This window comes from Arthrobacter sp. LAPM80, assembly GCF_046736435.1.
Taxonomy (GTDB): Bacteria; Actinomycetota; Actinomycetes; order Actinomycetales; family Micrococcaceae; genus Specibacter.
In genome coordinates, this window is sequence record NZ_JBCHVD010000002.1 from 171,701 (window position 1) to 228,424 (window position 56,724).

The following is a 56,724-nucleotide window of genomic DNA, read 5'->3' on the forward strand; positions in this document are numbered from 1 at the left end:
TGCTGCTCAGCCACTACGCTGATCCGCGTGCTGAGAGGGTGTCATTGCCGGGATTCGAGCATTTCACTCGCCAGGAAGCGGCGGTGAATGCTCCGGAGGCCGCAACGGGCAGGGCTTCGCACAGCCTTGTGCTTGAGAACGTCTCAAAGACCTATCCGCCGCCCCGGCGAGGGGAAACACCTGTCCGCGCGGTGCGAAACGTCTCGTTTACCTTGGAACCGGGCCAGGCACTCGCGCTCGTCGGCCAATCCGGTTCGGGCAAATCGACCATCGCCAAGCTCATCACGGGTGTGGAGAAGCCGTCGGAAGGCAGAATCGCCTTCGGTGACCTTGACGTTGCTGGGTTGCCGCAACGACGGCTGCGCAGGCTGCACGAGGACGTGCAGATGATCTTTCAGGATCCGTACTCAGCGCAGAACCCGGTGCTCACGGTGGAATACCAGCTTTCCCGTCCGATCCGGAATTTCACCGCGCTGCGAGGCCAGGACGTACGCAACGAGGTGCGGCACCTTCTGGAGACTGTAGGGCTTACCCCTGCAGAGAACTTCTTGGCGAAACTGCCGCATCAACTCTCTGGTGGCCAACGCCAGCGTGTGGTCGTCGCCCGGGCACTGGCCTGCAATCCGCAGGTCATCATCGCCGACGAGCCGGTGTCGATGCTTGATGTGTCGCTGCGAGCTGGGGTGCTGAAGCTTATCGAGGATCTCCGCCGGGAGCGGGGCGTGTCCCTGCTCTACATCACCCACGACCTGCTGAGTGCGCGGCTGGTCACCGACGACATCCTGGTGCTGCACGAGGGTGAGGTCGTTGAGCGCGGTGTCACGACGGATGTCATGCTGGATCCACAGGACGAGTACACGCGGGCGCTGCTTCAAGCAATTCCGAATCCCGCACGGGCTCACGAAGAACGGGCGCGTCGGCACAACCGGGCGGAGCGGCCATGATAGCCAGGAAATTTCCCAACGGCTTTCTGTGGGGTGCTGCAACGGCAGCCCACCAAATAGAGGGCAACAATGTCAACAGCAATTGGTGGGCCATGGAGCATGCCCCGGACAGCAAGGTGGTTGAACCCAGCGGCGACGCGGCGGACTCCTACCACCGCTTTGGCGAGGACATCAGGCTGCTGGCGGATCTAGGGCTGAACGCTTATCGGTTTTCGATCGAGTGGGCCCGCATTGAACCGGAACGCGGTTTCGTCTCGCGGGCGGAAATTGACCACTACCGGCGCATGGTGGATGCCTGCCTTGACAAAGACGTGGAGCCCATCGTGACATTGATGCATTTTACGGTGCCGAGGTGGTTCCAACGTGACGGTTTTTGGCGCGCAGACGACGCCCCTGAGCTGTTTGAACGCTACGTTGAGGCCGCCCTGCCAGTAGTTTCAAGCGGTGTGAGGTACGTGTGCACCATCAACGAACCCAACATCGCAGCGATGCTGGCCGGCGGCGAAGACGTGGCGAACCTCGTGGCGAACGCAATGCCGAATCCTGATCTGCTGGTCGCTGATCGGCTCTACGAATCCCACGTTCGCGCCCGCAGGGTTCTCTCCGGTGCGGGACTGCGCTCGGGCTGGACGGTGGCGACGCAGGCGTTTGCGCCTACCGGGGAGCCCGGAAGCGAGGAGGAGGTCCAGCGCTACGGCCATCCGAGGGAAGGCTGGTACCTCGAGCGGGCAGCGGGAGATGATTTCGTGGGCGTTCAGGCCTACACCCGCACCTGGGTGGGGCCGGGCGGACCGTTGCCGGTGGCCGACAACGTGGAAACGACGCTGACCGGTTGGGAGTTCTACCCACCGGCTGCCGCGGAGGGCATTCGCGCCGCCTGGGAGGCCACCGGGCACACACCTGTCATGGTGACCGAGAACGGAATTGCCACCGGCGACGACGAGCGTCGGATCGCCTACACACGCGGTGCCCTGGACGGGGTATTGGCGACTATCACGGAAGGGATCGACGTCTTCGGATACTTGCATTGGAGCCTGTTGGACAATTTCGAGTGGGCCAGCGGCTTCCGGCCGACTTTCGGCCTTATTTCCTGGGATCCGCACACTTTCCAGCGCACCCCCAAGCCGAGCGCTCGCTGGTATGGTGGCATTGCCCGCGCGAATGCCCTGCCGGATCACTGAGTGGTGATTAAGCCGCCGGCCCCGGCACAAAGAACGTGGTCGAAGGCAGCCTCCGTGCGTCCATGAGCACTACCTATTCGTAGGCGGAGCCGGCGGGCAGCGGCAACCCGGCGGGGAAGTTCATGACTACGCTGGAGCTGCCAGGGAACCCCATCGGAGGCTTCTCGATGGCGGGGTCGGTCACGTGAGCAAAGTCGATCTGCTGGCTCAATCGCAGCGCGTTCGGCCCCTCCGCGCGGGCGCCGGGTCGAAGCCCAGAAACTGCACACCGTCACCGATGACGTTGACCTTCCCTGCGGCGTCAATGTTGGCGATAAGCGGCGCTCAGGATCTTGCCGCCGGCAATTAAAAGGTCACTCACGTAAGGAATCTGTGTTGGCCGGCGCTTGGCTCAATCGTCGCGGCGGGAAAGTTGCCCGCCATGGATTAGCCATAGGTGCATCCGCCTCGACTGTTCCTGCATGAAGGAGTACGACGCCGGGGGTGCCCTGGTGGTGTGCCTGCCGCGGTCGGGACGCGCGTCAGCCGCCCAGTAGCTGTATGAATTCATAGGTTTGGGCGAGGTTGCGAACCATATTCTCGCGCTGGTCCATGGCCCTGTTGCGGGAGGAAGCCAAGCGGTCCGCCACCCCGGTGCCGGAGCCGGCCGCGCCGTCTTCGCCAGTGGGCAGCAGTGAGAGGATCTCAGCCATTTCCTCCCGACAGAAACCCAGCGGTTTCATGGCCTTCATCACCATGAGGCGCTCGCAGTCCGCCTCCGTGTAGAGGCGGAATCCTCTGTCACAGCACCCACCCCGGAGCAACGCCAATCAGCGTTCGGGACTTTGAAGTCTTCGCGCCGGCTCAAGACCGAGGTCTTGAGCGGAGTTTTCCAGTGGTGATGGGCCTGTCCGGGGTTGGCGAAACTGATGCTCTTCATTTCACGCTCTGTCATGGTGGGCTTCGTCAACGCCTGGGCCATCCTGGTCTTCATGGCGCAGCTTCCGGAGTTGATCGGGGTGCCCTAGCTGGGATCGGGCAGACTATGATCAACTTGAAGGCGTCCGGCGCCCGCACCCTCGTCTCTATGTTCTTCGTCGGCGTCTTCCTGTTGCTCTTGGTGGTGGTGTTGGGTGATGTTTGCCCGGCGCGTGGCGCATTTTGTCACGGTCGAGCGGATTCTGGCCGAGGGGGAGCAGAGGTTCACGTAATATTCGGGCCAGGTATGAAGTGCGTTGCCGATACTTTGTGGCCCCTGCAACCGATTCAAGTCAGCAGGCCTGACAACACGTCGTTGACGTCGAAGTATGCGCGCTTGATGGTTTCGCGTTACGCACCGACTTCTTGCGTGGAGGCGCCGTCGGGCTTGGATCACCCCTCACGCTTAGGGCCCTATATTCTCGATTTGGCAACGTCGTTGTGGTCATGGGAATTTGGTGACCGATAAACCGCGCCTTCGTGTGGGCTGGATATGTGCGACGCTATGGATCCCAGATTGAGCAAGACTTCTAACGAGTAGTCTCGGCACCACTTTTAGTCTTTGTCGCACCCACCACATAGCCTGGCCTGGTGAACATATTTGATGGGGGAGAATCGGCGGAACTGCTGGTCGCGGGACTCTATGAGCTGCTGCATACCGACGACCTTGATACACGGCTTCGGGCTGTCCCCGACCTTCAGCCCGGGATCGTCAATCTGGACAGTGAAGTGTCCCCGGACATCCTTGCCCGTCATGTTGCCGAAGCCGTCCGCACTATTCTCACCGCCACAAAAGCTGAGGACCGTGTTGCCAAGACTAACCAGATTCTGAGTAGCATCGGCCCCGGCAATCACGTTACCGAAGGCCCAAAGCAGCTCCAGTCCCTTCATAAGCCGGATGCACTTAAGCGCCGACAGCTGCGCCGGCCAACAACACTTCTCAGCGACAGTGCACTTCTCACCAATGGCAAGGACGATCCCAATCTTGCGGCCGAAATCAGGACGGAGATTGAATCGGCGGATTCCGTTGATCTGCTCTGTGCCTTCATCCGCTGGACAGGCATCCGTCTCCTGGACTCCGCCTTGCTTGGTTTGAAGGAACGCGGCGGCAAACTGCGGGTCATCACCACCACTTACATGGGCGCAACCGAGCGCCGGGCTGTCGACCAGCTCGTCAATGAATACGGCGCAGAGGTTAAGATCAGCTATGAAACCCAATCGACCAGGCTTCATGCAAAAGCGTGGCTGTTCCGCCGCAACACCGGCTTCGACACCGCCTATGTTGGCAGCTCGAACCTGAGCCAAGCCGCCATGCTGGACGGATTGGAATGGAATGTCAGGCTTTCCAATGTTGGCACTCCGTCCCTGCTCCAAAAGTTTGGCATCACCTTTGACAGTTACTGGGAGCAGCGGGCGTTCCTGAGCTACGATCCAGAGCTGGATTCTGACAAACTTGATGCTGCCCTGTCCCGCAACGGCGGCAAGTTCACCTCTGCACCGGATTCCCTGACCGGTTTGGAAATCCTGCCCTTCCTCCACCAGGAAGAGATGCTGGAGGACCTGGAGGCCGAGCGGGCCAAGGGTTTCCACCGGAACCTGCTCGTCGCCGCCACAGGCACGGGCAAAACTGTGATTGCTGCGCTTGACTACAAGCGATTGTGCGAAGCTGCCGGGCGTGAGCTTTCGCTGCTTTTCATTGCCCACCGCAAGGAAATTCTGCAACAGTCCATGACGACGTACCGCAACGTCATGCAGGACGGCACATTCGGCGAACTGTACGTAGGTGAGCACAAGCCCGCGCTATGGAAACACGTCTTCGCCAGTGTCCAGTCCCTCTCGGCCCAGGGCATTGATGAGTTGCCCGCTGACCGGTTCGACGTCGTCGTCATCGACGAGTTCCACCATTCGGCAGCGCCCACTTACCGTAAACTCATCGACCACCTCACCCCGGCGGAACTGTTGGGGCTCACAGCAACGCCCGAGCGCGGCGATGGAATTCACGTTGCCGACGAATTCTTCGAAGGGCGCACGGCCAGCGAACTGCGACTGTGGGATGCACTCGATGCGGATCTGCTGGTTCCGTTCCACTATTTCGGCGTCTCGGACGACGTCGACCTGCGCCATCTTCAGTGGAAACGCGGCTCCTACGACTTGGCGCAGCTAAGCCAGCTCTATACCGGCAATGATGCGCGCGCTGCAAAGGTCATTCGAGAACTGCGGGACAAGGTCACCAGCACGGCGGACATGCGCGCCATCGGATTCTGCGTCTCCGTCCAGCACGCCGTTTTCATGGCTGACGTGTTCAACCGGGCAGGGATCGCCTCGGTCGCCGTTTCAGGCCAGACGGACTGCGGCGAACGGACCCTCGCGCTTCGACGCCTGCGTGACCGGGAGATCAACTGCATCTTCGCCGTTGATCTGTTCAACGAGGGTTTGGACCTGCCCCAGATGGATACGATCCTGCTGCTTCGACCGACACAGAGTTCCACGATCTTCATCCAGCAACTCGGACGCGGGCTGCGCCGGGCCCCGGGCAAGTCCGTCCTGACTGTTCTGGATTTTATCGGTCAGCAACACCGCGAGTTCCGGTTCGATGTCCGCTACCGTGCACTGACCGGATATGGCCGGAAACAGCTCACGAAGGCTGTTGATGATGATTTCCCGTTCCTGCCATCTGGATCGCAGATCATCCTTGACCGGGTTGCCAAGGGCGTTGTGCTGACCAGTTTGAAGGCACAACTGAAATTGAACCGCCCCAGCCTGGTCAAGGACATCAAGTCATACGCCGAGGTGCTGCTTGGGGAATACCTGGCGATGTCCGGAAACGACATCAAGACCATCTACCGGTCGACGAAGGACTCCTGGACTGGATACCTGCGGCAGGCGAACCTGATCCAGGGGCTCTCGGCCTCCGAAGTGCTGATTAAGGACAAGCTTGATGAGTTGTCGCTTAGCGCCGAGACCAAACTGCTGTCACGCATGGCAGCGTTGATCCATGTTGATGACAAGGAGCGCGCAGATGCGTATTCCATGCTGGTATCCGACGACGCTCCGGCGTATTCAGAGTTGACCTCGCGGGAGCAGGTCTTTGCTCGAATGCTTTTCTACACACTGTGGGCCGACGCCGGAGGGTTTACTTCTTACGATGCGGGCTTCGAGTACCTGAGGCGGTATCCGTACGTGTGCCATGAGATTCAGCAGATCGTTGCCATGGGAGCCGCGGCCTCCAAACGCGCGGGGAAGAGCCTGGGCATGGAGTTGGCCGGAATTCCGTTGCTCTCACACTCCAGCTATCGACGCGAAGAGATACTGGCGGCGTTGGAGTACGGGTCTCTGGAACTCGGCAAGAATGTTAGCCATCGCGAAGGCGTTGCATGGTGCCCGGCCACGCGCACGGATGCCTTCTTCGTGACCCTTAATAAGGACGAAGCCAACCACTCGGCGACCACCATGTACAAGGACTACGCCATCAGCCCCGAGCTGTTCCATTGGGAGTCGCAGAATGCCACATCGCCAAGTAGCCCGACCGGTCAGCGCTATCTGAACCGAAGGTCTCACGGCTCCCGAGTTGTCTTGTTCACCCGGGAAGTGGCGGAGGATGAGACCGGGCTGACCATGCCCTATACGTGTCTCGGGCAGGTTGACTATGTCCAGCACAAGGGCGAGAAGCCGATTGCCATCACCTGGAAGCTGCAGCGCCCCATGCCTGCTGATGTGTTTGCGGATGCGGCAGCAGTGGCCCAATAGTAGCTTGAACCCGTCTTCAAGGCGGTGGTCGCAGTAATTGCGTCACGTACTGCGCAGTAGCCGTTCTACGTGCCACAGTGGAACGGTAACCGTTCCTACAGGAGGATCACTGTGTCCGTTCGAGATAACACCAACCGCCGGCTCAAGGAAGTTCTGGACATCATGGCAGCCGGATCGTGGCTGGATGAGAAGCCCAATGGGGGAGAGGTCTTGGCCGAAGCCACTGCCCGGATTCCTTTCACCAAGGAAGAGTCAGAGCTTCTCAGCGGCGGCATTCCCCGCGGGCATAAGAACCTGACCAAGGCCACAGCCGACCTCGTCAAGGCAGGCTGGATGAGCAAGGGTCGCAGCGGCTGGGCCATCACCGACAACGGGCTGCGCGCCACGGTCGCTTTTGACACGGTGGAAAAACTGGCCGACGCACTCAGTAACGGCACCTTGATTCCTGAAGGGACCCCGCTGCCGCAAAAGCCGGCTGACGCACCGGCAGCGGCCGCAGCCAAGAAAGCTCCGGCCAAAAAAGCTCCCGCCAAGAAGCTTTCTGCGACGCAGAAGCCCGCCGAAGCTGCTGCTGAACAGCAGCAGGCAGCGTCCGGCGTCACACCTGAAAACCAGCCGGCCTCCGTGGCCCTGGTGGGTGATTTCGGCACCAAGCTGGGGGCCTCCGGAAACTGGGACCCCAGCCATTCCGCCGTGCAGATGGACCTGGACAGCATCGGCGGGCTCTGGCAGCTGACCGCCGATCTTCCCCGGGGCCACTACAGCTACAAGGCCGTTGTCAACGGCAGCTGGGATGAAAACTACGGCGCTTTCGGCGTGCTCGACGGCGCCAATCACGAGTTCTCCCACGCCGGTGGAACCGTCACGTTCCACTACAACCACGCCACCAAGGATGTCCTGCGCGGCTAAAAGCCGACCACGTCTGACCAGCCCCGGGTGTTGCCACGGAAACGGTCAACGCCTGGGGTAGGCGCCGCTCAGCCCCAGCCGGCGCCGCTCAGCCCCAGTTAACGCCTCGCCAACGCCGCAGCCAGGTAGGGTGCGGTCCGGCTGCCCTTGGCTGAGGCCACATCCTCGGGTGACCCTGTTGCCATGATACGGCCGCCGTCTGCCCCGCCCGACGGCCCCAGGTCGATGACCCAATCGGCGGCGGCAACCACCTCCATGTCGTGCTCCACCACCACCACAGTATTGTCGGCCTCCACCAGCCGGTTGAGCTGATGCATCAGCAGCTGCACATCGGCTGGGTGCAGCCCTGTGGTGGGTTCATCCAAAAGATACAGCGTGTGGCCGCGCTTGGGACGCTGCAGCTCGGTGGCCAGCTTGATCCTCTGCGCCTCGCCGCCGGAGAGCTCCGTGGCAGGTTGGCCCAGACGGAGATACCCCAGCCCCACTTCGCGCAAGGTGGCCAGGCTCCGTGCCGCGGCGGGGATTCCCGCAAGCACCTGCGCAGCCGCATCCACCGTCAACCCCAGAATCTCGGCAATGGTGTGTCCCATGAATTCCACGGACAGGGTCTCGTCGTTGAAACGGGAGCCGTGGCAGACCGGGCATGGCCCGTAGCTGCCCGGAAGGAACAGCAGCTCCACGGCAACCGCCCCTTCGCCCAGGCACGTTTCGCAGCGCCCACCGGCAACATTGAAGGAGAACCGCGCCGCGGTGAAACCCTTGGCGCGTGCTTGGGCCGTGGCAGCAAACTCGCGCCGTACGGCGTCGAACATTCCCGTGTAGGTGGCGAGGTTGGAGCGCGGAGTCCGGCCAATGGGGCGCTGGTCCACCTGCACCACGCGATCCACACCGTCGAACCCCGAATCCGTGGCCGACGCGCCCAAACCGTCCTCGCCGTCCTCGTCATGACCGCCGGCGGTGCCGTTCAACACCTGCAGCAGCGTGGACTTGCCCGAGCCCGAAACGCCGGTAATGGCTGTCAGAACGTTCCTCGGCACCCGTGCGTCAACGTCCCGGAGGTTGTGGACGGTGATTCCCGCCATCTCCATCCAGCCTTGCGGGACACGCCGCGCATCGGTGCCAAGCTCGACGGCGTCGGCGTCTGGAGACAGAGGGGTGGCAGGTGACGCCCCCTCCAAGAGGAACGGGCGCGTGAGGGACTCCTTGACACCGGCAATCCCCTTGACCGGGCCGCTATAGACAATCCGGCCGCCGTGTTCCCCGGCCTGGGGGCCCACATCAACCAGCCAGTCCGCGCGCCGGACCATGTCCATGTTGTGCTCGACGATGAAGACGGTATTTCCGGAACTCTTGAGCTTTTCCAGCACTTCCAAGAGCGGCTCGGCATCGGCAGGATGCAGCCCGGCGGAGGGTTCATCCAGGACGTAAATGACCCCGAACAGACCCGAACGGAGCTGGGTGGCAATGCGCAGCCGCTGCATTTCACCGGGGGAGAGGGTTGGTGTGCTGCGGCCCAGGCTCAGATACCCCAGACCCAGATCCAGCAGCACCGTGATGCGTTGGCGCAGGTCCGCAGCGATCGCCGCCGCGACTGCCGTGCGGCTGCCGTCATCTCCGGCCGGGACAGCGGTGAGCCTCTGCAGGGAGGCGGCGAGTTCCGTCAGGGGCAGGGCATTCATGGCGGAAATGTTCATGCCCTCAACTGTCACCGCCATGGCCTGTGTTTTCAGCCCGCTTCCGGCGCATTCGGGGCACGGTCCTGAATGCATGAACGTCAGCGCGTTTTCTCGCATGGGAACACTCTTGGTGTTCGCCAATGTGTGCAGCACATGGCTGCGGGCACTCCAGAACCTTCCCTTGTAGGGCTTGGCCACCCGGTCCCGTTGCGGGGTCACCTCCACAACAGGCTGCTCCTCGGTATAAAGGATCCAGTCGCGCTCCTTTTTGGGCAGCTTCTTCCAGGGAACGTCGACGTCGTAGCCCAAGTGGGTGAGGATGTCACGCAGGTTTTTCCCCTGCCAGGCACTGGGCCAGGCTGCGACGGCACCTTCCCGGATTGTGAGGTTCGGGTCCGGAACCAGCAGTTCCTCGGTGACGGTGTGGGCCGTTCCCAAGCCATGGCAGACCGGGCACGCCCCGGCCACGGTGTTGGGTGAGAACGAATCGGAGTACAAGATCTCCGCACCCGCAGGGTAGTCACCCGCGCGGGAAAATAGCATCCTCAGCGAATTTGAGAGCGTTGTCACCGTCCCCACGGAGGAACGGGTGCTGGGGGTCCCGCGCCGCTGCTGCATGGCCACCGCGGGAGGCAGGCCCGCAATGGATTCGACCCGGGGCGTGTTGCCTTGCTGGATGAGGCGGCGCGCATACGGGGCTACCGATTCAAAGTATCTGCGTTGGGCCTCAGCAAAAATTGTGCCGAAGGCCAGCGATGATTTGCCGCTTCCGGAAATGCCGGTGAAGGCGACAATTGCATCGCGGGGGACGTCCACGTCCACGTTTTTCAGATTGTTCTCACGGGCGCCGCGGACTTGGACGAATCCGCCGCTTTCATTGCCGGTGGTTGTGGTGTCCTGAGCTGAACCATTGTGGAATGCCATTTATCGACACTAGCGCGAATTTTCCGTGCCCGCTTAGTGCAGGCTGCAGCCCGCCTGACAAACCCGCCGGATCCGTCCGGCACAAGATGCCCCGGTTTCGGCACTGCAGGCCGCCCCGCTAGCCTTGAGGCATGACATCGGACGCAAGTGAAGCACCCCAAGGCCCGGCCTCGGCAACCTCCTGGCAGGCAACAGGGAACAACTTGGTGGTCGAAGGTGACAACCTCGGCTTCCTGGGGACCCTGCCGGACGCGAGTTTCCGGCTCATCTACATTGACCCGCCGTTCAACACAGGCAAGGTCCAGGCCCGCAACAACATGACCAACGTGCGCAGCGAAAGCGGCTCGCGCGTGGGTTTTCAGGGCCGCAGCTACGACACCATCAAGGGCCTGACGCTCAGCTACAACGATTCCTTCGGCGACTACTGGGAATTCCTGGAGCCCCGGCTCGAGGAGGCCTGGCGCCTGCTGGCCGATGACGGCACCCTGTACCTGCACCTTGACTACCGCGAAGTCCACTACGCGAAAGTCCTCCTTGACGCGCTCTTTGGCCGCGAATGCTTCCTCAACGAGATCATCTGGGCCTACGATTACGGCGCCCGCACCAAAAAGAAGTGGCCCGCCAAGCACGACAACATCCTCGTCTATGTCAAAAACCCCAAAACGTACTACTTCAACAGCGCCGAGGTTGACCGCGAGCCCTACATGGCGCCCGGCCTCGTCACGCCCGAAAAAGTGGCCCTGGGCAAGCTCCCCACCGATACCTGGTGGCACACCATCGTCTCGCCGATGGGCAAGGAAAAGACGGGCTACCCCACCCAAAAACCGCTTGGGATCCTGCGCCGCATCATCGCGGCCAGCACCGAGCGCGGCGACTGGGTTCTGGATTTCTTCGGCGGCAGCGGGACCACTGGGGCCGCTGCCCTGCAGCTTGAGCGCAAGTTCGTGCTCGTGGACCAGAACCCCGAGGCCATCGCCGTCATGCGCACCCGACTGGCCGCCGAGGACCCCACGCTGGATAGGCCCGAGCCTGCTGCCGTGGAGTTTATTAGGCACGACGGCGCCCAGTAGTTTCGCTGCCACCTTGGCTTGCGCCGTGCTCGAGCAGGCGGCACGGCCTGGATCAGCCCAGCGGGATCAGCCAGTCCACCGTGAGGTAAATGCACGCGGCAATACTCACAGCGCAGGTGAGAAGCGCCAAGATCCAGAGGGACCGGCGTCGTAGTCTCACGGCGAATCCCAGCAGCGGGGGAAATGCCGCCATGCACAGTGTGGCAAGCAGGCCAAGGATGCCGAGGGTCACGCCCGACGCGGTGACCGAGGAATCAAGGGAACCCGTCATGACCACCAGTGAAATCGCCGCCAGCAGCACCACGGGGTAGAGCAGAATTATCCAGCCGACGAGCGTTATTCCGATGGTCCACCAGATGGCGCGCAGCGGCTTTCCGGGTGCAACAGACTGCGACCGGCCAACGGCCAATCGTTGGGACGGGATCTCGCTGTGGGGGCGGGGCATGGAATTATTCTGGCAGGCCCGGCTGGGCCGCCGCTGTGGATTCGGGGGGATGGTGGCTGCTTGCTCAGGATGGAATCAGTCATGGCGGACTACCGTGGCTGAGGATTCGGCGTTTCTCGCAGGTGCCAAGCGGGATGTGACGGCAATGAACACGAGGAGGGCTGCGGTGACACCGGCGACTTCCCAGCCGGTCAAGGCACGTGAGCAGCGGCACTCTGTGGGATGAATTGCGAGGGCCTCGGCCGCTGGCCTCTGAGCCACAGATACCTGGCGGGTAGCGACCGCCAACTTTCGCCTTCTCCAATATTCAGGGACACCATAAATAATCACGGCCCAAACGAGCATGAAACCGACAACACTCGCTGCGCCGGTCACAGCCATCCCTGTGTAGTCGCGACCCAACTGCCAAATACCGTAGATCGTGAGTGCCAGGCCTGCGAATTCACATAGCTTGGCAATGATCTTCATCGGCTTGCGAACTTTGGCCGTTCCCGTCAATTTGTGGGCGATGCCAGGACCGGCGTAGCCAAAGATGACGGCAGAGAACGCAGCGAAGGCGCCCAAAACAGTCAACTTGATCGTTTCAGCGGAATCGGCATTGATGTAGAGGCATACGCCTACACCGATGTCCCTCGCTGTACCCCACAGGAGGTACTGAGAAGTTTCGCTGGCGATTGTCGCCATGACATTAACGCAATGGTTGGGATCAAACACTGCCGCTCCCCGGAGAGTGGAAACTTGGCGTTCTGAGGCGGCTCATCGGCGGTCGGTGGCTCATCCCAGGTTGCCGAGCCAGCGGAAGATGAAATACAAGATGACGGCGACTGTCGGTATGCCGGTGATGATTGCCCCACGCCACAAGGCACGTTCGCGGTGAATGACGGCCTGGCCCAGCAGGTGCGGTGCGGCGATCATGCAAAACAGCAGGACGGCGCCCAGGAGGATCAGTGCCAGCTTGCCCGGGGTTGCCAGGCTGGCCGAGGGCTCAATGACAGTCGCGAGAATCAGTATCGCCATCAAAATGATGGGCAGGATCACCACGGCCCAGCCGATGAGAGAGACCACGGTTCCTGTCAGTTGTGAACGCTGCGGCCGCAGCTGTTCGCCATGGACGGGTGGGAGGCCGGGAGTCTCAGTCATGCTCTATTTCTATCAGTATTGGCCCGGTAACTTCAGTTCGTTGCACCGGTTGCCGCCGTGCGCATGGCCTGCCGTGCGAGAAGGTGCACTTCGCGCCGCAAGCCCGGTGCCGGCGTCGTACTTAATCTTGAAGACAGTCATGGACGGGAAATCCGGCTGGGTGTATGCTGCATCACCGTCTATAGTGGTTTGGATGACATTGCCGGATGATACCGGAAAATTTTGAAAGAGGACCACTGTGCACGATCGTATCCGCCACGCTGGAATGTTGGAGAAGCGCATGTCGCCCGAGGCGGCAGCAGCGCTGATTAAGCCCGGAATGACGGTCGCCATGAGCGGCTTCACGGGTGCCGGCTACCCTAAGGCCGTCCCGCAGGCGCTGGCGGCGCAGATGGAAATCGCGCACGCGGCCGGCGCGGATTTCAAGATCAAGGTCCTCACGGGCGCCTCCACGGCCCCCGAGCTCGACGGCGTCCTCGCCAAGGTGGGCGGCATTGAGCTGCGCCTGCCGTACATGTCGGATCCCGCGCTGCGCAAGCGGATCAACGACGGCGAACTCGACTACATGGACATTCACTTGAGCCACGTTGCACAGCACACCTGGTTCGGCTTCTACGGCGGCATCAACATCGCCATCATCGAAGTTGTCGGGATTCGTGAAGACGGCAAGCTGATCCCGTCGTCGTCGGTGGGCAACAACAAGACCTGGCTGGACATGGCAGACGCCGTGATCATCGAGGTCAACGCGCAGCAGTCCGCCTCCATGGAAGGCATGCACGACATCTACTACGGCACCGCGCTGCCCCCGTACCGCAAGCCCATCATGCTGACAGAGCCGGAAGACCGCATCGGCGTCCCGTACCTGCACGTCGACGCCGAGAAGGTCATCGCCGTCGTGGAGACGAACGCACCGGACCGCCTCTCCGCCTTCGCCGCACCCGACGAGGCCTCAAACCAGATCGCCAACCACCTGCTGGACTTCCTCGACGTCGAAATCAAGGCCGGCCGCCTGACCGATAAGCTGCTGCCGCTGCAGTCGGGCGTGGGCAATATTGCCAATGCCGTGCTGGCAGGACTGTCCCGCGGTGGATACCGCGGCCTGAAGGCGTACACCGAGGTCATCCAGGACGGCATGCTGGAGCTCCTCAAGGACGGCACGCTGGCGTTCGCCTCCGCAACGTCCTTCTCCCTGTCCGAGGCAGGCATCGAGGAGTTCAACCGCAACGTTGACTTCTACCGTGAGCGCATCGTCTTCCGCACCCAGGAGATTTCCAACCACCCCGAACTGATCCGCCGGCTGGGCTGCATCGCCCTGAACGGCATGATCGAAGCGGACATCTACGGCAACGTGAACTCCACGCACGTGGTGGGCTCGCATGTCATGAACGGCATCGGCGGATCCGGCGACTTCGCCCGTAACGGCTACCTTGGCGCGTTCATGTCCCCGTCGACGGCCAAGGGCGGCAAGATCTCAGGCATCGTTCCCATGGCCAGCCACGTCGACCACACCGAGCACGACACCATGCTCATCATCACCGAGCAGGGCCTGGCCGATCTGCGCGGCCTCTCACCGAAGCAGCGTGCCCGCGTCATTGTTGAAAACTGCGCGCACCCGGACTACAAGCCCATGCTCGAGGACTACTTCGCCCGTGCATCGCGCGACTCCTACGGCAAGCACACCCCGCACCTGATGGGCGAGGCGCTGTCCTGGCACCAGCGCTACATCGAAACCGGTGACATGCGCCTGTAGGTTCCAGGTCTTCCTGGTGCGTGCGGGTTGGCCCCGTTCCTGCTGCCTCTGTGGCCGCGGGGACGGGGTTTTCCTGCGTCCTGGGCGGCCCGGCTCCGTCAAGACGCCCCCAACCCGCGAGCCGACCCACAAGATACGTCGTTCTGGCGGGTTGGCCCCGTTCTCGGTGACCACGTACGGCTTGGGCCCGGTTTCGGCGCCGTCCTCGACGCCATAGCTGCCTGTAGGGGATTCGCCTTGGTACATTGAGGTGAAACCCTTGAGGGAAGGTGGGACCATGGCGACGATTGTCTTGGTGCACGGACTGTGGTCGGACGGATCGAGCTGGTCCAAGGTCATCACCGAGTTGCGGGCCATGGGGCACGCCCCCGTTGCGGCACAGCTGTCCCTGGAGTCGTTCGACGACGACGTTGCCTCCGTCCGCCGCACACTCGCCACGGTTTCGGGGCCGGTCTTGTTGGCCGGTTGGTCCTACGGCGGGGCTGTCATTGGCGAAGCGGCCCGCGGTGTTGATGCCGTCGAGGCGCTCGCCTATGTTGCGGCTTTTGCTCCGGCCGAGGGCGAATCGGTCAGCGGCCTGTCCCGCAAATACCCTGGCAGCCTGATTCCTGTACACGTTGTGGTGGCAGGGGACTATACCTACATAGATAGGGAACACTTTGGCGACGTTCTGGCAGCCGATGCCCCGTCCGAGCTTGTCGCGATCGCGGCGGCTACACAGCGCATGGTGCGGATCGGACTTGATCGGGTGAAGGTGGGGCCGCCAGCGTGGCTGGAGTTGCCGTCGCACTATCTTCTGGCAACGGAGGACCGCGCCGTTCCGCCGATGTTGCAACGGGAGCTGGCAGACCGCATGGGTGCCACGGTGACCGAGATTCGCTCCAGCCACTCGACGCTGTTATCCCGTCCGCGCGACGTGGCCCGGTTCCTTGACGGGGCATGCGCCGGGACCGGCGAGTCGGCCCCGTTCCCGTAAGCCGCGGCGTAGCCTGATGCCATGACCGTCAACGATGCCGGCACACGAGCCAGCCAATCCGCAGCCCACGAGACCCACCGCGTGACGAACCAGCCGCCGCCGCGTGTGGGCGTGAACGAGTACCTCGATAACATTCCGCTGCAGGAATATTTGCGCAGCATCGGAGACGCCGACAAGACAGGCGAAGCAGGGGTGACTGGCGCGCTCGAGGCGACGGGCGCCGTCGTCGGATCTGCACAGTTCCAGGACGACGCCCGGCTGGCCCACAAGAACCCGCCTGTTCTGCACACCCACAACAAATATGGCCAGCGGATCGATGAGGTGGAGTACCACCCGTCCTACCACCGCATCATGTCCCAGGCCGTTGCCGCCGGTGCGCACACGTCCGCGTGGGAGCATCCAGGCCGTGGCGCCAATGCCGTGCGGGCAGCCCAATTCATGCTTTTTGCTCAGGTCGAGCCCGGGCACGCGTGCCCCATATCCATGAGCCATGCAGCCGTCGAATCCCTGCACCATGCTCCGGAAATTGCTGGGGAGTGGCTGCCGCGGCTCTTCTCGCGCAGCTACGAACCGTCGCTGTCGCCGGGCAAACCGGGCGCCCTGTTCGGCATGGCCATGACCGAGAAACAGGGCGGATCGGACGTCCGGGCCAACACCACACGGGCAGCCCCCTACGGCGACGGCTTCATGCTCACGGGCCACAAATGGTTCTGTTCGGCGCCGATGTCCGACGCCTTCCTCGTCCTGGCGCAGGAGGACGCCGGACTTGGCTGCTTCCTCGTGCCGCGCGTGCTGCCCGACGGCGCCCGCAACCCGTTCATGATCCAACGGCTCAAGGACAAGGCCGGCAACCGCTCCAACGCGTCCTCCGAAGTGGAATTCCTCGACACCCGCGGGTGGCGGATCGGCGAGGCGGGGCGGGGAGTGCGCGCCATCATGGGCATGGTGGGCCAAACCCGCCTCGACTGCGTCCTTGGCACGACAGCCGGCATGCGCCAATCCGTGGCCGAGGCCGTGTGGCACGCCCGGCACCGCAGCGCATTTGGCGCGCATCTCATCGACCAGCCGGCCATGACAAACGTCCTTGCCGACCTCGCCCTTGAAGCCGAGGCGGCCACCGCCGTCAGCCTTCGCCTGGCCCGAGCCTTTGACAACGACGGCGGACCCACCGAACTCGCTTTTCGCCGCCTTGCCACTGCCGTCACCAAATACTGGGTGTGCAAGCGCGGCCCCAACCACGCCTACGAGGCCATGGAATGCCTGGGCGGCAACGGCTACATTGAGGACTTCCCCCTCGCCATGCGGTACCGGGAACAACCTGTCATGGCGATCTGGGAAGGCACCGGAAACGTGATTGCCCTCGACGTGCTGCGGGCCATGGCCATCGAACCCGAGACCGTGGACGCGTTCTTTGCCGATCTCCGGCTTGCCTCGGGTGCCAACCCTATCTTTGACGACTTTGCCGTGCGGCTGCAGGAACAACTGGCCCCGATCCGCCGGGCGCCGCATGAGTTTGCCGGCCAGGCCCGCAACGTTGTCGAACGCATGGCGCTGGCGTTGCAGGCGTCACTGCTGCTGCGGTTCGCGCCGGCCGCCGTCTCTGACGCTTTTGTCGCCTCCCGGCTGGGCGCCGATCGATCGTTCAACTACGGCAACCTCCCGGCGTCGTCCGATCTGGCCGGTATTCTCGAACGCGCCTGAGGCCGGTGGCACCCCCATTTTGAAGATAACTGAGGGGGTCGTCGCGAACTCCACCCCGCCAGCCAGGATCAGCAGCAGAGCGGAGCCGCCCAGCAGCGTTCCGTTGATCCCGTTGGAAGCCAACGGGGAGCTGGCTGCTGCAATAGCCAGTGCGAGGCTGACCGCAGCGTCATTGCCTCCTCCTCGCTGCCGGACGTGCTGCACCCGGTGCCCAACACAACGGGATCCGAGCGCAGTGTGATGGCCGCCGTCATCCCCGGCTTGACATTCCTGCCGGTGATGGTCAGTTCCCCGCCAGCAACTGCCAAGCCCACGTGGTGGCCGGAACCCTGCACGCATTCTCCTGGGTAATTCGGGGCAGGGCCCACCCCGGCGGCAGGCCTGTCCGTAGCGAACTTGCGCACAGTGCCGCATAGGACCACCACCCTGGCGGGACCTCGCGGCTGCAGAACGTGTTGGGAATGAGCACTCTCGCAATCGCGACCACAACGTAAACGATCACGCCAACTGCGGCAGTGACAAGCCAGCGCCGCAGCGGCTAACGCTGCAAGTTTTCGGCCACAACGAAGATCATGCGCGCCCGCGGTCGGCGCCCCGCGACACCGCTGCCCGCTCAGCCCGGCGCACGCGCCACAGATATACCCCGCCAACCACCAGCAGCACCACCAAGGCTGAGGCGCCGAAGGCAATGTTGGGGATCTTGGCGGAGAGGCCCGCGATCCACGACTCGGCCTCGTACTGAGCGTCGATGCTCAGCACGCCGCCCAAGGATGACGTGCCCTGTGTTTCCAGCAACAGCGAGCCGATGCCGATCGACAGGACACCCGAGACCACCATCCACACGGAGTTCTCCCACGCTCCGATCCTGAAACGGCGGGGCTTCAGCCAGCCCCGCGATCCCACCCCGAACCGCGTCCACACCAGCGACAGGACAAGCAGCGGCAGCGCCATGCCCAGTGCAAAGATCGCCAGCATGATCCCGCCGTAGAGCGGACTGCCGCCGGCCGCGGCCACCGCCAGCACCGAGCCAAGGATGGGGCCGGCACACACGCCGGCCACGCCATACACCGTGCCCAGCACAAAGACGGAGACCGCGGATGTCCCGTCGGCGCCTGCCCGTCGGCTCAGCCCAGGAAACTCCACGCCGAGGACCTGCAAAACACCAATGACAATCACGACGCCGGCCGCAACCGCTATCAACATCGAGCGATTTTGCATGACCATCGAACCGACAAGCCCGGCCAGCAGGCCCATCGGCACCAACGTTGTCAGCAGCCCGGCGTAGAACAATCCGGTGCGGCCCAGCAGCTTCGTGGGGCTGGCGAAGGCGTAGGCAAAAAACGCCGGCAGCAACATGACCGAACACGGGCTCAACAGGGTCAGGATTCCGCCAAGGAAGGCTCCCGTGTAACCAATATCCACGGCTACTTGGCCTTAGCCAATGCCTCGTCGATCACCTGGGTGAAGACCTCCATCGGCTGGGCGCCCGGGATCGACTGGTTGTTGATGACAAAGGTCGGCGTGCTGTTCAGTCCCAGCCCCGTGCCTTCTGCGAGGTCGGCCTTCACGAGCGCAAGGAGCTCGGGGCTCTTCATGTCGGCTGCGAACCTGACCATGTCGGGCACGCCGACCTGCTTGGCGAACTTCAGGAGCTCAGGCTCCGTCAGTTCCGAGTGGCCCTTTTCGGGGGCGGCGGTGTAGACGGCCTCATTGAACTGCCAGAACAGATCTTGGGCACCTGCCGCACGGGCAGCGACGGCGGCATTCACAGATGCTTCGCCCAGAACCGGCAAGTCGCGCCATTCAATGCGCAGCTGGCCCGCATCAACATACTTCTTAATGATCTCCGGCTGGGTCTTGCGGGCGTAGACACCACAGAACGGGCACCTGAAGTCCGAATACTCGATCATGACCACGGGCGCATCCACTGCGCCGATCGACATCGGATCGGCGGCAATGCGCCGCTCAAGGGTGAATTCCCCGGCCGGGCCGTTGCCGCCCGCCGTTGGCGCCGGCGGCCTGAGGTGAGGGGCCGCGGCGTTCAAACGGTTTTCATTGGCGGCTGCGCCAACAAAAACAATGGTCAAGACAACAACAACTCCCAGCACCAGTGCCAGGACAACATTCCGGGTCTTGTTGGTGCCCATTTTCTTGGTATTCAACTGCAAACTCCCACACTTGTGGAGGCGCGGCACATTCGCGGCCGCAGGTGGAAGCGGTCCGCCGGCAGCGCGCCGGAGGTATATATAAGGACATGGTCGACGCCGGACACCCGCCGCCTGCTGTCAGGCCGGGTTGGGTGCCGGTGCACCGGGTCTACGTCCGGACGATCCCAAGGTCCAGGTGAGTCAATGCCGCCGGGATCCTGCCGGACTGCCCTGCCGCGGAAGTGTCCGCCCGGGCCCCGCACAACAGTCCGGCCCCGGAGCTGCCGGGAGAGTGCTGCAGATGTGCCTGGGTCGGGGAAACGGCATCGCGTTCAACCCGGACCTTATTCCGCCCCGGCACGCATTCGGTTGAGCGTTGGCCGGTCGTTTCCACAACACTGGCCGTAAGGGGACGCGCACCCTGCGCTGCTTGCATCTGTGGTGCATGCGGTTTGGCTGCCTGGACTGCGGAGGCCAAGGCGGTGGTGGTCTGTGTGCCGGGGGAAGCCGGAGCTCCCGTTAAACCAATCGCCATGAGCACAAAGGCGGTGAAGGTCAGCAGGACTGTACGAACGGTAAAGCGGAGGGATTGCCTGCTGCTGCGCATTCACTGCCCCTTCATTCCGTGTTCCCCGGTCGACGCCGGCATATTTTCCCCACTATACGTGAGCCCCCTGAAGCGTCTTCGCCTGGTCCCGGGAGGAGAATCAGGGGGGATTCGGTCCGGGAGGCGGGTGCCGGCGTCGTACCCGGCGTTGGCGGCAATAGTCCGCGACATGCCGGTTAACGAAATGTGAACACTGAGTGCCATGTCACGGAAAGCTCCGCCAGAATCCGCGGAAACCCGGCAATTACGGACGATTTCGTAAATGTGAGAATCGATAAAGTGACACACCTCTCGACGCTTTGTGGCGTTTGTTCAATTGGTATGTATACTTGGACGTAGTTGTAGTGTTGCGTTTTTTGTAGTTGAAGCGACGCCACCCATTCGGGGGACGTCGCTTTTCTGGAGAAGCGGACTTACACCGTAAAACAGGAGGCCCGAAGGTCGGGCGGAATCTCCAACTTCAGAAGGAAATAGAAATAATGGCTACAGGTACCGTCAAGTGGTTCAACGCTGAAAAGGGCTTCGGCTTCATCTCACCCGATGACCAGTCCCAGGACGTGTTCGCACACTACTCCGCAATCAACTCCTCGGGCTACCGCTCCCTCGAAGAAAACCAGAAGGTTTCCTTTGATGTTGAGCAGGGTCCCAAGGGTCCTCAGGCAGTCAACATCCAGGCTATCTAATTTCTGAAGAAATCGTGCGGGCAACCGCGCAATCTCTTTAGTCCTTAGGGCTGGAGCAGGCAGGGTCCGGGTTTTCCCGGGCCCTGCTTGTATTTAACAATGTATTTAAAAAGCTGTATCTATAACCTGCACGGCCGGGTCCTCCCGGCTTTTCCTGCCAGGGTGTGGGGCTGTTGGCCAGCCCGCAGGGGTCGCTGCACGATTCACAGGATTTTGTGGCACAGTCCACCGGCGCAGTTCGCGAGCCATGTGTCCGCCGTGTGGCACCATTGAAGACGATGAACACCAAAGTTGCAAAGCACCAGCGCGACGGTATTCCCATGCCGCTGTGGCTGCAAGGGGCCTTCGAGTCTGCCCAAATGTTTGTTATCTCCGCCCTGATTGTGGCGATACCGCTGACAGCCGTCTGGTTTACGGGCGGCTTCGCGCAGAAGGATGGCTCGATCATCGCCCAGCTGGCGGGCCAGATCTGGCTCCTGGGCCATGGCGTTCCACTCCATCTCACCCTCGCAGCAGGCCCCAGCTCCGCGTCAGTGGAGACCGGAACCTTCAGCCTGCTTCCCCTCGGGTTGCTCCTGATTCCCTTCTTACTGTCCTGGCGGGCGGGGCGGCGGCTTGCCCGGGCGTCCTACACCGACCAGCTGTGGCAGCCACTTCTTGGTGCCTTGCTTGTCTACTCGGGCGCAGGTCTGGCCACAGGATATGTCTGCAGTTCCCAGGCCATTGCGGCACCGCTGCTTGCCAGCATGCTTATTCCGCTCATTCCCACCGGTGCGGGGCTCATCATTGGTATGCGGCGTGAAGCCGGTTCGTGGAGCAGGCTCATCGGCATGAGCGCAGCTGACTGGGTAGAGAAGACAAGCCAGGACCAGCGCTGGGCGGGCTCCTATGTGTGGACAGTGATGCGCGCAGGTTTTGTGGCCGCCATGGTTGCCTTGTCACTCTCGGCCCTGATGCTGGCCATCAACCTTGTTGCACGATGGACCGACATCATCGGCGTCTACCAGGCCCTGCGCCCCGGTGGAGTGGGTGGGGCGGCCCTGACGGTCGCACAACTCGCGTTCATGCCAAACCTGGCTATCTGGTCGCTTGCGTGGGCAGGCGGCGACGGCTTCAATCTCGGCGTGGGCTCCACAGTTTCACCCCTGGGAACGTCGGTGGCCCCTGTGCCGCCCATTCCGATCCTGGCGGCCCTGCCGGCCGGAACCATGACATGGGGATTTGCCGCGTTGATCATCCCCGTCATTGCCGGCATGCTGGCCGGCTGGTGGTTTGTGCGTGCCGGTGAGAACCACTTGGACGAATGGCTTTCCCTGAAGATCCGCCAGCGCTGGCTGTCCCTGCCCGGTTCAACCCTGTTCCTTGGCGTAGTGACCGGCGCGGCTGCAACGGCCTTTTGCGGGGTGCTGTTCTGGCTTTCCCAGGGATCGGTCGGACTGGGCCGTCTGAGCGAACTGGGACCGAACCCTTCCACCGGCGCACTGTGGGTCGGCATCGAGGTTGGCATCGGCGTCGTGATCGGTTCCCTGGTGGCTCCCTGGCTTGAAGGCGAACGCGATGGCCTGCCGCTGCTGCGCCGCCGCGAGGAAGCCGCCGAATAGGGTCTTCCTCGGCTTTGCCCCTAAAATTGTGGGCATGCGCATAGTTGTCCTAGTCTCAGGTACCGGTTCAAATCTTCAGGCAGTCATTGACGCCGTTGCCGACGGCAGCCTGCCTCTTGAAATCGCTGCCGTGGGTGCAGACCGCCCTGACACCTTTGGCATCGAGCGTTCCGAAGCGGCAGGCCTTGACACCTTCGTGGTCAACTTCAAGGACTTCCCCACACGCACCGATTGGGACGCCGCGCTCCTGGAGGCCGTCTCGGCGTACAAGCCCGATTATGTGGTTTCCAGCGGGTTCATGCGCATCGTCGCGCCCAGCTTCATCAATGCCTTCAAGGGCCGCTACGTCAACACCCACCCGGCCCTGTTGCCTGCCTTCCCCGGCGCCCACGGCGTCCGCGACGCCATGGCCTACGGCGTCAAGGTCACTGGCTGCACCGTGCACTTCGCCGACGCGGGTGTGGACACGGGCCCCATCATCGCCCAGGCGCCCATCGCCATCCTGCCCGAGGACACCGAGGACTCCCTGCACGGGCGCATCAAGGTGGCCGAGCGCGAGCTTCTCATCAAGGTTTTGGGCGACCTCGCCCGTGCCTCCCACTGATCCATGACGCAGTTATTGCATTGGAAGGCGCTTTCCTAACCCGATTTTGTGCAGTAACTGCGGCACAGATGGTGGGGCGGGAGGGGTTAAGGCTCGACGGCGGCAGCTTGCCTTGAGTTTTTCCGGTCAAGGAACCACGTGGAGACCTTGCCAACGAGCCAGCCAAGGACGATCGAAAGCACGATGGCGATGACCACGGCAAATTGCGTTGAGATGTTCGGCCACTGCCGGGTGAGCATGCCAATGCCCACCGAATAAGCGGACCAAATGGCTGCGGAGGTCACGGAAAAAGCCGTGAAGGCACGCAGCGGGTAGCCCGCAACTGTCGCGGCAATGTTGGAGGAGAGTCGCCCCATCGGGATGAACCGCGACGTCAGCATGAACATGTAGGGGCGTTGGCGGAGCCTGCGGGTTGCGGCCGCCACCGCTCTATCGCGCCGTGGCCCGCGGGAGGAACCCCACCGGGTGTTTCCGAACATCTTGGTGAACCAGTACGTCAGTAGGTCACCGGCCACGGCTCCGACCATCATGGCCAGCACCAGCGCAATGGCGCGGGGTCCGCCGTCCAGGCCGGCCAGGGCACCCAGTGCCACGAAGACCGTGGTGCTGGGCACAGGCGGGATCAATCCGGACACCATGACGAAGCCGCCGGTGACTACATACAGCCAGAAACTGTGCAGGAAGCCGGTGGTGTCGGCGGCGAGGTCCATGGGGTCCTTTTATCAGTGCGTGATGGAAACTGCTTGCCTGCGTACGTTACTTCCTGGTGCGGCCAAACACCAATGAAGTGATGGCGGTCGCAGCGGTGACGGTGTAAACGGCAGGCCAGGCGCCCATCTTTTTGGCCAGGGGGTGGGAGACGCCAAAAGCCACAACGTAGGTGGCGGCCAGGGCCGCTGCGGTGCCGGTTCCGGCGTTCTTCTTCCAACCCATGAAGGCTGCGGCGCCGGCTGCCGCCAGGACGGCGCCGCCGAGCTGGCGGTTGCCCGTGGCGCGGGCGCTCTGGTAGCCGCCGAGCAGGCCGGCGGTGGAGAAAACGGTGGGAAGCAGGGCGCTCATAGGTGTTCCTCAAGGTAGCTGAAAATTTGTGGTCAACAGAAGAGTACCGAACCAAGGTGGTGGAAGCCTGAGTGCCCCGGTTTCCCGTCAGTTGAGCGCGGCACCCTTGGTTTCGGGCGCGCAGAGCGCCATCCACACCACTGCGATCAGCACCAGCCCACCTGTCAGGGCAAAGGTGAGCGGCAATCCCAGCACAGGCCACAGCAGCGAACCGAAAATCAACGGCACGAGCCCTGCGCCAACCCGGGAAACCGTTGACGCCCAGCCAAAGCCGGTCGCCCTCAGGTGCGTCGGATACAGCTCGGACACGTACGTGTACAGCACGGGGATGGCAACCTGGATGACAAAGCCAAACACCAAAAGCCACACCTGCGCGGCCACCGGCGCCTCCAATAGCAGCGCAAAAATCACCAGCGACAGCGCGGCGAGCGGGCCGGTGATGGCCAGGATCCACTTCCTGCCCACGCGTTCAACCAGAAGTGCGGCCGCCACCACACCGAGCAGTCCAATGGCTGTCATGGAGGCGGTGGCCATGAACGCCTTGTTTTCGGCATAGCCGGTGGCCACCAAAATGGATGGCATCCACGTCAGTGCACCGTAGTAGACCAGCAAGATTGTCAGGAACAACGACCACGCAACGCCTGTGATGCGCCAATTGAAGCGCCACAGCCCGGCCAACTGGTCTGTGACCTTGCCCAGGGAAAGCTTTGGGGCGGACGCCGGATCGGGCAACACCCAGGGGCCCACCGTGGCGCCAGTACGCGAAATGAGGGACTCGATGACGGACTTGGCCTCGGCACGCTTGCCCGCCCGCACCAGATACAGCGGCGACTCCGGGACGCGCACGCGCACCCAAAACACGAGCAGCGCGGGCAGCACCATGACAAGCATCAGGTAGCGCCAGTTCCCAAACGACGCCATGAGCACGGCTGAGACTACCCCGCACAGCGTGGCACCGATCGGCCACCACGCGTCCATCGCCGTCAGTACCCTGCCGCGGTGCTTGCGCGGTGTGAACTCACCCACCAGCGCATAGTCCACAGGGATGCACCCGCCCAAGCCGAAGCCTGCCATGAAGCGGAACACGCAAAACAGCACAATCTCGTTGGACACGGCGCCCAGCACGGTGAAAAGGGAGAAGATCAGAAGGGTCAGCGTGAAGGCCTTCTTGCGCCCGATGATGTCGGCGATGGATCCCCACGCAAACGCGCCAACGGCCATCCCGATCAGGTTTGCCGTACCGATCCACGCTGCCTGACCCGCGCTGAGCCCCCATTCCTTGGAGAGCAGCGGAATCAGGAAGCCGTTGAGCGTGACATCCCAGGCGTCGAACATGAATCCGAGCCCGCCAATGAGGAAAATGCTGCCCTGCACGCGCCACCGCCAGGGCAGCTCCTGCACTACTTGGTCGCCTTTCAACAGTTCGGTTGCGGTACTCATGGGGCCTTTCCGTTCATGGTGCAAAAGAATGGACGACGTCGGAGACGGCCTTGCGCAGGCCCGTCGCGTCGTTCCCGTCCCGGCTGGGGTTCACCCGGTTGGTCAGCAGCGCAATCACCGTCCGGTGTCCCTTGTCCACAAGGAGCGAGGTACCGGTGAACCCGCCGTGCCCGCGCGACTGCACGCCAGAGGAACCCATCCATGGCTGCTGGTTGATGCGCAGCCCGAGCCCCTGCCCGAAGCCGGGATCGGCAGGGTTGAAATTGCCGCCCAGGATTTCGGGCAGCTGGCTGCGCCACATCTCCGCGGCAAGCCCGGGGGAGAGGATGCCTGGCAGTCCGTCACGCAGCGCCGTGCCAAAAACGCGCAACCCGTCGGCCGTGGCGAACATGCCGGCGTTGCCGCTGAGTCCGCCCAACGACCACGCTGCTTCGTCATGCACAATACCCTGTACCAGGCCGCGGCCCAGTGCGGGCTGGAATTCCGTGGGTGCGCAGCGTTCCACCCGGGGCGTGCCCGTGATGTCAAGGGTTGGCAGCTGGTACAGCAGGCGTTCCTTGACCAATTGCCCCCAGGGCGTTTTCGTGACGTGTTCGGCCAGCGCCATGACCGTATTGAATCCGGCGCAGGAGTATTCAAAACGTGTTCCCGGTGCGCCGTCAAGGTCCGTTGCCAGCAGATCCGCAACGAGCACCTGCCGGTCAAAGCCGCGCCCCTGCGACAAGGCAGCATCCCAGCCTCGCCATTCCGACGGCAGCCCCGAGGTGTGCGTAAGCAGGTGCCGCAGCGTCACGGCGGACTTCGGCCCGCGCGCATAGGCCCGCAGATGACGGCCCACGGCCGTATCCAGCTCAAGGCTCCCGTCATCGACAAGGATCAAAGCCGTGACAGTGGTGAACAGCTTCGTGATGGAGGCCAGGTCAAAGAAAGTGTGGCGTCCGGCCTTCCCTGCGGCAAGGACAGGCAAGTCCTTGCCGGCAAGTGCGACGGCGCAACTCACCGCGGGTGCCACACCATCCTTGACTGCCTGGTCCAGCAGGCGCTGGAGGTCGCGTTGCAACTGTGCTGTCGTGGAGGGGAGGGTTGGGCTCATGATGGGTGCCGCCGTCGTACCTGGTAGGGGATGGGAGGGGGAGGGAAAGCAGTCTAGGGGGTGCCGGCGTCGATGGCAGCCGGCAGGAAACCGGAGTTCTCTGCCAGCAGCGTGGCGGCCTGGCTGGCGGACAGGCCTGTCATGATGGCAAGGATGGCGGCCTTGACGTGGCCCTCGGCGGCAGAAAGTGCTGCGGTGGCGGTGGCGGCGTCGCAGCCGGTGACCTGCATCAGGGTGCGCTCGCTGCGGGCATGCAGCTTGGCGTTCGTGGCGCGGAGGTCGACCATGACGTTTCTGTACGTCTTGCCGAGACGGACCATGGTGATGGTGCTGATCATGTTCAGGACTAGCTTTTGGCAGGTACCTGACTTCAGGCGTGTGGACCCTGTCAGGACTTCAGGGCCTACCTCAATCTCAAGTGCGGTGTCCGCGGCGGCTCCGAGCGCGGAGTTGTTGTTGCAGGCGAAGCCAACAGTGTAGGCGCCCCGGGCGCGGGCTGCGGTGACTGCGGCGATGACGTAGGGGGTGCGGCCTGAGGCGGCAATGCCCACCACGGAGTCGTTGGGTGTCAGCTCCAGCACTGCCATGTCGGCGGCACCTGACTCCTCGCTGTCCTCGGCGTTTTCAACTGCCTGGTTGACGGCGGCCCGGCCCCCGGCAATGACGCCGACCACCAGTGACGGATCGGTGCCAAAAGTGGGCGGGCATTCGCTGGCGTCCAGGATGCCCAGGCGGCCGGGGGTCCCAGCGCCCACGTAGATGAGCCGCCCGCCGCGTGACATGCGGGCGGCAATCTCGTCGATGATGGCGGCGATGGCAGGGAGCTGCTGTTCAATGGCGGCCGGGACACGTGCGTCCTCCGCGTTCATGGCGGCTACAAGTTCTGCCGTGGACAGGGCGGCCAGGTCCGGGTACAGGGGGTTTGAGGACTCCGTGACAAGCCCGCCGATCTCGGAGCGGACGGCGCCGATCACGGTTGAATTTTCGGGGGTGCTCATGGTGCTCCTTATGTCTGTTCCAGCAGGCTGATCACGGCTTCGGCCGTGACCTTGCTGAATCCGTGGCAGTGGATGGCTGCGTGGGTTGTGGGTGCAACGGGCGCCAGGCCTGCGTTGATGCACACGGCCGCCGGTGCCGTGGCGAAGACAAGTTCAAGCGATTCCTGTTGCTTTGGGGAGGCCATCGAATCGACGATGACAAGCACTGCGCCCCGCGCCTGCATGAGGGCAACTTCAAGCTCGGCACTTGAAAGCTCGACGGCGTTGAATTCGGTCACGGCGTAGCCCGCCAACGCAGTGGCGATGAAGTTCTCGGTGGGACCGGCAGCCATGTTGTGCCCGGTGCGGGCATCGACGAGGGTGACGACGCCTGAACCGGTGAGCACGGGCGTTGCGCGCAGCGAGGCCGCGCCCAATGCGTCCACCCGGCAGGCGCGGGCAGCGACCGAAACCCAGTCGACGTCGTCGTGCGTCCCACCCACAATCTCCCCGGCGCTCCAGCGTGCAAGCGCCTGGGTCCGGGCTGCCGCACGGCGCAGCACCTCCACGGGCAGGCGCCCGGACACTACGGCCTCGAACAAGGCGTCATAGACCTCCACGTAGCAGGACTCGTCGTCGCGCCCTGTGGTGTAGGCGTTCAGCGGGTTGCCCACGCAAAGGAGGTCGTTGCCGGCCAGCAGCGCCAGAACACCACCCTCGCCGGGGCCGACAGTAACGCGAACGGCGGCCATGTCAAGCGCGTCGGTGATCAGCACGCCGTCAAAACCCATGTCCCGCAGCAGCCGTGCCGCGGCCGGGTTCAGGGTTGCCGGGGCCTCGCCCAGTTCGGGGATGATGATGTGCGCGCTCATCATGGACGCCACGCCTGCATCCGTTGCGGCCTTGAACGGGGGCAGGTGGAACTCCGTCATTTCAGCCATTGTCAGTTCCACGCGGGCGGTGTCCATGTGTGAGTCAGCCACGGTGTCGCCGTGCCCGGGGAAATGCTTGGCGCAGGCGGCAACACGCAGTTCCTGGATGCCTGTGACGGCGGCGGCCGTGTGGGCGCTGACAAGGGCTGTGTCGGCGCCGAAGGCACGCACGCCAATCACGGGGTTCAGCGGGTTGGTGTTGACGTCGGCCACGGGTGCAATGGTCAGGTTGATGCCGGCATCACGGCACAGGCGGCCGATCACCCGGCCCGCGGCCGTAGTGATGGCAGGATCATTCAGGGCGCCGAGCACTGCAGCGCCGGGAATGGTGGAGCCGTCGCGGGCCTGCAGGCGCGTGACGTTGCCGCCCTCCTCGTCGACGCCGATGACGGCGTCGGGGTTGGCTGCGCGGATTGCGGCCGACAATGACGAAACCTGGCCCGGTGCGTCGGGATCAATGTTGTGGCCGAAGTAGACGACGCCGGCCAGCCCGTTTTCCAGTGCCCGCACCAACCATGGTGGTGCAGTTGTGCCAACGAAACCAGGCAGGATCACTGAATTGATCAGGCGCGGAAGATCCGACGGAAGTTCGGAGGAACGGGCATCTGCCGGGGACGGGGCGTGGTGCGGCTCACGTGAAGTCATAGGTGAGATCTTACCGGCGCCGAAGTGCCCTAAACTTTATGTGTCGCCTTACACAAGCCACCCCCTGGAGAATTTCTGTGACCAGCGTTCCTCTTAACCGTGTTCCCATCCGCCGGGCCTTGATCTCGGTCTACGACAAAACCGGTCTGGAGGAGTTGGCGATCGGCCTGCACGCCGCCGGAGTTGCCATTGTTTCCACCGGTTCCACCGCATCAAAGATCGCCGCAGCAGGTGTGCCGGTGACCGAGGTTTCCGAAGTGACAGGGTTCCCCGAAGCACTCGACGGCCGTGTCAAGACACTTCACCCTCTGGTCCACGCAGGTATTCTGGCTGACCGCCGCCTGCCCGACCACGTGCGCCAGCTCGAAGAGATGAACGTTGAGCCCTTCGACCTCGTCGTGGTCAACCTGTACCCGTTCGTTGACACCGTGAACTCAGGTGCCGGCCAGGACGCAGTCGTTGAGCAGATCGACATTGGCGGCCCCTCCATGGTCCGCGCAGCAGCCAAGAACCACCCATCGGTGGCAGTGGTTGTGGACCCCGAACGTTACGGCGACGTCATCGCAGCAGCCCAGTCGGGCGGCTTCACGCTCCTGGCCCGCCAGCGCCTCGCCGCCGCAGCCTTCTCCCACACCGCAGCCTACGACAACGCCGTTGCCGCCTGGACCTCGGCCCAGTTCCTTGACGACGACGGCGACGGCCTCATCGACTGGCCTGCCTACGCCGGATATTCCCTGGAGCGTTCAGAGGTTCTGCGCTACGGCGAAAACCCGCACCAGCAGGCAGCCCTGTACGTCGACAAGGCAGCACCGGCCGGCATCGCCCAGGCCGACCAGCTCCACGGCAAGGCCATGAGCTACAACAACTTCGTTGACGCCGACGCCGCCCTCCGCGCAGCGTTCGACTTCGCCGATCCTGCCGTTGCCGTCGTCAAGCACGCCAACCCGTGCGGTGTCGCCGTGGCCTCCCCGGACGCCGTGGACCCCATCGCCGACGCCCACGCCAAGGCCCACGCCTGCGACCCGCTCTCCGCTTTCGGTGGCGTCATTGCCGCAAACCGCACGGTCACGGCGGCCATGGCCCGCACCGTGGCAGGCATCTTCACCGAAGTTGTCATCGCCCCCGACTTCGAGCCCGAAGCCGTGGAGATCCTCTCCAAGAAGAAGAACATCCGCCTGCTGGCCCTGCCCGAGGGCTACGGCCGCTACCCGGCGGAGGTCCGCCAGGTCTCGGGCGGCATGCTCGTGCAGATGTCCGACCGCGTTGACGCCGACGGTGACAACCCCGCCAACTGGACCCTCGCCGCCGGTGCCCCGGCCGACGACACAACCCTCGCGGACCTGGTCTTCGCCTGGACAGCTGTCCGCGCAGCAAAGTCCAACGCCATCCTGCTCGCCAACAATGGCGCAGCCGTGGGCATCGGCATGGGCCAGGTCAACCGAGTAGATTCCTGCAAGCTCGCAGTGGAACGCGCCAACACCTTGGGCGTCGCAGTCGAGTCCGACGTTGACGCAGCCGGTGGCGCATCAGGGGCCCCCGAAGGCGCCGTGTCCGTCAAGCGCTCTGTCGGTGCCGTGGCTTCCTCCGATGCGTTCTTCCCGTTCGCCGACGGCCTGCAGATCCTGCTCGACGCCGGTGTCCGCGCCGTCGTCCAGCCCGGCGGCTCAGTCCGCGACGAGGAAGTCATCGCCGCGGCCAACGCTGCAGGCATCACGATGTACTTCACCGGGGCGCGCCATTTCTTCCACTAACCTCTGTCAGTGGCTGCTTGAGCCTGGCATTTTGGCCACACTGATCATCGGTGCTGGCCTGCTGGCCTGCTGGCCTTCCTTGCGCTGCTTGTGGGCATCGTGGTTCAACTCCGGCGGCGCTAGCATCCTGCCAAAGTTCGACGGCGGCCGGCCACCTTTTTGCGGAAGGAGGCCGGCCGCCGTCGTACTTTAAGATCAACTGGCGCAGGGGAAGTACCTGCTATTCGCCGCCTTCTTTGCGGGCGCCGAGTTCGGCGTCGAGGCGCAGCAGACCGTTGCCGTCAGCACCAATCAGGCGCACACGGCCGATGATTTCACCAACACTGGCCTCTTCCTCGAGTTGTTCCTCAACGAACCAGTTCAGCAGGGGGATGGAATCGATGTCACCGTCCTGCTGGGCCAGACGGTACAGGTTGCGGATGGCCTCGGACACCTTCTGCTCGTGCGCCAGGGACGCCTCAAAGGCCTCGAGCACCGTCGTGATGGTGACATTGGGGGCCGTGATGGTGCCAATCTTCGGGGCGGCATTGCGGTCGGTCATGTGGTCGGTGAACTTTTGTGCGTGCACCAACTCCTCCGCCGACTGGGCCAAGAACCAGCTGGAGATTCCTGGCAGGTCAAAGACCTCCATTTCAATGGCCAGCTGGCGGTAGACCACTGAGGCCTGAATCTCCAACGTGATTTGGTTGTTGAAGGCGTCTGAGAGTTTTCCTTTGAGTTCCATGCCTTTCAACGTAGTCCCTGCCGGCTTTCAGTGCACAATAGTTCAGGCTCACCTGGTGCGGTGCGCACATGTCCTGCCACATTTCCACGATCCGATAGCGGGCAAACGTGGGGTCTCGGGTAAGTTAGGTAGGGAAAGAAATCTCACCAGATTCTCAGTAATCCATTGAATTTTCGTAGGAGAGCGCTTACCCATGGCCAAAATCATTTACACACTGACAGACGAAGCCCCCATGCTGGCCACGTACTCACTCCTTCCGATTGTTGAGGCCTTCGCCTCCACGGCAGGCGTTGACGTGGAAACCCGCGACATCTCCCTTTCCGGACGCATCATCTCCGTGTTCGGGGACTTCCTCACCGAAGATCAGCGCGTCGCGGATGCTCTGGCAGAACTGGGCGCCCTGGCAAAGAGCCCGGATGCCAACATCATCAAGCTGCCGAACATCAGCGCCTCCATCCCGCAGCTGAAGGCAGCCATTGCCGAGCTTCAGGGCCAGGGCTTCGCCCTTCCGTCCTACCCCGATGACCCCTCCACTGACGAAGAAAAGGACGTTCGCGCCCGCTACGACAAGATCAAGGGCAGTGCCGTGAACCCGGTCCTGCGCGAAGGTAACTCCGACCGCCGCGCACCCTTGTCCGTCAAGAACTACGCCAAGGCCAACCCGCACAGCATGGGCGCCTGGTCCGCTGACTCCAAGACCAATGTCGCCACCATGGACAGTGGCGACTTCCGCCACAACGAGAAGTCAGTTGTCATCGAGGCCGATGACAAGATCAAGATCCAGTTCGTCGCAGCCGACGGCACCGTCACTGTCCTGAAGGACGCTTTCCCGGTTCTGGCCAACGAAGTTGTTGACGGCACCGTCATGCGTGCTGCTGCGCTTGACGAGTTCCTCGCCGCTCAGGTTGCCCGCGCCAAGGAAGAGGGCATCCTGCTCTCGGCCCACCTCAAGGCCACCATGATGAAGGTTTCGGACCCCATCATCTTCGGTCACGTCGTGAAGGCCTACTTCCCCGAACTGTTCGCCGAATTTGGCCCCGCGCTGGATTCCGTCGGCCTGAGCCCGGCCAACGGCCTGGCCTCCATCATCAACGGCCTTGACGCACTGCCTGCCGACGTTCGCGCCGGCATCGAAGCCGCCATCAAGAAGGGCTACGAAGACGGCCCGGCCCTGGCCATGGTTGATTCCGACAAGGGCATCACCAACCTTCACGTCCCCTCCGACGTCATCGTTGACGCCTCCATGCCCGCCATGATCCGCACCTCGGGCCACATGTGGGGCGCCGACGGCCAGGAGCATGACACCCTTGCCGTCCTGCCTGACAGCAGCTACGCAGGTGTCTACCAGGTGACCATCGAGGACTGCCGTGCACACGGCGCCTTCGATCCGACCACCATGGGCACCGTCCCCAACGTCGGCCTCATGGCACAGGCCGCCGAGGAATACGGCAGCCACGACAAGACCTTCGAACTAGCCGAAAACGGCACCGTGCAGATCGTCAACTCCGCAGGCGAGGTCCTGATCCAGCACGACGTCGCCCCCGGCGACATCTGGCGCGCCTGCCAGGTCAAGGACATCCCCGTCCGCGACTGGGTCAAGCTCGCAGTCACCCGTGCCCGCGCCTCAGCGACTCCCGCCATCTTCTGGTTGGATGAGACCCGCGCACACGACGCCAACTTGATCGTCAAGGTCAACGACTACTTGAAGGACCACGATACCGACGGCCTGGACATCCAGATCATGTCCCCGGAGAAGGCAACCGCCTTCACACTGGAGCGCATCCGTCGCGGCGAAGACACCATCTCCGTCACGGGCAACGTCCTGCGTGACTACCTGACCGATTTGTTCCCGATCCTGGAACTGGGCACCAGCGCCAAGATGCTCTCCATCGTGCCGCTGATCGCCGGCGGTGGCTTGTTCGAGACCGGAGCCGGTGGCTCCGCCCCGAAGCACGTCCAGCAGCTCATCAAGGAAAACCACCTTCGCTGGGATTCACTGGGCGAGTTCCTGGCCCTGGCTGTCAGCTTCGAGCACCTCGCGGTGACCGAGGGCAACGCCCGCGCACAGATCCTGGCCGACACCCTGGACCGGGCAACCGGCACGTTCCTGCTGCAGGACAAGTCCCCGAAGCGCAAGGTTGGCGAACTCGACAACCGCGGCAGCCACTTCCACCTGGCCAAGTTCTGGGCCCAGGAACTCACTGCACAGACCGTTGACGCCGAACTGGCGGCTGCCTTCTCCGCCATCGCCGAGGACCTGACCAACAACGAAGAAGCTATCATCAACGAACTGGCCGTCGTACAGGGTTCACCGGTTGACCTGGGCGGCTACTACCGTCCCGACGCGGCCAAGGTCGCAGCCATCATGCGCCCGTCCGCACTGCTGAACAAGGTCATCGCGACCCTGTCATAGTCCCCGGCCCCCGGCCCGCAAAATCGCTGACGCGATTTTCCAGGCACAAGAAAAGCCCGTCTCCTACAGGGGACGGGCTTTTCTCGTCCCCAGACCTCACCGCCGAGTGATTTGGCACCACTAACTTCTGTTACCAGATCTTTACGTGCTGGGTGTGTCCTGCGCCACATGCTACGGGGTAGTGTCAGCTTCGTGAAGCAGACGGCTGCACGGGACAATGATGTCCCGTGGGCCTTGTTGCCTACTTCGAAAGGTGAACTAAATGATTCGCAAGAAAGTAATGACAACGCTTGGGGTGGCCGCTACCGTGGCGCTTTTGATGACGTCCTGCGCCAACCAAGCCGCGGCACCAGGTTCCACCACCGGAAGTGGAAGCGGCCTGAACCTAGACATCCCGGTTCTAACTTCCATTCAAACCCCCAAGGATGCCGTGCTCCCCGCCGGCGACGGGAAGGCTGTTTGCCCTTCAACGACCACCCTGGCCTACATTGGTGCAGAGACCGGCGCCAATGCACAACTCGGCATCAACATCTTCAACGGCATCCAACTCGCCATCAATGAGCACAACAAGGCCAATGCCGGTTGCCAGGTGGCATTCAAGAAGTTTGATACCGAGGGTGACCCAACCAAGGCCACCGGCCCTGTCACGCAGGCCACGAAGGAATCAGACATCATCGGCGTCATAGGCCTGCCGTTCTCAGGCGAATCCAAGGCAACAGGAAACATCTTCGAGCAGGTCAAGCTCGTCCACATCACCCCCGCCGCAACCAACCCGGGATTGACCACAAACGGCTGGAGCACCTTCTTCCGGGGCTTGGGCAATGACGCCGTGCAGGGACCGGCGGCAGCCAAGTTCATGACAGAGAAATTGGGTGCCAAGAAGGTCTACCTGGTCCAGGATGACTCCGACTACGGAATCGGCCTCGGTGGCACGACCACGAAGGCCTTGGGCACTGCATTGATCGGCTCGGACAAGGTCACCACCGGACAGAAGGACTTTTCCGCGACGATCTCAAAGATCATAAACGCCGGTGCCGACGCCGTGTTCTACTCGGGCTACTTTGCCGAGGGTGCACCCTTCGACCAGCAGCTGATGGCCAAGGGATTCAAGGGCGCATTTGTCGGCCCCGACGGTGTTAAGGATGACCAGTTCATCAAGCAGGCAGGCGATGCATCCGCCAACGCCTTCTTCACCTGCCCCTGCATCCCGGGTGAACTGATCCCGACCTTCGCCAAGGCCTACACTGCGCTGACCAATGCACAGCCCGGCACATACTCCATTGAGGGTTACGACGCCGCAACGGTGCTGCTGTCAGGAATCGACAAGGGCAACCAGGACCGCCCGAAGCTCCTTGACTGGGTCAAGAACTACGACGCATCCGGACTGAGCAAGCATTACAAGTGGAATTCCACCGGTGAGCTCCAGGCCCCGGCCGTCTACGGCTACCGTGTGATGAACGGGAAGATCGTACCGATCGGGCCGATCGGATAGTCATCACGGCCAAAGGATGTTGTGGAGTGCGCTGTCAAGGCGCTCCACAACATCCATTTGGTTAGGTCCTCACACCCGTTCAATGAGTCAGGCCCGGACGATGCTGTGCCGCCCCCGACTGGATCAGGAAGTACCTATGCTTGCTACGCTTCTTTCGGCCGTCCCGGCTGAAAGCGATTGGATCAACTTCGATGTTCCAACGCTGATACAAAATTTCTGGAGCGCCACCTTTGACGGCCTCACGTTTGGTTCCATCTACGCACTCGTCGCCCTCGGCTACACCCTCGTCTACGGCGTCCTGAACCTGATCAACTTCGCCCACTCCGAAGTGTTCATCATGGGTTGCTACGGAGTCTTCTTCACCCTCAGCTTTCTGGGTTTCGGCCCTTCCGCGCCAAACCTTGGTGCTGGTGCGATTGTTCTGAACCTTCTCCTGGCGCTTCTTGCAGCCATTGTGGCATCGGCAGCCACGGCATTCCTGGTCGAACGTCTTGCCTACAGGCCGTTGCGCAAACGCAACGCACCCCGGCTGGTCTACTTGATCACGGCCATTGGCGCATCCTTTGTGATCCAGTACCTGATCTTTTTATGGCGCGGTCCGCTGCCGGAGCCGGCCCTGACAATGTTCATCCCCACACCCATCTTTGAGGTGTTCGGAACCATCATTGACTCACAGCAGCTAGTCATTGTGGTGGCTGCCGTCATCATGATGGTTTTGGTTGACCAGTTCATCCGGCGCTCCCGCACTGGCCGAGGCATCCGTGCCGTGGCCCAGGACCCGGACACGGCTACCTTGATGGGTGTGAACAAGGAAAAGATCATTGTCACCACCTTCATCATTGGAGGCGTCCTGGCCGGTGCCGCAGCACTGTTTTACGTCATGAAGATCCCCTCTGGTGTGCAGTACAACGGCGGATTCATTCTCGGCATCAAAGCCTTCGCCGCAGCAGTCCTTGGCGGCATTGGCAACGTCCGTGGCGCCCTCCTCGGTGGCTTGCTGCTGGGCCTGATTGGCAACTACGGCCAGATCCTCCTCGGCAGCTCGCAGTGGACAGACGTTGTGGCCTTTGTGGTTCTCGTCCTGGTCCTGTTGATCCGCCCTGAAGGCATCCTAGGCACCTCCTTGGGAAGGAGCAAGGCATGAGCACCACAGATGGACCAACACCCCTGCCCGGGGCCAAAGCCGCCCAGTCAGCGGCCAACCGCCAGGCAGCGCAGAAGAATCCCAGCATCAGCGCAGACGCACCCCACAAGACCAGCAGGTTTGGTCGGTGGAGTGAAAAGTGGCAGGCCATGCCCCGCCAGAAGCAGTGGCTGTACCTGCTTATCGTTGTGGCGGTGGCGTACCTGTTGCCCATTTTGAACCCGCCCATCCTCTCCACCGAGCCCGGCAACGACTTCCCCTTGGCCTTGTTCTCCATGGCCGTTTACGCGCTGGTCGCGGTGGGCCTGAACATCGTGATCGGCTACGCGGGCTTGCTGGATTTGGGATACATAGCCTTCTTCGCGGTCGGATCCTACACGGCAGCCATGCTGACCAGCCCGGATTCGCCCTTCATCAAAATCCCGTACCTTTGGACCATTCCGCTGGCCATTGTGGTGGCCATGTGCATCGGCGTGATCCTGGGCATCCCCACCCTGCGCCTGCGCGGTGACTACCTGGCCATCGTGACACTGGGCTTTGGTGAAATCATCCGCATCCTGGCCACGCTCATCCCGGCCATGAAGGGCCAGGTGGGCTTCCAGAATGTTGGCCGCCCGCCCGGCATGGACGCGGATGGCATACCCGTTTTTGCCAATTCGAATGGAACGCCGTGGTACTGGCTGACACTGACCATCTTGATCATTGTCCTGCTGCTGGCCAGCAACCTGGAGCGGAGCCGTGTGGGCCGTTCCTGGATCGCCATCCGTGAGGACGAGGACGCCGCCGAAACCATGGGTGTTCCCACCTTCAAGTACAAGGTGTGGGCGTTCGCCCTTGGCGCCGGTGTGGGTGGCATGTCCGGTGCCCTGTTCGCCGGCCAAGTGGGCTTCGTAAACAATCAAAAGTTCGACGTCGTCACCTCCATCCTGTTCGTCGCCGCCGTGGTTCTAGGTGGCGTCGGCAACAAGGTGGGTGCCGTGTTTGGCGGGGCCCTGGTGGCCTACATTCCGCTGCGGTTCACGGCCATTGCCGAGTACAAGTACCTGATCTTCGGGCTGGCCCTGATGCTGATCATGATCTACCGCTCCAAGGGCTTGATCCCTGCCCGCAACAGGCTGCTGGCCTACGGGCAGGAAGCCTATGCGCGCGTGCGCAATGGCCTGCCGAAGAAGTCGGCCGTTGCCACTGAAAAGGAGTTCTAGCCGTGGGTGCACACAGTGAAGGCGTTCCGGTTTCCGAAAATGCCAGCGGCGAATCTCCCATTGAAGTCATAGATCCCCTGGTGGTTCCAGAAGCGGTGGCCGAGGCCGCCGCGCCGGAGCGTGAGATCGACGTTGCGGTGGGGGACGATTTGGTGGAGGTGAAAAACCTGACTGTCAAATTTGGCGGCCTGGTTGCCTTGGACAATGTCAGCTTTACCATCAAGCGTGGCGAGATCTTGGGCCTCATTGGTCCCAATGGTGCTGGGAAAACAACGTGCTTCAATGCCATGACGGGCGTGTACAAACCAACCAGCGGACAGGTCCTGCTCGAGGGCCGCGCGCTCAACGGCATGAAACAGCATAAGATCACCAGGGCCGGCCTGGCCAGGACGTTCCAGAACATCCGCCTTTTTGGCGAGATGACGGCGTTGGAGAACGTTGCCGTGGGTCTTGACGCCCGGCACAAAACCTCCGTTGTAGGTGCCCTGCTGCGCCTTCCCCGGCACAGGGATGAGGAGAAGACTGCCATTGAGCGCGGCATGGCGTTGCTGGAGTTTGTCGGCATTGCCGAACATGCCGGTTCGCTGGCCCGGAACTTGTCCTATGGCAGCCAGCGGCGCCTGGAGATTGCGCGGGCGCTGGCCACGGATCCCAAGCTGCTGTGCCTTGATGAACCGGCGGCCGGGTTCAACCCGGCCGAGAAGGAAGACCTCATGGCACTCATCCGGACGATCCGCAACGACGGCTATACGGTGCTGTTGATTGAGCACGACATGAAACTGGTCATGGGCGTGACAGACCGAATAGTGGTCCTGGAATTCGGCAAGAAGATCGCCGACGACGTGCCATCTGTGATTAGGGAAGACCCGAAGGTCGTTTCCGCCTACCTAGGGGAGCCTGAAGATGACTTTGCTTGAGCTGAAGGACGTTTCCGTCCACTACGGCCGGATCCAGGCCATCCACAATATGTCCTTCACGGTGGATGAAGGCGAGATTGTCTCCCTCATCGGTGCCAATGGTGCCGGCAAGACCACCACCATGCGCACCATTTCCGGACTTCTCAACCCCTCCCACGGGTCCATCACATTCATGGGGGAGGACATCACCAAGATGAAGGCCCACATCCGGGTGGTTCAGGGAATCTCCCAGGCACCGGAAGGGCGCGGCATCTTCCCCGCCATGACGGTTTTGGAGAACCTGGACATGGGAACGTTTGGGCGCAAGGACAGGACCGGTGTCAGTGAGGACCTGGAGCGTGTCTTTACCTTGTTCCCGCGACTGAAGGAACGCGAAAAGCAGTATGGCGGCACCATGAGCGGCGGCGAGCAGCAAATGCTCGCCATTGGCCGCGCCCTGATGTCCCGGCCCAAGCTGCTGCTCCTGGATGAGCCGTCCATGGGTCTGGCGCCACAGTTCATCCGGCAGATCTTCAAGATCATCACCGAGATCAACAGCCAGGGCACCACGGTGCTGCTGGTGGAACAAAACGCCAACCAGGCCCTGGCCAGGGCGCACAGGGCGTTTGTTCTGGAGACGGGGGAGATCACGCACAGCGGCACCGGCAAGGAACTGCTGGCCAACCCCGCCATTAAGGAAGCCTATCTGGGTGGCTAGCTCCCGTAGTTGCCTACGCGGGCTGCAGGTCGGTGCGGGAATCGTTGGCGTAGTGCACGCCGATCTGGCGGCGGGCGTCGTCGAACAGTTCCATGATGGCCAGCGAGTCAGCCAACGGCATGGTGGCACTTTCGGTCAGGCCGGCCTGGATGCAGCGGGTGACTTCGCGCAGCTGGTAGGTGTAGCCGCTGCCGGGGTGCTCAAACATTTCCGTGCGCTCGGAGTTCCAACCGACGCTGATCCGCAGGCCCTTGGGGTTGTTGACGGAGCCAATGGTCTCAATGAAGCCTTCGGTGCCTGACACCGTGGCCACGCGCGGGCCGTGTGAGGACAGGTAGCTGATGAGCTGGGCCTGGGCGCCGTTGCCATAACTGAGCGTGAGCGTGTTTTGCCCATCAACGCCCAACGCCGTCAGTTCGGCGGTGGCCGCCACAGCGTCCGGTTTGCCGAGGGTGGACCAAGCCCACAGCAGCGGATAGACACTGATGTCCAGGAGCGCACCACCGCCGTCCGCGGGCGCCCAGATCCGGGCGGAATCATCCACAGGTGCTGGGAAGCCCAGATCGGCACGGACCCACTTGACCTGACCAATTTCGCCGGACTCAATGATCTCCAGCGCACGCTGGAAGCCAGGGACGAAGCGTGCCCAGACTGCCTCCATGAGGAACAACTTCTTGGCCCGGGCCAGTGCGATCAGGGCCCGCGTCTCGGCGGCTGTGATGGTCAGGGCCTTCTCGCACAAGACATGCTTGCCGGCCTCCAGAGCGGCCTTGACGATGTCGTAGTGCTGGGCGTGCGGTGTGGCCACGTAGACCACGTCAATGTCCGGGTCCGCAACCAGCTGGAGGTAGCCGGGGCCACTGGTGCCGGAGGCGCCGCCGTCGTAATAGTGCGCGGAAAAGCCGAATTTAGCGGCGAACTCCGCGGCGCTCTTCTGGCCACGGGAGCTGACTGCCTGCAATACGGCGTCCTCGAGCAGGGCCAGATCTGCCGTGACAGTGTTGGCGATGCTTCCTGTGGCAACAACACCCCACCGCAAAGCTGTGCCGGTGGCTGCGAGGGTTTCCGGGTTGAAGGAGGTGTACCAGTCGGGCGTGCCGACAAAACGTGGGATGGTCATGGCTCAATTCTGCCAGCAACCCCCGGATGGCGAACGAACATGACGAAGGCCCCGTGCGGCGTCGTAATTAACTTACGACGCCGGACGGGGCCTTGAGTGTCTGGCGAACCGTGGGAAGGGGTTCAGCCCTTGACGGAACCGCTCATCAGGCCGCCAACAAAGTACTTGCCCAACAGCATGTAGACAATGAGGGTGGGGACTGAGGCGATGAGTGCGCCGGCCATGGAGGCGGCGTAGTCGGTGAGCTGGCCACCGGCGAGGAAGGACAACGCGATCGTCACCGGGCCGTTGCGGCCTGAGGAGAAGAACGCGGCAAACAGGTAGTCGTTCCAGGCGGAGGTGAACTGCCAGATCAGCACAACGACGAAGCCGGGCATGGAGACGGGCAGGATGACCGAGCCGTAGGTGCGCAGGATGCCTGCACCATCCATGCGTGCAGCCTCGATGAGCTCATCGGGGATTGACGCATAGTAGTTGCGGAAGATCAGCGTACAGATCGGCAGGCCGTAAACAATGTGCAGCAGCAACAGGGACGGAATGCCCTGCGGCACGCCCAGATCGCTGACAAGCTGCGTCAGCGGGATCATGACTGCCTGGTACGGGATGAACATGCCGAACAGGATCAAGGTGAAGACGATGTTCGCGCCGGGGAACTTCCACTTGGCGAGCACGTAGCCGTTGATGGAGCCCAGGAAGGCCGAGATCAGGGCGGAGGGCACCACCAGCAAGACAGTTCGGCCCAGTGAGGGGGCCAGCGTGTTCCAAGCCTTCAACCAACCGCCGGTTTCCCAGACTTGGGGGAGGTACCAGGCCCGCGAGGGGTCGGCGTCGGCCGTACCCTTGAAGCTGGTGATGAACAAAACGTAGGCCGGAAGCAAAATGATGATGACGAAGAAGATCAGCAGCGCGTACTTCAACGTGCGGTTGATACGGCGCTTGGTGTTCCGCTTGGCATCAGATTTCATGTCCTGCGCGGAACGCGCGCGTTTCTTGTTGTCCAGTGTGGCGGTCGCCATTAGCGCTTCTCCATCCGTGAGGTGTACCAGAGGTAGGGGATGACAACCAGGGCCACCAGAACCAGGAGAATGGTTCCGATCGCGGCGGCATCGGCGTAGTCGCTGCCGATGTACTTGACCCACATCAAGGTGGCGGGAACCTGTACGTCGTAGGTGTTGGCGTCCGGAACAATGGCACGGATGAGGTCAAAGAGCTTCAAGGACATGTGGCCGATGATGATGACGGCGGAAAGCATGACCGGGCTCAGCTGGGGGAAGATGACATGGCGGTAAAGCTTCCACTCGGTGCAACCATCGATGCGGGCCGCTTCGCGCAGCTCGTCGGGAATGCCTCGGAAGCCGGCAAGGAACAAGGCCATGACGTAACCGGACAGCTGCCAGATGGCAGGTACGGCAATGGCGGCGATGCCCCAGTTGGGGTTGGACCACCAGTCGTTTTGCAGTGCACCCACGCCAACGCTGTCAAGCAGACGGTTCAGGCCGGTGGTGCGTTCACCACCGGGCTGGGAGGTCTGCAGGCTCGAGAGCAGCCAGCGCCAGACAACACCTGAAGCGATGAAGGAGACAGACATGGGGAACAGGTACACGGAGCGGAAGAAGCCTTCGCCCTTGACCGGCTGTTCCAGAATCCAGGCCCATAGGAAGCCGAAAATCAACGTGCCGCCGAGGAAGACGACGGTGAGGATCAGCAGGTTCCACAGCGAGTGCTGGAAGTTGGCGTCGGCCAACAGGTTTGTGTAGTTCTCGAAACCAACGTACTTGTTGCTGGGTTTCGCCGTGTGCTGGTTGGTGAGGCTGACTCGGAAGTTTTCAATGATCAGCCAGTAGACGAAGACGCCCACCAGGATGATTGTGGGAGCCAGCAGCAGTACGCTGGGGCCCCATGTTTTTGCGCGCTTTAACATTGTTTGCCTAATTCGTTCCGAAGAAAATCGGGACTGCATGGGTTGGGGGCGGCGCAACATGCTTGCCGCGGCCGCCCCCAACCTGGGTGCAGTTATTACTTTGCGAACTTCTTCGCGAGGTCTGCTGCGGAGGTCTGCAGACCGGCGACGTTCTTGTCGCCGCCGAACTTGCTGACAGCCGTGCTCAAATCGTTCAACCAGGCAACGGGCACTGCTGCACCGTGGGCGAGGGAGGAAACGATCTTGTCCTGGCTGAAGTCCTTGATGGCGCTCTTCTGGTATTCAGAGAAGTCATCGGTCTTGGCGGTGGTGTTGGCCGGGATGGAGCCCTTGACCTTGTTGAAGGCGGTCTGGCCAGCGGCCGAGCCGATGGTGGTCAGCCAAGCCTTGGCGCCGGCCGGGTTCGGGGCACCCTTGGGCAGGGTGAAGGAGTCGGCGAGGAAGTCAAACGTTCCTGCGGTACCCGGTGTCGGGAAGTATACGTAGTCAACGCCGGGCTTGTTGCCGTCCTGAGCGAACTTGGCCTCGGCCCAGTCTCCCATGACGTTGTAGGCTGCTGCGCCGTCCTGGACCAGCTGCGTTGCCGGAGCCCAGTCGCTGAGGGAGTCGCGGTCGGTGTTGGTGTAGCTGAGAGCCTTCTCGTAAGCCTTGATGGCTGTGGTGACGTCGGCGCTCTTCCAGTCAGTCTTGCCGTCCCAGAGGCCGTTGTAGCCCTCGGTGCCAAGGCTGGAGAGCAGGATGTTTTCAAACAGCTGGACCTGTGTCCAGGAACCGGCAACCGCCAAGGGGATCTTGCCCGAAGCCTTGACCTTGTCCATGTCGGCGAACCAGCCGGCGAGGTCGGTGGCAGGCTTGGTGGCGTCAACGCCGGCCTTCTTCAGGACCTCAACATTGGCCCAAACCACGTTTGCACGGTGGATGTTCGAAGGCACGGAGTAGATCTTGCCGTCAACGGTCAGACGGTCGATCAGGTCCTTGGGGAACTGCGAGGTCAGGTTGTTGTCCTTGTAGAAGCCACTGAGGTCCTCGAGCTGGCCAGCGTCGATGTAGTCCTGGAGTTCGGCACCTGCGTGGGCCTGGAAGGAATCCGGCGGGTTGCCGGCCTTGAGCTGTGCGGCCAGGACGCTCTTGGCCTGTGAGCCTGCACCACCGGCAACAGCCAGGTTGTCAAAGGTGACCTTCGGGAATTCCTTGCTGAAGACACTGACCAGGGCATCCAGGCCGGCCTTCTCGGAGCCATCGGCCCACCAGGTGAAGACGCCGACCTTTCCGGTTGCATCCTTGGCGTTGGAGCTGTCGGTGGGGGCAGTGTCGGCGCCGCCACAGGCTGCCAGGGTCAGACCCAGCGCTGCAACTCCGGCAAGCAACGATAGACGACGTCGCATATGATTCCTCCGTGAATAATTGTGTGAAAGTGATGAAATTTGAAGGTATATGAAATACCCTTCACCAAAAGTTACCTGTATCACTAATTGCAGTCAACTATTTAACGCAACGGATTGATAACATTCGTAACTGTTGGGAACTTCTCGGTGAGGTGATACGGGTTAGTGCTGTCCGTGGCGGCTGTGGGTCAATGCCAGGGAGATGGCTCCCAGGACCTCCGCCCTGTCGCCAAGTGAGGACATAGTGACGGTGGTTGCCTCGCCAATTGCCGGCACGGCATGCCTGACAAGTCCGCGCCGGATGGGGTTCAGCAGCGTTTCGCCCAGTGCCGCCAGTGGTCCGCCGACCACGATAATTTCGGGGTTGATCATGTTGACCACATTGGCCACCGCCCGACCGACGGCCATGCCGGCGTCGTCGATGACGCGCAGCGCCGCCACGTCGCCGGACGTGGCCCGCACAATGATGTCGGGGACGGTCAGTGGCACGAGCTCGCCCCTGCTGAGCAGTTCGATCATCACGGCTGTTGATGCGACCGTTTCGAGGCAGCCCCGGTTGCCGCAACGGCACACGAGACCCTGGTCAAAGATGGTTGAGTGGCCAATCTCGCCGGTAATCCCCGAGTGCCCGTAGTAGGGGGAGCCGCCAAGAATCAGCCCGGCGCCGATTCCACTGCCGATCTTCAGGAACATCAAGTCCCGGGCGGCGCGGTGTTCACCCCACGTGACCTGGGCAAGTGCGCCAAGATTGGCGTCGTTGTCAGCGCAGACCGGCAGGCCCAGGGCCTGCTCGAGCTCGGAAACGAGATTCACACCCACCCATTCAGGCAGGATCGCACCCCGGACGACAGTCCCCGTGCGGTGGTCAATTGGCCCCGGAACCCCGACGCCGGCGCCAATGACATTGCTGCGCGAAATTCCGGACTCCGACAGAAGCTCATCAAGCATGACTGCTGCCGCGGCAATGCTTTCGGCAGCCAGGTGGCCAAGCGGAAGCTGGGCATATTTTTCGGCAACTACCCGCAGGTTCGGGCTCGCCAGCACGAGGCGCACGTGGCTGCGGCCGAAGTCGATGCCCAGTGCGATATCCGGTGTTTCCAGCAGTGACACCGCCAGGGCCCGCCGCCCTGAACTGGTGGTGGGGCTGGTGGTGGCCAGTCCATCGGCGCACATGACCTTGACGATGTTGGAGATTGTGGCCGTGGAAAGCCCGGTGGTCCGGGCAAGTTCCGCCTGGGGCAAGGGGCCTTGTTCGCGCAGCGCGGCGACAATCAATTGTTCGTTGCGCTGGCGCAATGCTGACTGAGAGCCGGGCCTTGGGACGTGCTCAGCAAGATGGGATGGGTTGTCACTCATAGGTAGTAGCGTGCATCACATATAGGCTTGTAGTCAAGAAACTAACGCATGATGGCCATTGGGATGATTTCGCTTTAACATAAAATTCAAAAAATGGATTCACCACGGCGGCCGGATAGCTTCGGAGGCCATTGAGGGGCATGTGCCGTTGATTGAATGTTCCGTAATTATTGAATTTGTTTGAATTTAATCGTAAATGTTATCAGCAGGGACGAGGTGAAGGCCCGCGGCGCTGTCAGGGCTGGAGCTGCTTGTGCTTGCGGGCAAGGGCCACGTACGTCCTTGCGTTTTCGCGAACATGCTCGCGTTCCTCGGTGCTGAGTTCCCGGCGGACCTTGGCCGGAACCCCCGCCACCAGTGAACCGGGCGGAACGATCGTCCCCTCCAGGACCACCGCTCCTGCGGCCACGAGGGAGCCTTTGCCAATGACTGCCCCATTCAAGATGGTGGCACCCATGCCAACGAGGCAGTCGTCCTCAACAGTGCAGCCGTGCACGATGGCGCCGTGCCCCACACTGACGCCGTTGCCCAAAGAGGTGGGGAAGCCGGGGTCTGCGTGCAGCACCACATTGTCCTGCAGGTTGCTGCCAGCGCCCACGGTGATTGAATTGCTGTCCCCACGCATGACGACTCCATAAAAGGCGCTCGAGTCCGCTCCCAGCACGGCCCGGCCGATGAGCGTGGCATTGTGGGCCACGAAGGCGGTTTCATGGACCGAGGGGGCATTTCCGTCAAAGGCGATCAAGTGATTCATAACGGTTCCAATTCCAGGAGGGGGCGGACGGTGCAGCGGGTGATTAAATGCACTGCGCTTCACCTCGATGCTACCCAAAATGAGTTGGGCAGGCACGATATGATTGATTCTCCTTGACTGCGGACAAGTTCGACGCCGGCCGGGTACCGGTAGGCGCCTGCCTCCCCCCAGCGGATGACCATGCCGGCGGTGCCGGAAGGCATGCCGCACGGATAAGGAAAGCCCAGGACCGCGCAACCCAGTCCGCTCCCCGGGCTCCACACAGAATGGAAATCTTAGGATGTCACCTGCTGATCAGCCGGGTCAGAGGAAAGCCAAGAATGTGTCCGGCAGTGGTTTGCCCGGCACCGGGCCCGCCGTCGGGCTGGGCCGTCAGCTGGCCCGCCGCAAGCCGTTCGGGCAGATGGTCCATGAGGCCGGCAGCGGAACGGACGGCCGGAAACTGGTCCGCAGCTTTGGTGTCCTGCAACTGACGATGATCAGCGTCGGCGCCACACTGGGCACCGGCATCTTTGTCATCCTCGGCGACTCCGTGCCCTTGGCCGGACCCGCCATCTTCATATCCTTCATCATCGCCGGTATCGCGGCACTGCTCTCAGCCATGTCCTACGCTGAAATGGCGGGCATGGTCCCGGTCTCCGGATCCAGCTATTCCTACACCTACGCCACGCTGGGGGAGGGCATGGCCTGGATCTGCGGCTGGTGCCTGGTGCTTGAATACGCCGTCTCCGTGGCCGCCGTCGCCGTCGGCGCCGGACAGTACGTCAACGAGTCGGTGGCCGGATTTGGCTGGGCCCTGCCCGCCTTCATATCGCAGCCGCCAGGCGAGGGCGGCCTGCTGAACCTGCCCGCCATGGTGATCGTGCTGTTGTCCATGGTGCTGCTGGTCCGCGGTGCCAAGGAAAGCGCCTGGGTCAACACTGCCATCGTCATGGTCAAGATCGTCGTCCTGCTGTTCTTCTGTGTCGTTGCCTTCACGGCCTTCAACGCCGGAAACTTCACCCCGCTCATGCCGATGGGTGCCGCAGGCGTTTCCGCCGCGGCGTCGCGCGTGTTCTTCTCCTACATCGGGTTCGACGCCGCCTCCACAGCCGGTGAGGAGGCCAAGAATCCGCAGCGCGACCTGCCCCGGGCCATCCTGATCTCGATGGCCATTGTCACGAGCATCTACGTGCTTGTGGCCGTTGCCGCCGTCGGGGCCCGCCAGTGGACCTGGTTTGACGGAACCCAGGCGTCCCTGGTCAAGATCTTGCTTGAAATCACGAACCAGCCATGGATGGCGCTGGTCTTTTCCGTGGGCGCGGTCCTGGCCATTACCAGCGTTGTGCTGACAGTCATGTACGGTCAAACCCGCATCCTGCTGTCCATGTCCCGCGACGGGCTTGTGCCGAAGATCTTTGGCCGCATTTCAGAAAAGCGCGGCACTCCCGTGGCCGGCACGTTGATTGTCGGGATCGCGGTGGCGCTGACCGCAGGCGTTGTGCCGCTGGGCGCCCTGGCCGATGCCACCAGCATCGGCACCTTGTTCGCCTTCGCCCTTGTCAACGTCGCGGTGATTTACCTGCGCCGCAACCGGCCCGAACTCAAGCGCAGCTACATGGTCCTGTTCTACCCGATCACACCAATCCTTGGCGCCTTCATGTGCCTCTACCTGATGATCAACTTAGGGGGCAGGACCTGGCTCGTGTTCCTCGCCTGGATGCTCGTCGGGATGGTGGCCTACTTCGGCTACGGCCGCCGCCACTCCCGGGTGGCTGCGCTCTCGCAGGCTGATTACGAGATGCTTTCCGTCCACGGCCTCGAGTCCGAGCCGGCAGGGCTCCCCAACACGCCTTAGCCACCGCCGCCCCCACGTACCGGCGCGTCTTTTACCAGCGCGGATGGATGTCCGCGCGCAGCAGGGAGTTGTAGATGTCCTGCACGCCCGCCGTAAAGTCATGGCCCAGGTCCGGCAGGGAACCGGCTGCGGCATTGGAGAGTGCCTGCGCCGTGGAACGTGCACCGGGAATCACCGTGGAAACACCGTCGAGCTGTGACACCCAGGCGATGGCAGCCTGGGCCGGGGTGATGCCCGCGGTGCCGGCCGAGGCCTGTGCCGCCGTCGTGCCTTCCAGGGCGGCGGCAAGTGCCGAGAACCGGCCTGCGGCCTCGAGCCCGACGGCGTAGTCAACCCCTGAGAAGGTCTCGCCAACATCAAAGTGGCTTCCGTCGCGGTTGTAGTTTCGGTGGTCGTTCTCGGCGAAGGTGGTGCCGGAGGTGTATTTCCCGGACAGCAGGCCGCTGGCCAGCGGGACGCGGGCAATGATGCCAACGCCGGCCTCGCGCGCCGCCGGCAGGACCTCGTCCAGCGGCTTGAGGCGGAAGGCGTTCAGGATGATCTGGATTGTGGCAACGTTGGGCCGTGCGATGGCCGCCAGGGCCTGCCCGCACGTTTCAACACTGAGGCCGTAATGGGCGATTGCGCCGTCGGCAACAAGGGTGTCAAGGGCGTCGTAAACCTCGTTGGATGTGACAACGGCCGTGGGCGGGCAGTGCAGCTGCACCAGGTCGAGGGTGTCCACGCCCAAGTTTTTGCGCGACCTGTCGGTCCAGGCCCGGAAGTTCTCCAGTACGTAGTTTTCCGGGACCTGATCCATGCGGCGGCCCATTTTGGTGGCCACGGTGATGGTGTCTGCGGCGCCGCGCTCCCGCAGGAACCTGCCAATGGCCTGCTCGCTGCGTCCGTCGCCGTAGACGTCGGCAGTGTCGAAGAAAGTTACGCCGGAGTCGGCGGAAGCTCCCAGCACGGCCAGGGCGTCGGCTTCGCTGACATCGCCCCAGTCTGCGCCGAGCTGCCACGTGCCCAGCCCCACGCCGGACACCGAACGGTTTGTTTTCCCCAAGGCATGTATTTGCATGGCACAAGCCTAGCCACAACTGCGGGCCAGTTGGAACAGGCGGGGACTAGCCGAACACAACCGTTCTGTGGCCATCGAGCAGGACACGGTGTTCTGCGTGCCACTGCACTGCCTGCGCCAGGGTCCGGGCCTCTACCGCGCGGCCCATGGAAACGAACTGCTCCACCGAGTGGCCGTGATCCACACGGATGACTTCCTGCTCAATGATGGGGCCTTCATCAAGTACGGCCGTGACGTAGTGGGCTGTCGCCCCGATGATCTTCACACCGCGGGCATGGGCCTGGTGGTAGGGTTTGGCGCCCTTGAAGGACGGCAGGAACGAGTGGTGGATGTTGATGGCCCGCCCGGCCAGGTGGTTGCAGAGGTTGTCGGAGAGCACCTGCATGTAGCGCGCAAGAACAACAAGTTCGACGCCGAGCTCGGCCACCAGCTCCAGCAGCTGCCCTTCGGCCTCGGCTTTCGTCTCGGGGGTGACGGGGATGTAATAGAACGGGATCCCGTAAAAATCGGCCAGTGGCTTCAGGTCCAAGTGGTTGGAAACGATCGCGGGAATCTCCACCGGCAGGGTTCCCGAGCGCTGCAGGAACAACAGATCGTTCAGGCAGTGGGCTGCCTTGGACGCCAGGATCAGGGTGCGGACAGGAGCGCCGGCGCGGTGCAGGGTCCACTTCAGGGCAAAGGTGTCCGCGACCGACTCGAGGTGCTCGCGGAGGCGGCTGAACGCCGTCGTGGTTTCCACGGCAACGCGCATGAAAAAGGTGCCGGTGTCGGGGTTCCCGTACTGCTGGGAGTCGGTGATGTTGCAGCCCGCGTCGAGCAGCGAGCCGGAGACGGCGTGGACAATGCCCGGCTGGTCGGCGCAGGACAGCGTCAATACGTATCCGTGCGTGGCGGCGGGGTTGGTCTCGGCGGGGGAGTTCAAGTCAGTCACCCGGTCAACGTTACCGTCCAATTCCCTCCCTGTACTACAATCAAGGGGTTGCGACTGGCGATGAGGTGGGACACCACCGGGGAGCAGCACGAGCGCAGACCTCACGATCGTACGCCTGGGACGAGAGGTCACGTAAAGCCAATGCATGCCGTTGGCCGTGAGGATTTTTCCTGCACACTTTTCCGGGCACGAAGGCGCCCTGGGTAAAAGTTACTTGTCAGTATGAAGCCCAAATACGGCCACCGGCGCATTAGCGATAACCTTTCCTTGAAGAGTTTTTTCGTGCTGCCTACTCAGGAGTCTGTAGTGTCTTTTAGCCCCACCCAGTCAGTGACCAATGCCCCCCTCTCCGAGCTGGACCCGGAAATCGCCGCTGTCCTGAAGGACGAGCTTGCCCGCCAGCGCGACACGCTGGAAATGATTGCCTCCGAAAACTTTGCCCCCCGCGCAGTCCTTGAAGCCCAGGGCTCCGTCCTGACTAACAAGTACGCCGAAGGCTACCCGGGCCGCCGCTACTACGGCGGCTGTGAAGCTGTCGACGTGGCCGAGAACTTGGCCATCGCGCGGGTGAAGGACCTGTTCGGCGCCGAATACGCAAACGTCCAGCCGCACTCAGGTGCGCAGGCCAACGCCGCAGCACTCGCCGCCATGATCAAGCCGGGCGACAAGATCATGGGCCTCTCCCTGGCCCACGGCGGCCACCTGACCCACGGCATGAAGCTGAACTTCTCGGGCAAACTGTACGAGGTTGCCGCCTACGAAGTTGAGCCCGACACCTTCCGCATCGACATGGACAAACTGCGTTTGCAGGCCATCAAGGAAAAGCCGCAGGTCATCATCGCCGGCTGGTCCGCTTACCCGCGCCAGCTCGACTTCGCCGCATTCCGCGCCATCGCCGACGAGGTTGGCGCCCTGCTCTGGACCGACATGGCGCACTTCGCCGGCCTGGTTGCGGCAGGCCTGCACCCGAGCCCGGTGCCGTACTCCGACGTCGTCACCTCCACTGTTCACAAGACCCTCTCCGGTCCCCGTTCAGGTGTCATCCTGGCCAAGGCGGAATGGGCCAAGAAGCTGAACTCCGCAGTGTTCCCGGGACAGCAGGGCGGCCCGCTCATGCACGTCGTCGCAGCCAAGGCAGTTGCCTTCAAGGTTGCAGCCGGCGAAGAGTTCAAGGAACGCCAGGCTCGCGTACTTGAAGGCGCAAAGATCATTGCCGAGCGTTTGAACGCGCCCGACGTTGCCGAGGCCGGCGTGTCCGTGCTGACCGGCGGCACCGATGTCCACCTGGTCCTGGTTGACCTGCGCAACTCCGTCCTGGACGGCCAGCAGGCCGAGGACCTCCTGCACAGCATCGGCATCACCGTGAACCGCAACGCCGTTCCGTTCGACCCCCGCCCCCCGATGGTCACCTCCGGACTGCGCATCGGCACCCCGGCACTGGCCACGCGTGGCTTCGGCGCCCCGGAGTTCACCGAAGTTGCCGAGATCATCGCCGCGGCACTGAAGGGTGGCGCAGACGTTGACGCGCTCAGCGCCCGCGTCAAGGCGCTGACCGCCAACTTCCCGCTGTACCCCGGTCAGGAAGAATGGTAAATCGCATGACTGCTCAAATCCTTGACGGCAAGGCTACCGCCGCAGCCATCAAAGCCGAGTTGACAGAGCGTGTTGCAGCACTCGCTGCCCGTGGCGTCACCCCGGGCCTGGGTACCATTTTGGTTGGCTCGGATCCGGGCTCGCAGTGGTACGTGGGGGGCAAGCACAAGGACTGTGCCGAAGTTGGCATCAAGTCCATCCGCATCGACCTTCCCGAGACGGCCACCCAAGACGAGGTCCTGGCCGCCGTCCGCCGGCTCAACGAGGATCCCTCCTGCACCGGCTACATCGTGCAGCTGCCCTTGCCTCAGCACATTGACCAGGACGTGGTGCTTGAAGCCATCGACCCGGCCAAGGATGCTGACGGCCTGCACCCCATGAACCTGGGGCGCCTGGTCGCCAACGTGAACCGTCCCATGACATCCCCGCTTCCGTGCACGCCCAAGGGCTGCATTGTCTTGCTGGAACGCCACGGAATCTCACTGAACGGCAAGCGTGTGGTTGTGGTTGGCCGCGGCGTAACCATCGGCCGGCCCATGGGCTTGCTGCTGACACGCCGCGACGTCAACGCCACAGTGGTTCTGGCCCACACCGGAACTCGCGACCTCGCCGCTGAACTGCGCGACGCCGACGTGGTGGTTGCCGCCGCAGGTGTGCCGCACATGATCAAGGCCGCTGACCTGAAGCCCGGCGCCATCGTGCTCGACGTCGGAGTCAGCCGCGTGGACGACGGCAACGGCAAGGCAGTTGTCACCGGTGACGTGGAGCCCGCAGCAGCGTCGGTTGCCAGCTGGATCTCCCCGAACCCGGGCGGCGTTGGCCCCATGACCCGCGCCATGCTGTTGGCCAACGTGGTTGAGGCCGCAGAGCGCGCCTAGCGTTTCCCGCTCAGTGATTCATGGGCAAAGGCGGACGACGGCGGAACTTTAGTTCCGCCGTCGTCCGCCTTTTCGTGGGGGGTGAGGAATCTACCTTTCGATCGATTCGACCCGTTCGGGGCGCCCATCCACCCACGCCACCAGTAGGCGGACGTCTTCGGGCAAGGTCGCATCCGTGTAATGGACGCTGACAGGAGCACCGGTTTCCTCCAAGGCGATGTCATAAAGCAGGGCATCGGGCCAATTGCGGGCCGGCGGTTCTGCAGCTTGGAGGGCCAAGTGGGCGCGGGCCACCGCCCCGGCAAAGTCCCGCGCAGCAGGTTCCGGCAACGTTTGTGCGTCCAGCTCGGTCTGGGTGACCATGCCGGCAATCCCGCCGCCCCTGCGAATCGTCAGCTTCATGGAAGGACGCCAACCTCTTTCCATGCGTTGTGGACAATGTCCTGTTCGGTGGAGCTGAACAAGGCCCCGGCAACGTCAACGGTGGCTTGGGCGGCCTCATCGAATTGCGAGTTGGGGCGCAGGCGGGTTGTCAGCACCTCGTACCAGATCTTTCCCGTCTTCTCCCAGGAGTTCCCGCCCATGGCCGTGGCGGCCAGAGCGAACGCGTGGTTGGGGATGCCCGAGTTGATGTGCACCCCGCCGTTGTCATTGCGGGGATCGTTGTTGTCCGGCAGGTCCACGTAGTCATCCATGTGGCCGGGCTGCCTGTCGCCCGAGTAGGCTGTGCCGGGCTTCATCATGGAGCGCAGGGCCGTCCCCAGTGCTGGCACCAGGATCCCTTCCCCGATCAGCCAGTCCGCCTCGGCGGCAGACTGGCCCAGGCTGTACTGCTTGACCATGGAGCCAAAGACGTCGGAGAAGGACTCATTCAGGGCCCCCGACTGTTTGCTGTAGACAAGCCCGGCCGTCAGTTCAGTGACGCCATGGGTCAGTTCATGCCCTATGACATCAAGGGAACGGGTCAGTCCGCCAACCTGGAAGATTCGCCCGCTGCCGTCGCCGTAGACCATTTGGGCTCCGTCCCAGAAGGCGTTGTCGAACCCGACGCCGTAATGCACGGAGGAAATCAGCTCCAGACCCGCCCCGTCCAGGGAATTGCGGTGGTACACATCGCGGTAAAATTCGTATGTTGCGCTGCTGCCGTCGTAGGCCTGGTTGACGGCAGCGTCCTCCACCGGCGGCTGGCCCCAGTCACGGGCCCGCGTCCCTGGCAGGAAAGTGCGCCCATTGGTTTTGTTGTCATAGACGGTCAGGCGTCGCTGCGGGGTGACCGCGAAGCCCACCATCTGCCCGATGTTCAGGTTGAGCTGGCGGTTCAGCCGGCCCATCACCGCGCGTTGGGAGCGGATGGCGGCGGAGGTGGCCAGGGCGCGGACAGCAGCCTCGCGCTGTTTGGGGGTCCCGTCTACTGCCAGCCGCCCCAGCATGTCCGGCGGGGCAATGCTGCAAAGGGCCCGCCCATAGCTTCTTGACATGTCCTTGCCTCATCTTCCTGTGGTGGTGGGAATTTCAGTGCTAACCAAGACGCTGTTTAGCTGAGCAGCGGGATGCGGAAAATCTGGCCGGGGAAGATCAGGTTGGGGTTAACGATGGTGTCCCTGTTGGCGTCGAAGATGTCGGTTGCCGTGGTGTTTTGCCCCTGCTGCAGAGCGATCTGGGTGAGGTTGTCCCCGCTTTTGACCTCATAGAGCTTGAAGCCCGCCAGCGCCGTGAACAAAGTGACACGGATCAAGTTCAGGTCAGGGCCGGGCGGGTGGATGCCGGATGGATCATCGCCGAAGACCTGCAAAGTCACGTGGGCGCCGCGGGCCGGGGTGTTTCCCAGGGTCACCACGTTGCCAAAGTCGTGGATAACGCCCATGGAGCCGGCCCCGTGGACGTTCCCGCTGCCCAAGGTGTGCCCGGCGTTGTCCAAGACTTTCCACAGGACCACTGCCTCAAAGCCGGTGCCGAAGCCCGCAATGACAAACGCCTTGCCGATCACGTCATTGTGGCGCGGCTGGCGAACCTCGATCATGCGTGGAGTAACCATGATGCCCTCCCGAGTCATTGTCCACCATGATGCCCCTGATAATGGCCCATGGCAAGGACAGGTTTGCCAGCCTGCACGCATGGGGCCAAGCCACGCTTGGCCAGGACCCCGGACACAAGGGTTTTGGCGGTGGTCTCAAAATGCCAGTCGCCGGACGGTCACCGCCGAAGCAACAACGCCGTTCCCTGCATGTACCCGCCACGCCGCCTCGGTGATGGGTGCTGGTTCGGCGCACTTGAGCGCAACCCGCCAGCCGACGTCGTGCGTCCGGCGGACAAGCCCCCGTTCGCCGCTGGTGGAAGGCGGTCCCGCCACACGCCGCCATTTGAGAGAATGGGTGCATGACTTCTCTTGGAACCGGCAAATTGTCCAAACCCAGCAAATACACAGGCATGGGCACCATTGTGCTGGCGCTCGTATTCCTGGTGGCGCTGGTGTTTGCCGCCAACAACAGCACAGTGCTGGGGTGGATCATTGCCGCCATCGCGTTCGGCTGGCTGGTCCTCTCCACAGTGGTGTACATCGGCGTCCACAAGGCTGCTGCGTTTGGTGCCCGCCAGGTTGCCCTGGCCCAGGCCCAGATGTCCCAGCAGAACAGTGCCAATGCCCCGTCCGACGGCGGCACCCGGCTCGTGTCGCAGGACTCAGGATCGCGCACGGCCGAGAAGGCACGGGATCTGAAGCTTGACCACTCCTTCAAGATCATTAATGTCCAGGTGGGCGTGGTTCAGGAATACCTCGGCAAGGACCCTGAGATGGTGGCCCGCGCCCTGGACACCATTGACATCACGGCCGCCAACGGCCGCGGCATGATCAACCCGAACTGGGAAGCCCAGGAAGCAAAGATGGACGCAGCCATGGCGAAGAAGAACGCCGAGCGCCAAGCCGGGGAATCCGGAAACGCCAAGGGCCAGCCCGCAAATACCACTGACGACGGCGACGAGCCCGTCAGCGGCGTCGTCATCGACTGACCGGAGCTTTTCGACCCACGGCGGCCTCATTCCCGCCAAGACATGGAAACGCAACGGGTAGCCGAGGATTCAAGGCCCCTGCAGGTAAGGTGTAACAAGTGAGCAACGGTATCGAAAACGGTCGTTTAAGGATCGCAAGCGTCAACGTCAACGGCATCCGTGCCGCCTACAAGAACGGCATGGCCGCGTGGCTGGACGGGCGCGACGTCGACATCCTGTGCCTGCAGGAAGTCCGCGCACCGGATGCCATCGTTGAGGGCTTCCTCGGCGAGGACTGGCACCTCCTGCATGCTGAGGCCGAGGCCAAGGGCCGCGCGGGTGTCCTGATCGCAACCCGCAAGGACCGGATCGAGCCCGTCGCCACCCGCGTCGGCATTGGCGAGGACTACTTCGCCACCACCGGACGCTGGGTCGAGGCCGACTACGCCCTGACAGCCTCCGACGGGACACCCACCACCTTGAGCGTCGTCAGCGCCTACGTGCACTCGGGCGAGGTTGGCACCCCCAAGCAGGAGGACAAGTTCCGCTTCCTTGACACCATGATCACCCGTCTGCCCGAACTTGCCGCCGCCAGCGACCACGCCCTCGTGGTGGGCGATTTGAACGTCGGGCACAAGACGCTTGACATCAAGAACTGGAAGGGCAACGTCAAGCGCGCAGGTTTCCTGCCCGAGGAACGCGCCTACTTTGACAGGTTCTTTGGCGAGGAAATCGGCTGGAAGGACGTGGCCCGCGAACTGGCCGGCGAGGTTGACGGCCCGTACACCTGGTGGTCCAACCGCGGACAGGCCTTCACCAACGACACAGGCTGGCGCATCGACTACCACATGGCCACCCCGGCCCTGGCATCCAAGGCCATCGAATCGGTCGTTGACAGGGCCGAATCCTATGAATCCCGCTTCTCAGACCATGCCCCGCTGGTCGTCGATTACAAGTTCTAAAGGACTCCCACATCAATGAGTGAAACCACAGTCCGCCCGCGCGTACTCTCGGGCATGCAGCCCTCCGGTGACTCCCTGCACCTTGGCAACTATCTTGGCGCCCTGGTCAACTGGGTCAAGAACCAGGATGACTACCAGACGCTGTTCTTCATCCCGGACATGCACGCCATCACCGTCACCCAGGATCCTGCCGAACTCCGCGCCCGGACCCGCAAGACAGCCGCACAGTACATTGCCGGCGGCATCGACATTGAGAAGTCGACGCTGTTTGTGCAGTCGCACGTGCCCGAACACGCCCAGCTGGCCTGGGTGCTGAACTGCATCACGGGCTTCGGCGAGGCATCCCGGATGACCCAGTTCAAGGACAAGTCGGCCAAGGGCGGTGCCGACGTCG

52 protein-coding genes and 1 pseudogene (2 of these 53 only partly in view) are annotated in these 56,724 nt (G+C 62.8%); 25 read left to right on the forward strand and 28 right to left on the reverse strand.

The features are described from left to right. Both AAGW05_RS03125 and AAGW05_RS03130 read left to right on the forward strand, forming a co-directional pair. Positions 1-944: the 3' portion of an ABC transporter ATP-binding protein gene (locus AAGW05_RS03125; RefSeq protein ID WP_411803012.1), read on the forward strand. Its footprint begins 802 nt before the window's first position; the window shows 944 of its 1,746 coding nt (coding positions 803-1,746); its start codon lies off the left edge, out of view; the stop codon is at positions 942-944. Beyond that, the gene (locus tag AAGW05_RS03130) at positions 941-2,125 is read left to right on the forward strand and encodes a glycoside hydrolase family 1 protein (RefSeq protein WP_411803014.1); all 1,185 of its coding nucleotides are present in this window, start codon (positions 941-943) and stop codon (positions 2,123-2,125) included. Before AAGW05_RS03125 ends, AAGW05_RS03130 begins: the two co-directional genes overlap by 4 nt. A gap of 73 nt (positions 2,126-2,198) precedes the next feature. Here the strand turns inward: AAGW05_RS03130 and AAGW05_RS03135 are convergent, their stop codons facing one another. Both AAGW05_RS03135 and AAGW05_RS03140 read right to left on the reverse strand, forming a co-directional pair. Next, entirely contained in the window at positions 2,199-2,336 is a 138-nt protein-coding gene (locus AAGW05_RS03135) for a hypothetical protein (protein WP_411803016.1), read from the reverse strand. 310 nt (positions 2,337-2,646) lie between these two features. After that, positions 2,647-2,847 carry a hypothetical protein gene (locus AAGW05_RS03140; protein ID WP_411803017.1) on the reverse strand — a complete coding sequence of 67 codons (201 nt, stop codon included), beginning with the start codon at positions 2,845-2,847 and terminating at the stop codon, positions 2,647-2,649. Between the two features lie 171 nt (positions 2,848-3,018). Here AAGW05_RS03140 and AAGW05_RS03145 point away from each other — a divergent pair. The 3 genes and pseudogenes from AAGW05_RS03145 to AAGW05_RS03155 form a co-directional block, all read left to right on the forward strand. After that, positions 3,019-3,129 (forward strand): annotated as a pseudogene (locus AAGW05_RS03145) (SulP family inorganic anion transporter); the annotation flags it as partial. 580 nt (positions 3,130-3,709) lie between these two features. Then, complete coding sequence (locus AAGW05_RS03150; protein ID WP_411803189.1) at positions 3,710-6,829, forward strand: DUF3427 domain-containing protein; 3,120 nt, start codon at positions 3,710-3,712, stop codon at positions 6,827-6,829. A 111-nt stretch (positions 6,830-6,940) separates the two neighbouring features. After that, positions 6,941-7,738 (forward strand): glycosidase, encoded by a 798-nt coding sequence (locus AAGW05_RS03155; RefSeq protein ID WP_411803018.1) that lies wholly within the window; start codon positions 6,941-6,943, stop codon positions 7,736-7,738. 98 nt (positions 7,739-7,836) lie between these two features. On the opposite strand, the gene AAGW05_RS03160 is transcribed toward AAGW05_RS03155, so the two are convergent. Further along, entirely contained in the window at positions 7,837-10,338 is a 2,502-nt protein-coding gene (locus tag AAGW05_RS03160) for an ABC transporter (protein WP_411803019.1), read from the reverse strand. Positions 10,339-10,469: 131 nt separating this feature from the next. On the opposite strand from AAGW05_RS03160, the gene AAGW05_RS03165 reads away from it, so the two are divergent. Next, positions 10,470-11,408 (forward strand): DNA-methyltransferase, encoded by a 939-nt coding sequence (locus AAGW05_RS03165; RefSeq protein ID WP_411803020.1) that lies wholly within the window; start codon positions 10,470-10,472, stop codon positions 11,406-11,408. A 52-nt stretch (positions 11,409-11,460) separates the two neighbouring features. Here AAGW05_RS03165 and AAGW05_RS03170 read toward each other — a convergent pair whose 3' ends face one another. From AAGW05_RS03170 to AAGW05_RS03185, 4 genes are all read right to left on the reverse strand, one after another. Continuing rightward, complete coding sequence (locus AAGW05_RS03170; protein ID WP_411803021.1) at positions 11,461-11,853, reverse strand: hypothetical protein; 393 nt, start codon at positions 11,851-11,853, stop codon at positions 11,461-11,463. Between the two features lie 75 nt (positions 11,854-11,928). Continuing rightward, positions 11,929-12,537: a hypothetical protein gene (locus AAGW05_RS03175; protein ID WP_411803022.1), complete on the reverse strand. Its 609-nt coding sequence runs from the start codon at positions 12,535-12,537 to the stop codon at positions 11,929-11,931. Between the two features lie 90 nt (positions 12,538-12,627). After that, positions 12,628-12,993 carry a hypothetical protein gene (locus tag AAGW05_RS03180; RefSeq protein WP_411803023.1) on the reverse strand — a complete coding sequence of 122 codons (366 nt, stop codon included), beginning with the start codon at positions 12,991-12,993 and terminating at the stop codon, positions 12,628-12,630. 12 nt (positions 12,994-13,005) lie between these two features. Continuing rightward, positions 13,006-13,326, reverse strand: a complete 321-nt coding sequence (locus AAGW05_RS03185; RefSeq protein WP_411803205.1) for a hypothetical protein — start codon at positions 13,324-13,326, stop codon at positions 13,006-13,008. Between AAGW05_RS03185 and AAGW05_RS03190 the strand changes: the two genes are divergently transcribed. From AAGW05_RS03190 to AAGW05_RS03200, 3 genes are all read left to right on the forward strand, one after another. After that, positions 13,232-14,743, forward strand: coding sequence for an acetyl-CoA hydrolase/transferase family protein (locus AAGW05_RS03190; protein WP_411803024.1), 1,512 nt, complete (start codon positions 13,232-13,234; stop codon positions 14,741-14,743). The genes AAGW05_RS03185 and AAGW05_RS03190 overlap by 95 nt on opposite strands. A gap of 277 nt (positions 14,744-15,020) precedes the next feature. Beyond that, on the forward strand, positions 15,021-15,719 hold the full coding sequence (locus tag AAGW05_RS03195) for an alpha/beta fold hydrolase (protein ID WP_411803025.1): 699 nt from the start codon (positions 15,021-15,023) through the stop codon (positions 15,717-15,719). Between the two features lie 21 nt (positions 15,720-15,740). Next, positions 15,741-17,420, forward strand: coding sequence for an acyl-CoA dehydrogenase family protein (locus AAGW05_RS03200; protein ID WP_411803026.1), 1,680 nt, complete (start codon positions 15,741-15,743; stop codon positions 17,418-17,420). A gap of 570 nt (positions 17,421-17,990) precedes the next feature. On the opposite strand, the gene AAGW05_RS03205 is transcribed toward AAGW05_RS03200, so the two are convergent. The 3 genes from AAGW05_RS03205 to AAGW05_RS03215 all read right to left on the reverse strand — a co-directional run bounded on the left by AAGW05_RS03205 (position 17,991) and on the right by AAGW05_RS03215 (position 20,174). Then, the gene (locus AAGW05_RS03205) at positions 17,991-18,842 is read right to left on the reverse strand and encodes a cytochrome c biogenesis CcdA family protein (protein WP_411803027.1); all 852 of its coding nucleotides are present in this window, start codon (positions 18,840-18,842) and stop codon (positions 17,991-17,993) included. A gap of 2 nt (positions 18,843-18,844) precedes the next feature. Continuing rightward, positions 18,845-19,582: a DsbA family protein gene (locus tag AAGW05_RS03210; protein ID WP_411803028.1), complete on the reverse strand. Its 738-nt coding sequence runs from the start codon at positions 19,580-19,582 to the stop codon at positions 18,845-18,847. Between the two features lie 154 nt (positions 19,583-19,736). After that, complete coding sequence (locus AAGW05_RS03215; RefSeq protein ID WP_411803029.1) at positions 19,737-20,174, reverse strand: hypothetical protein; 438 nt, start codon at positions 20,172-20,174, stop codon at positions 19,737-19,739. 479 nt (positions 20,175-20,653) lie between these two features. Here AAGW05_RS03215 and AAGW05_RS03220 point away from each other — a divergent pair, with 479 nt between their 5' ends. From AAGW05_RS03220 to purN, 3 genes are all read left to right on the forward strand, one after another. Further along, complete coding sequence (locus AAGW05_RS03220) at positions 20,654-20,857, forward strand: cold-shock protein (RefSeq protein ID WP_038467205.1); 204 nt, start codon at positions 20,654-20,656, stop codon at positions 20,855-20,857. Between the two features lie 278 nt (positions 20,858-21,135). Next, positions 21,136-22,458, forward strand: coding sequence for a DUF6350 family protein (locus AAGW05_RS03225; protein WP_411803030.1), 1,323 nt, complete (start codon positions 21,136-21,138; stop codon positions 22,456-22,458). A 34-nt stretch (positions 22,459-22,492) separates the two neighbouring features. Further along, on the forward strand, positions 22,493-23,062 hold the full coding sequence (gene purN, locus AAGW05_RS03230; RefSeq protein ID WP_411803031.1) for a phosphoribosylglycinamide formyltransferase: 570 nt from the start codon (positions 22,493-22,495) through the stop codon (positions 23,060-23,062). An 86-nt stretch (positions 23,063-23,148) separates the two neighbouring features. Here the strand turns inward: purN and AAGW05_RS03235 are convergent, their stop codons facing one another. The 6 genes from AAGW05_RS03235 to AAGW05_RS03260 form a co-directional block, all read right to left on the reverse strand. Further along, positions 23,149-23,772, reverse strand: coding sequence for a DedA family protein (locus tag AAGW05_RS03235; RefSeq protein ID WP_411803032.1), 624 nt, complete (start codon positions 23,770-23,772; stop codon positions 23,149-23,151). 46 nt (positions 23,773-23,818) lie between these two features. After that, positions 23,819-24,121, reverse strand: a complete 303-nt coding sequence (locus AAGW05_RS03240; RefSeq protein ID WP_411803033.1) for a hypothetical protein — start codon at positions 24,119-24,121, stop codon at positions 23,819-23,821. Between the two features lie 87 nt (positions 24,122-24,208). Next, a complete protein-coding gene (locus AAGW05_RS03245; protein WP_411803034.1) occupies positions 24,209-25,561 on the reverse strand; it encodes an MFS transporter in 1,353 nt (450 codons plus the stop codon). Between the two features lie 13 nt (positions 25,562-25,574). After that, positions 25,575-26,654: a serine hydrolase domain-containing protein gene (locus tag AAGW05_RS03250; RefSeq protein WP_411803035.1), complete on the reverse strand. Its 1,080-nt coding sequence runs from the start codon at positions 26,652-26,654 to the stop codon at positions 25,575-25,577. Positions 26,655-26,707: 53 nt separating this feature from the next. After that, positions 26,708-27,652 (reverse strand): N-acetylmuramic acid 6-phosphate etherase, encoded by a 945-nt coding sequence (murQ, locus tag AAGW05_RS03255; RefSeq protein WP_411803036.1) that lies wholly within the window; start codon positions 27,650-27,652, stop codon positions 26,708-26,710. A gap of 8 nt (positions 27,653-27,660) precedes the next feature. Continuing rightward, a complete protein-coding gene (locus AAGW05_RS03260; RefSeq protein ID WP_411803037.1) occupies positions 27,661-29,208 on the reverse strand; it encodes a glycoside hydrolase family 3 protein in 1,548 nt (515 codons plus the stop codon). Between the two features lie 77 nt (positions 29,209-29,285). Here AAGW05_RS03260 and purH point away from each other — a divergent pair, with 77 nt between their 5' ends. Then, on the forward strand, positions 29,286-30,959 hold the full coding sequence (gene purH, locus AAGW05_RS03265; protein WP_411803038.1) for a bifunctional phosphoribosylaminoimidazolecarboxamide formyltransferase/IMP cyclohydrolase: 1,674 nt from the start codon (positions 29,286-29,288) through the stop codon (positions 30,957-30,959). Between the two features lie 220 nt (positions 30,960-31,179). On the opposite strand, the gene AAGW05_RS03270 is transcribed toward purH, so the two are convergent. Beyond that, entirely contained in the window at positions 31,180-31,683 is a 504-nt protein-coding gene (locus AAGW05_RS03270) for a ferritin (protein WP_411803039.1), read from the reverse strand. A 193-nt stretch (positions 31,684-31,876) separates the two neighbouring features. Here AAGW05_RS03270 and AAGW05_RS03275 point away from each other — a divergent pair, with 193 nt between their 5' ends. The 6 genes from AAGW05_RS03275 to AAGW05_RS03300 all read left to right on the forward strand — a co-directional run bounded on the left by AAGW05_RS03275 (position 31,877) and on the right by AAGW05_RS03300 (position 39,548). Beyond that, positions 31,877-34,096, forward strand: coding sequence for an NADP-dependent isocitrate dehydrogenase (locus AAGW05_RS03275; protein ID WP_411803040.1), 2,220 nt, complete (start codon positions 31,877-31,879; stop codon positions 34,094-34,096). Positions 34,097-34,358: 262 nt separating this feature from the next. After that, a complete protein-coding gene (locus AAGW05_RS03280; protein WP_411803041.1) occupies positions 34,359-35,588 on the forward strand; it encodes a branched-chain amino acid ABC transporter substrate-binding protein in 1,230 nt (409 codons plus the stop codon). Positions 35,589-35,724: 136 nt separating this feature from the next. Continuing rightward, positions 35,725-36,732, forward strand: a complete 1,008-nt coding sequence (locus AAGW05_RS03285; protein ID WP_411803042.1) for a branched-chain amino acid ABC transporter permease — start codon at positions 35,725-35,727, stop codon at positions 36,730-36,732. 149 nt (positions 36,733-36,881) lie between these two features. Then, complete coding sequence (locus tag AAGW05_RS03290) at positions 36,882-37,934, forward strand: branched-chain amino acid ABC transporter permease (RefSeq protein WP_411803190.1); 1,053 nt, start codon at positions 36,882-36,884, stop codon at positions 37,932-37,934. 59 nt (positions 37,935-37,993) lie between these two features. Continuing rightward, positions 37,994-38,851: an ABC transporter ATP-binding protein gene (locus AAGW05_RS03295; protein WP_411803191.1), complete on the forward strand. Its 858-nt coding sequence runs from the start codon at positions 37,994-37,996 to the stop codon at positions 38,849-38,851. Continuing rightward, positions 38,844-39,548, forward strand: a complete 705-nt coding sequence (locus AAGW05_RS03300) for an ABC transporter ATP-binding protein (RefSeq protein ID WP_411803192.1) — start codon at positions 38,844-38,846, stop codon at positions 39,546-39,548. The genes AAGW05_RS03295 and AAGW05_RS03300 overlap by 8 nt, the downstream gene beginning before the upstream one ends. Before the next feature lie 13 nt (positions 39,549-39,561). Here the strand turns inward: AAGW05_RS03300 and AAGW05_RS03305 are convergent, their stop codons facing one another. The 6 genes from AAGW05_RS03305 to AAGW05_RS03330 form a co-directional block, all read right to left on the reverse strand. Then, positions 39,562-40,668 carry a Gfo/Idh/MocA family protein gene (locus AAGW05_RS03305; RefSeq protein WP_411803043.1) on the reverse strand — a complete coding sequence of 369 codons (1,107 nt, stop codon included), beginning with the start codon at positions 40,666-40,668 and terminating at the stop codon, positions 39,562-39,564. Between the two features lie 122 nt (positions 40,669-40,790). Continuing rightward, on the reverse strand, positions 40,791-41,684 hold the full coding sequence (locus AAGW05_RS03310; protein ID WP_411803044.1) for a carbohydrate ABC transporter permease: 894 nt from the start codon (positions 41,682-41,684) through the stop codon (positions 40,791-40,793). Then, positions 41,684-42,589 carry a carbohydrate ABC transporter permease gene (locus AAGW05_RS03315; RefSeq protein WP_411803045.1) on the reverse strand — a complete coding sequence of 302 codons (906 nt, stop codon included), beginning with the start codon at positions 42,587-42,589 and terminating at the stop codon, positions 41,684-41,686. Before AAGW05_RS03315 ends, AAGW05_RS03310 begins: the two co-directional genes overlap by 1 nt. 95 nt (positions 42,590-42,684) lie before the next feature. Continuing rightward, on the reverse strand, positions 42,685-43,974 hold the full coding sequence (locus AAGW05_RS03320; protein ID WP_411803046.1) for an ABC transporter substrate-binding protein: 1,290 nt from the start codon (positions 43,972-43,974) through the stop codon (positions 42,685-42,687). Positions 43,975-44,136: 162 nt separating this feature from the next. Continuing rightward, a complete protein-coding gene (locus tag AAGW05_RS03325) occupies positions 44,137-45,330 on the reverse strand; it encodes an ROK family protein (protein WP_411803047.1) in 1,194 nt (397 codons plus the stop codon). A 235-nt stretch (positions 45,331-45,565) separates the two neighbouring features. Then, the gene (locus AAGW05_RS03330; RefSeq protein WP_411803048.1) at positions 45,566-46,084 is read right to left on the reverse strand and encodes a gamma carbonic anhydrase family protein; all 519 of its coding nucleotides are present in this window, start codon (positions 46,082-46,084) and stop codon (positions 45,566-45,568) included. A 403-nt stretch (positions 46,085-46,487) separates the two neighbouring features. On the opposite strand from AAGW05_RS03330, the gene AAGW05_RS03335 reads away from it, so the two are divergent. Continuing rightward, entirely contained in the window at positions 46,488-47,921 is a 1,434-nt protein-coding gene (locus AAGW05_RS03335; protein ID WP_411803193.1) for an amino acid permease, read from the forward strand. Positions 47,922-47,952: 31 nt separating this feature from the next. Here AAGW05_RS03335 and AAGW05_RS03340 read toward each other — a convergent pair whose 3' ends face one another. After that, positions 47,953-48,981 (reverse strand): aldo/keto reductase, encoded by a 1,029-nt coding sequence (locus tag AAGW05_RS03340; RefSeq protein WP_411803049.1) that lies wholly within the window; start codon positions 48,979-48,981, stop codon positions 47,953-47,955. Between the two features lie 46 nt (positions 48,982-49,027). Continuing rightward, a complete protein-coding gene (purU, locus tag AAGW05_RS03345; protein ID WP_411803050.1) occupies positions 49,028-49,912 on the reverse strand; it encodes a formyltetrahydrofolate deformylase in 885 nt (294 codons plus the stop codon). 306 nt (positions 49,913-50,218) lie between these two features. Between purU and glyA the strand changes: the two genes are divergently transcribed. Continuing rightward, on the forward strand, positions 50,219-51,505 hold the full coding sequence (glyA, locus tag AAGW05_RS03350) for a serine hydroxymethyltransferase (protein ID WP_411803051.1): 1,287 nt from the start codon (positions 50,219-50,221) through the stop codon (positions 51,503-51,505). Next, positions 51,499-52,383, forward strand: coding sequence for a bifunctional methylenetetrahydrofolate dehydrogenase/methenyltetrahydrofolate cyclohydrolase (locus tag AAGW05_RS03355; RefSeq protein WP_411803052.1), 885 nt, complete (start codon positions 51,499-51,501; stop codon positions 52,381-52,383). The genes glyA and AAGW05_RS03355 overlap by 7 nt, the downstream gene beginning before the upstream one ends. A gap of 90 nt (positions 52,384-52,473) precedes the next feature. Here the strand turns inward: AAGW05_RS03355 and AAGW05_RS03360 are convergent, their stop codons facing one another. From AAGW05_RS03360 to AAGW05_RS03370, 3 genes are read right to left on the reverse strand one after another with little or no spacing between them, the layout of a single operon-like run. Further along, on the reverse strand, positions 52,474-52,785 hold the full coding sequence (locus AAGW05_RS03360; RefSeq protein WP_411803053.1) for a protealysin inhibitor emfourin: 312 nt from the start codon (positions 52,783-52,785) through the stop codon (positions 52,474-52,476). Continuing rightward, positions 52,782-53,861, reverse strand: coding sequence for a M4 family metallopeptidase (locus AAGW05_RS03365; RefSeq protein ID WP_411803054.1), 1,080 nt, complete (start codon positions 53,859-53,861; stop codon positions 52,782-52,784). Before AAGW05_RS03365 ends, AAGW05_RS03360 begins: the two co-directional genes overlap by 4 nt. A 56-nt stretch (positions 53,862-53,917) precedes the next feature. Then, positions 53,918-54,418, reverse strand: coding sequence for a Gmad2 immunoglobulin-like domain-containing protein (locus AAGW05_RS03370; RefSeq protein WP_411803055.1), 501 nt, complete (start codon positions 54,416-54,418; stop codon positions 53,918-53,920). Between the two features lie 341 nt (positions 54,419-54,759). On the opposite strand from AAGW05_RS03370, the gene AAGW05_RS03375 reads away from it, so the two are divergent. The 3 genes from AAGW05_RS03375 to trpS all read left to right on the forward strand — a co-directional run. Beyond that, positions 54,760-55,389: a hypothetical protein gene (locus AAGW05_RS03375; protein ID WP_411803056.1), complete on the forward strand. Its 630-nt coding sequence runs from the start codon at positions 54,760-54,762 to the stop codon at positions 55,387-55,389. A gap of 98 nt (positions 55,390-55,487) precedes the next feature. Continuing rightward, entirely contained in the window at positions 55,488-56,330 is an 843-nt protein-coding gene (locus AAGW05_RS03380; RefSeq protein ID WP_411803057.1) for an exodeoxyribonuclease III, read from the forward strand. Positions 56,331-56,345: 15 nt separating this feature from the next. Next, on the forward strand, positions 56,346-56,724 hold the 5' portion of the coding sequence (gene trpS, locus AAGW05_RS03385) for a tryptophan--tRNA ligase (protein ID WP_411803058.1). The gene runs 650 nt beyond the window's last position; 379 of the gene's 1,029 nt are visible here — the first part of the coding sequence; it begins with the start codon at positions 56,346-56,348; its stop codon lies beyond the right edge, outside the window.

What these genes read in the sequence shown, in the direction of transcription:
- AAGW05_RS03130 (WP_411803014.1), top strand. Translation starts at nt 941, where the DNA reads ATGATAGCCAGGAAATTTCCCAACGGCTTTCTGTGGGGTGCTGCAACG.
- AAGW05_RS03140 (WP_411803017.1), bottom strand. Translation starts at nt 2,847, where the DNA reads ATGAAACCGCTGGGTTTCTGTCGGGAGGAAATGGCTGAGATCCTCTCA.
- AAGW05_RS03160 (WP_411803019.1), bottom strand. Translation starts at nt 10,338, where the DNA reads ATGGCATTCCACAATGGTTCAGCTCAGGACACCACAACCACCGGCAAT.
- AAGW05_RS03165 (WP_411803020.1), top strand. Translation starts at nt 10,470, where the DNA reads ATGACATCGGACGCAAGTGAAGCACCCCAAGGCCCGGCCTCGGCAACC.
- AAGW05_RS03170 (WP_411803021.1), bottom strand. Translation starts at nt 11,853, where the DNA reads ATGCCCCGCCCCCACAGCGAGATCCCGTCCCAACGATTGGCCGTTGGC.
- AAGW05_RS03175 (WP_411803022.1), bottom strand. Translation starts at nt 12,537, where the DNA reads ATGGCGACAATCGCCAGCGAAACTTCTCAGTACCTCCTGTGGGGTACA.
- AAGW05_RS03180 (WP_411803023.1), bottom strand. Translation starts at nt 12,993, where the DNA reads ATGACTGAGACTCCCGGCCTCCCACCCGTCCATGGCGAACAGCTGCGG.
- AAGW05_RS03185 (WP_411803205.1), bottom strand. Translation starts at nt 13,326, where the DNA reads ATGGCGACCGTCATTCCGGGCTTAATCAGCGCTGCTGCCGCCTCGGGC.
- AAGW05_RS03195 (WP_411803025.1), top strand. Translation starts at nt 15,021, where the DNA reads ATGGCGACGATTGTCTTGGTGCACGGACTGTGGTCGGACGGATCGAGC.
- AAGW05_RS03200 (WP_411803026.1), top strand. Translation starts at nt 15,741, where the DNA reads ATGACCGTCAACGATGCCGGCACACGAGCCAGCCAATCCGCAGCCCAC.
- AAGW05_RS03215 (WP_411803029.1), bottom strand. Translation starts at nt 20,174, where the DNA reads ATGCGCAGCAGCAGGCAATCCCTCCGCTTTACCGTTCGTACAGTCCTG.
- AAGW05_RS03220 (WP_038467205.1), top strand. Translation starts at nt 20,654, where the DNA reads ATGGCTACAGGTACCGTCAAGTGGTTCAACGCTGAAAAGGGCTTCGGC.
- AAGW05_RS03225 (WP_411803030.1), top strand. Translation starts at nt 21,136, where the DNA reads ATGAACACCAAAGTTGCAAAGCACCAGCGCGACGGTATTCCCATGCCG.
- purN (WP_411803031.1), top strand. Translation starts at nt 22,493, where the DNA reads ATGCGCATAGTTGTCCTAGTCTCAGGTACCGGTTCAAATCTTCAGGCA.
- AAGW05_RS03235 (WP_411803032.1), bottom strand. Translation starts at nt 23,772, where the DNA reads ATGGACCTCGCCGCCGACACCACCGGCTTCCTGCACAGTTTCTGGCTG.
- AAGW05_RS03240 (WP_411803033.1), bottom strand. Translation starts at nt 24,121, where the DNA reads ATGAGCGCCCTGCTTCCCACCGTTTTCTCCACCGCCGGCCTGCTCGGC.
- AAGW05_RS03245 (WP_411803034.1), bottom strand. Translation starts at nt 25,561, where the DNA reads ATGAGTACCGCAACCGAACTGTTGAAAGGCGACCAAGTAGTGCAGGAG.
- AAGW05_RS03250 (WP_411803035.1), bottom strand. Translation starts at nt 26,654, where the DNA reads ATGAGCCCAACCCTCCCCTCCACGACAGCACAGTTGCAACGCGACCTC.
- murQ (WP_411803036.1), bottom strand. Translation starts at nt 27,652, where the DNA reads ATGAGCACCCCCGAAAATTCAACCGTGATCGGCGCCGTCCGCTCCGAG.
- AAGW05_RS03260 (WP_411803037.1), bottom strand. Translation starts at nt 29,208, where the DNA reads ATGACTTCACGTGAGCCGCACCACGCCCCGTCCCCGGCAGATGCCCGT.
- AAGW05_RS03270 (WP_411803039.1), bottom strand. Translation starts at nt 31,683, where the DNA reads ATGGAACTCAAAGGAAAACTCTCAGACGCCTTCAACAACCAAATCACG.
- AAGW05_RS03275 (WP_411803040.1), top strand. Translation starts at nt 31,877, where the DNA reads ATGGCCAAAATCATTTACACACTGACAGACGAAGCCCCCATGCTGGCC.
- AAGW05_RS03280 (WP_411803041.1), top strand. Translation starts at nt 34,359, where the DNA reads ATGATTCGCAAGAAAGTAATGACAACGCTTGGGGTGGCCGCTACCGTG.
- AAGW05_RS03285 (WP_411803042.1), top strand. Translation starts at nt 35,725, where the DNA reads ATGCTTGCTACGCTTCTTTCGGCCGTCCCGGCTGAAAGCGATTGGATC.
- AAGW05_RS03290 (WP_411803190.1), top strand. Translation starts at nt 36,882, where the DNA reads ATGCCCCGCCAGAAGCAGTGGCTGTACCTGCTTATCGTTGTGGCGGTG.
- AAGW05_RS03305 (WP_411803043.1), bottom strand. Translation starts at nt 40,668, where the DNA reads ATGACCATCCCACGTTTTGTCGGCACGCCCGACTGGTACACCTCCTTC.
- AAGW05_RS03310 (WP_411803044.1), bottom strand. Translation starts at nt 41,684, where the DNA reads ATGGCGACCGCCACACTGGACAACAAGAAACGCGCGCGTTCCGCGCAG.
- AAGW05_RS03315 (WP_411803045.1), bottom strand. Translation starts at nt 42,589, where the DNA reads ATGTTAAAGCGCGCAAAAACATGGGGCCCCAGCGTACTGCTGCTGGCT.
- AAGW05_RS03320 (WP_411803046.1), bottom strand. Translation starts at nt 43,974, where the DNA reads ATGCGACGTCGTCTATCGTTGCTTGCCGGAGTTGCAGCGCTGGGTCTG.
- AAGW05_RS03325 (WP_411803047.1), bottom strand. Translation starts at nt 45,330, where the DNA reads ATGAGTGACAACCCATCCCATCTTGCTGAGCACGTCCCAAGGCCCGGC.
- AAGW05_RS03330 (WP_411803048.1), bottom strand. Translation starts at nt 46,084, where the DNA reads ATGAATCACTTGATCGCCTTTGACGGAAATGCCCCCTCGGTCCATGAA.
- AAGW05_RS03335 (WP_411803193.1), top strand. Translation starts at nt 46,488, where the DNA reads ATGGTCCATGAGGCCGGCAGCGGAACGGACGGCCGGAAACTGGTCCGC.
- AAGW05_RS03340 (WP_411803049.1), bottom strand. Translation starts at nt 48,981, where the DNA reads ATGCAAATACATGCCTTGGGGAAAACAAACCGTTCGGTGTCCGGCGTG.
- AAGW05_RS03355 (WP_411803052.1), top strand. Translation starts at nt 51,499, where the DNA reads ATGGTAAATCGCATGACTGCTCAAATCCTTGACGGCAAGGCTACCGCC.
- AAGW05_RS03360 (WP_411803053.1), bottom strand. Translation starts at nt 52,785, where the DNA reads ATGAAGCTGACGATTCGCAGGGGCGGCGGGATTGCCGGCATGGTCACC.
- AAGW05_RS03365 (WP_411803054.1), bottom strand. Translation starts at nt 53,861, where the DNA reads ATGTCAAGAAGCTATGGGCGGGCCCTTTGCAGCATTGCCCCGCCGGAC.
- AAGW05_RS03370 (WP_411803055.1), bottom strand. Translation starts at nt 54,418, where the DNA reads ATGGTTACTCCACGCATGATCGAGGTTCGCCAGCCGCGCCACAATGAC.
- AAGW05_RS03375 (WP_411803056.1), top strand. Translation starts at nt 54,760, where the DNA reads ATGACTTCTCTTGGAACCGGCAAATTGTCCAAACCCAGCAAATACACA.